This is a genomic window from Kiloniella laminariae DSM 19542, assembly GCF_000374005.1.
GTDB lineage: Bacteria > Pseudomonadota > Alphaproteobacteria > Kiloniellales > Kiloniellaceae > Kiloniella > Kiloniella laminariae.
Window position 1 is genome coordinate 171,581 of record NZ_KB893157.1, and the last position, 57,671, is coordinate 229,251.

The window sequence follows — 57,671 nt, forward strand, 5'->3', positions numbered from 1 at the left end:
CCATAACCTTCTGTGATCGCTCTTGGAAAATAATCGCATCGCCTGTTTTCAGTCATACGCCACATGAATTCAAACCGGATGGTTCGATCGACGCTAAAGCCATTGTCTTCCAGAATGTCACTGTCAGGCCAATGCTGCCCCTGGCAGGCGATGAGTGATTTCAGTTCTTCAGGTCTGGTGATTTTATCAAACTCGGCTATACGGTCTTTGCGAATGATCAGCAGGCGATAGCCAAGAAGACCCATATTCAGAGGGATTCTGATCGCCCGGAGCTTTTGTTCCCTCTCAATATCGGTTCCGGCCCAATCGAGATCAATCTGCTTCTTCTGTTCCAGAAATTTCAAGGAACGTTGCTGGGTCAGATTTTCAGCTGTAATATTGAGCTTGGCGGGACCGTAGTCTTTTTCAGTTCTTTTCAGGGCAGCCCTGATCACCGTGACGAAATAGTCGTGGGCTATATCGGCTTTGCCCTGGGGATTTCGAATATTGATGGTGTCATCTGCCAAGGCAGGAGATGCCAAGCTGAAAAACAGACTAAACAGGCAGGCAATCCCGATAGACTGCTTGGTTGTTTCCGGCATTTCCAATTTCCATTTTACTATCCGAAAATAGCATAGTGTTCAGGAAATAAGTAAAAAAACACCTTAACTTCGAAATAATCATTCCCGATGATAGGGATGCCCCGAGAGAATGCAGGAGGCACGATAGATCTGCTCGGCGAAGAGGCCGCGAACCAGCATATGTGGCCAGGTAAAGCGCCCCAGACAAAGCGTTTGGTGCGCGGCTGCCTTTACCTCATCGGAATGGCCGTCAGCTCCGCCGATCAGAAAGGCGATATCCTGTTCGCCGCTGTCGGCATAATCCCTGAGCAGACAAGAGAATTGCTGGCTGGAAAAATCCTTGCCTTTTTCGTCAAGGATAATGACCCGCCCATTGCGGGGAAGCGCGGCGAGGAGCAGTTCGCCTTCACGCTGTGTCATCTGCGCGGGCGGCAGATTTTTCTTTTCCTCGACTTCGCGGAGTTCAAGACTCCAGTTCAGGCGATTGCCTTTCAGACGTTTGCAATAAAGCTCAAACAGGTCCTTTGCCGGACTGGCTTTTGCCTTTCCGACAGCAATCAATGTTATTCGCATCGTTGATCCGCCGCTATTTCAACGGATCAGGCGTCTTGGGTGGCGTAAGGCTGTACTGACTCAGGCAGTTCCAGACCCCACATTTTTTCCAGGTTATAAAACGCGCGGACTTCCGGACGGAACAGATGAACAACGACATCACCGGCATCAACCAGAACCCAGTCCCCGCGATCCTTGCCTTCGGCAATGATACTTTTCATGCCGGTGCTCTTGAGACCGCGCAACAGGTGATCAGACATGGCGGAAACCTGCCGGTTGGAGTTACCGGTGGCTATAACCATATAGTCTGCAATGCTGGATTTTCCGGCGAGTTCGATGACGACGATATCTTCTGCTTTGTCGTTCTCTAGCGAGTTTCGAACCAGATCGAGCAGGTCACGGTTATTGCCCGTGGAATCCTGCGTAATGGCCTTAGTGGCAGTAGTTTCTCGTGGTATGGTCGGTCCTCCGTAAAGGGAACCTGCTGGCAAGGTCACGACTTCTCACTGCAGGCTGTTGTCATGTGCTCTGTACTTTTCGCCATACAGAGCGGCTGGTCTTGCTCATAGAGTCTAACACATCATGGGTGTACAGCTCTATCTATATGTTAATACGTGCGGCTGCAACAAAGGGATCAACAAGTTTTTCCGGAAGCCTTGGCCTTTTGTCGTATTTGAGTTGAGGAAAGACGGGATTGCCGCCCATGTATCAGTGTCCAGGCTGGCGCCGGTGTTTTGCTTAGCTGACGGGATTTACGTTCCGGGAGCTGTTTGTGGGCAAAGTATTGTGCTGCTTTTGCCGAAGCTGCAGGCAGGGAATAGCCGGGCCGGGCAAAGACGGCGACGCTTACCAATTGGAAAATATCCTTCCAGTCGCGCCAGCGTGAAATCTGCAACAGATTATCTGCCCCCATCAGCCAGACAAAACGGACGTTCGGGAAAATTCGGGTCAATTTTCGCAAGGTGTCTGCGGTATAGACAGAGCCAAGCTGGCTTTCGATGGTGGTGATCCTGATACGCGGATGCTGTTGCAGTGCAAGAGCGCTTTCGACCCTTGCCGCCAGCGGAGCCATTTCTGCCGAAGATTTCAAGGGGTTTTGTGGCGAAACCATCCACCAGACTTCATCCAGTCCCAAACGGGTCAAAGCCTGCCGTGTGATTAAATCATGTGCGGCATGCGCAGGATTGAAAGATCCGCCCAACAATCCAACAGTACAACCTTTGTGCGGGAGGCGCCCCCCCAGAGCGCGGGCAAGGCTTTTGCGGCAGGTCAGCTTGTCGAATTGAAGGCTGGGTGGAAAGCGGAGCATTATGACCTGGACTTAGGGTCTGATCTGACCTGTGCCACGAACCAGATATTTGTAGCTGGTCAGCTGGCTGGCGCCGACAGGCCCCCTGGCATGCAGTTTTCCGGTTGAGATGCCGATCTCTGCGCCCATCCCGAACTCTCCGCCATCCGCATACTGGGTTGATGCATTGTGAATGACAATACCGGCATCAACCTGCTTCTGGAAAGCTGTAACAGCTTCAAGGTCTTCGGCAATGATTGCCTCGGTATGGCTGGAACCGTGTCGCGCAATATGGGCGATGGCAGCTGCCAGATCGGGAACCTTGCGGACTGACAAAATGGCATCGAGATATTCTGTATCCCAATCTGCAGCCGTGGCCGGGATTACCCGATTATCCAGCGCGCAGATGCTTTCATCACCCCTGATTTCACAACCCTTGGTCATGAGGGCTTCAAGGATGGGTTTGAGGTCGCTGTCAGTAAAACCCTGGTCGACCAAAAGTGTTTCTGTTGCGCCACAAACCCCGGTGCGCCGCATCTTGGCATTAAGGACAATTTCAAGGGCCATGGCCGGACTGGCCGAAGCGTGCAGATAGGTGTGGCACAGTCCATCAAGGTGGGCGAGGACAGGCACCCTGCTTTCATTTTGTATGCGCTCGATCAAGCCCCGTCCGCCCCGGGGGATAATCAGATCGACGGTACCGTTCATGGTCAGCAGGTGCCCGACAGCTGCGCGATCGGTAGTCGGAACGCACTGGATCGCAGCGACAGGCAAGCCAGCCGTTTCGAGACCCGACTGCAAGCATTGAAGGATGGCCTTGGAAGAATGGTAACTTTCCGAACCACCACGCAAGATTGCGGCATTGCCTGCCTTGAGACTAAGTGCGCCAGCATCGGCGGTTACGTTCGGGCGGCTCTCGTAGATGATACCGATAACTCCGAGAGGGACGGAAATGCGTTCGAACTTCAGGCCGTTTGGCTGTTGCCAGCTGGCAAGAGACTGGCCAACAGGATCAGGGAAAGCGGCAATCGCTTCAAGGCCAAATGCCATGGCGTCAACCCGCTCTGGTGTCAGAGCAAGTCTGTCGAGCAGGGCGGAGCTCAGGCCTTTTTTCTCTGCTGCCGCCATGTCTTTGGCATTGGCTTCAAGGATTGTTTTTGTTTGGCTACGAAGGGCGATGGCGGCCGCAGACAAGGCCTGGTTTTTGGTTTCGGCTGTTGCCTGTGCCAGGATTGCGGCAGCATTTTTGGCTGCTTGTCCCAGTTGATCCATCTCTGTCTTCAATTCGCTCATCACTTCGATTTCCTGTATCACCCTGGCTCTGAAAACGGGCTCTGTTCTTTATTACCTTACCGCCTTGTAAATCTGTCCTAATCTTGCCACGGCGTCTAGCTCAACCCAGTTTGGCTAGATTAACCAGCTTTGCTAGATCAAAACGAGATCATCCCGGTGGATCAATTCCTCGCGCCCAAGATACCCGAGGCGTTGCTCGATTTCAGAGCTTTTAAGTCCAATGATCTTGCGGGCATCACCATTGGAATAGGCCGCGAGACCACGGGCAATTTCCCGGCCATCCAGCGACTTGATCACAACGGAATCTCCGCGTTGAAACTTGCCTTCCACGGCTGTGACACCAGCTGGCAAAAGGGATTTTCCGTTTTGAAGTGCCTTGAGTGCACCATTGTCAACAATGACAGTTCCGAGTGGCTGAAGGCTGCCGGCAATATAGCGCTTTCGAGCTGTCTTGGGTTCGATTGAGGCTTCAAACACCGAAGCTCTTTTGCCTTCCATAACGTTGGCAAGGGGATTGAGTTGATGTCCATTGGCGATGATCATATTACAACCTGCGCCAACAGCAATTTTTGCCGCGGCGATCTTGGTGATCATACCGCCGGAGCTATAGCCGGGCAGGGCTTCTCCGGCCATGGCGTCTATCTCTGGCGTGATCTCCTTGATAACAGGCAGGAACTGTGCCGAGGGATCGCGTTTGGGGTCCGCAGTATAGAGGCCGTCGATGTCTGACAGCAACACCAGAAGGTCCGCATCAATCATCGCCCCCACTCTTGCCGCGAGTCTGTCATTGTCACCAAAGCGGATCTCGCTGGTGGCGACTGTGTCGTTCTCGTTGATGACGGGTACAGCGCCTAGTTTCAGCAAGGTGGTCAGAGTATTGCGGGCATTCAAATGTCTGCGGCGTTCTTCGGTGTCACCAAGGGTGAGCAAAATCTGGGATACGGTGATCTTGTGTCGGGCAAGGGCTTCCTGATAGGCGTGGGCGAGGATGATCTGGCCTGTCGCCGCGGAAGCTTGCTTTTCCTCTAGTCTCAGTTTTCCCTGCGGAAGGCCGAGATGGTTTCTGCCGACGGCGATGGCTCCTGAGGAAACCAGGACGACTTCCGCACCGCGCTCGATAAGAGCGGCGACATCATCGGTCAGTGCATGAAGCCATTCAGCCCGCAGACGTCCGGTTTCATCGTCGACAAGCAGGGCCGAGCCGATTTTTACTACAATACGTTTGGCGCTTCTCAGGTGCTCGGCAGCAGACAGGCCGATATCCTTTGTCTCTGTAACCATCTTTTTTGCCGTATAAATATATTATCTGGACGCTGGTAAGGGGGTGTTCTAGATCGGAGAATAGCCTTGAGGTGCCGGTTCTTCTTCGGTGCCACCATCTTCATCGTGACTTCCACCGTTTTGTATCCGATCTTTAAGGATGTAGTCGAGCATGCTGGCGAGGACTGGTTCGACCCCCTGCCTGCTGACCCCGGAAAGCAGGAAGACTTCCTGACCAGAAAGCTCGGCAAGGGCCTGACGCCGTTCATCTGCAAGTTCGTCTGTCAGGGCATCTGCCTTGTTCAGGGCCAAAACAACGGCCTTTTCGTCAAGACCTTCACCATAGGCCTCAAGCTCGCCCCGGATCACCTTGTAGTCTTCAAGGTAGTCGTCAGAAGTACCATCAACCAGATGCAGGAGAACACCGCAACGCTCAACATGACCGAGGAACCGTGTGCCAAGACCATGGCCTTCACTGGCGCCTTCAATCAGGCCGGGAACATCAGCGATCACGAATTCTTCCCCCCGGCTGTAAACGACACCCAGATTGGGGTGAAGCGTTGTGAAGGGGTAGTCGGCAATTTTGGGCTTGGCGCGGGATACCACGGACAGAAATGTAGATTTTCCGGCGTTAGGCAGGCCAACCAGCCCGGCATCGGCAATAAGCTTCAGGCGTAACCAGGCCCACATTTCTTCGCCTGGCCAGCCGGGGTCAGACCGGCGGGGCGCGCGATTGGTCGGGGTTTTGTAGCGGGCATTACCGTACCCGCCGTCGCCGCCCTTGCAGAGGACGACTTCCTGACCTTCTTCAGTGATGTCGGCCAGAACGGTTTCCTTGTCTTCAGCAAGAACAACTGTTCCGACAGGCACCTTGATGATCAGGGGCTTTGACGCCGCTCCGGTCATATCGCTGCCGCGACCGTGGTCGCCACGCTTGGCTTTGAAGTGCTGGGCATAACGAAAGTCGATCAGGGTATTGAGGCCATGGGCACCGCGCACGATGACGTCCCCGCCTCGACCACCATCCCCGCCGTTGGGGCCGCCGAACTCGATATATTTTTCCCTGCGGAAACTGGTGCAACCACCGCCACCATCACCGCTTTTCAAAAAAATCTTGGCTTCGTCAAGGAACTTCATCGTTATGCCTGTCTTATTGGTCTATCCGGGGACAATCAGGTCCGGAAGGGTGTCGGCAGGATTGCAACGAGATGCAGATCACTGCGCGACTGTTCGTTTTTCCCTCAGGCTTTTTTGTCGGCCTGAAGGACTCGCATAGTACTCAATCCGCTTGCTTGGTCAGAGAGGGGGCGGAATGAGAAAAGGGGGGAATGGTTTTCCATTCCCCCCTAAACCTTATACAGCCCAGACAAGAGTCCGGAAGGTGGGGCCGTTAGGCCGCCGGCTGTACTGAAATGTATGTGCGACCGCCAGCTTTCTGACGGAAGACCACCTGGCCTTCTACAGTAGCAAAGATCGTGTGATCTTTACCAATGCCAACGTTATCACCGGGGTGGAACTTGGTGCCGCGCTGACGTACCAGAATGTTTCCGGATACGACGTGCTCGCCGCCAAATTTCTTTACACCGAGGCGGCGACCTGCTGAGTCGCGACCGTTGCGGGATGAACCGCCTGCCTTCTTATGTGCCATGAGGTCTTACTCCTCTGAATCTTTCTTGGCAGAAGCTGCTTTTTTCTTAGCAGGCTTCTTGGCGCCATCGCCGAGAATGTCTGTGATCTTGATGACTGTGAGATCCTGGCGATGACCGTTTTTACGGCGATGGTTCTTACGACGCTTCTTTTTGAAGATGATGACTTTGTCACCACGTGTCTGTTCAACCACATCAGCCTTGACCACGGCACCGTCCAGAAGTGGCGCGCCAATGGTTGCCTTCTCATCGTCACCGATCATGAGAACGGAATCGAAATCAATCGAAGCGCCTGCTTCGGCATTGATTTTTTCGACGACCAGAACGTCGTCCTTGCGGACTTTGTACTGTTTGCCGCCAGTTTTGATTACTGCGAACATGTTTATCGGTCACTTAGCTGTTAATTAGGCATTGCAAACATGAATATTTATTCATGCACAGATGGCCGCTCGGAATCCGGGCAGCCAGTGAGGGTGGAATATAGCGGGGCTTCGTCGGGAGTCAACGGCTTTCTCGTCTTGGGGATGGAACATCGCCGAATAATGGGGGGATTGCTGTGTTATGGCTTTATCTGGAGTCGAAATGCAGGTGGTTTCAAGTTAAATGTATAGTTATTTGGCTTAGATAAGTAAAATTTTAAATTATTAAATATAAAATTTTAAATTATTTAACAACTTTAAATTGTTCTTCTTGTAATGGCGCTATTTTACATTGTTATTTATTTCAAATTTATTAAAAATTACATAAAATTTTACATTAATTGTTGACTGTTTGGTTTGTCCGGAGATAAAAAGCCGCCAGCTCAAAGTAACGGTTTCTGAGCACCTCGTCATTCCAGTGAAAATACTGTGACTTCTATCAGATCCTGATGTGTCTCTTCTGATTCTGGCCTGATTCTGAAGAGATTTGTCTATGCCATTATGGAGATTTGTTGTGTGTGAACGTATTGTGGTTGTTGTCGGTGACAAGTTTGCAGATTTTGCTGTCGGCAAGGACGTTATTACTCTGTCTCAACTGAAGGGAATGCTGTGCCTTCCCAGCCGGCTGCTCGCAGTTCAGGGCCAGATTGTTATCGTTCCAGGGCAGGGGCTGGGGGAGAAGGATGTCGAGGCAGTGGAAAAACAGGCGTCTTTGTCCGAATGCCGGGCGATGTTTGACCTGACACTCTGGTATCGCTCGGGCAGACGTGCGTCACAAAAGTATTCCCACAAGCATCTGCCGCAAAACACGCTGATCTCGGAACCTGTTCAGTCCGGGGATGACTGTTATGAACTGTCTTTGCTGATTGATGAGAACTGCGAGCTGATGAGTGATCATCAAACCGGACAGCATGTGCAGGGGATGATTTTGTTTGAAGCAGCCCGACAGACCTTTCTGGCCGTAACCGAGACCTTTTATCTGCCGCAGAATGAAACCGGCTATTACTTTGTGATCAACCAGATGTCGGCAAATTACAACCGTTTCGCCTTTCCAATAGAAGCGCGTATTACTTACCGGATTTGTACAAAAGATATCGCAAAGGCAAACCGGATGAGTTTTTCTGCGGACATTACTGTTGAGCAGTGTAATCAGGTTGCAGCCACGTTCCACACTGACTTCACGGTTTTTGAAAACAGCCGGATTACCAGCATGGAAGGCAAGCTTGCTTCTCAATCCCTTTCCGGCTTTATTTCGGAAATTGCCAGAGAGCGGCAGCAAAAAGTCGAATACCTAACCGCCGCTTAACAACCCCAGTTCCCGGAAACAGTACACTCAGAAACAGGAAGATGCGAACCATGAACGATATGTCGGATAGAGGCGCAGCAAGCTATGCTTTTTTCGATGTGGATGACACATTGATCAACGTCAAAAGCATGTTCAGTTTTCAGGACTACTGGTATTCTCTTGTGTCAACTCCGGAGGAACAGGAAGCCTTTGGCACCGAAATGGGGCGCCTGCGTGCTGAAAATGCCCCCTGGGAAATTCTGAACCGTCGTTATTATTCCTATTTTGCCGGCCGTTCTGTCTCGCAGGTTGCGGACTGTGCGGAACAGTGGTTCTTGCATCTGGAGCGTACTGTTGAGGACCTCTTTCATACCGCCATTATAGAAAAACTCGGGCAACACCAGGCCAAAGGTGACGTTCCTGTCTTCGTTTCGGGCTCTTTCCCTGCCGCTCTGGCGCCCAGTGCCCGGCGTTTTGGGGTGGAGCATATTCTGGCGACAACAATGGAAGTCACAGAGGGGCGTTATACCGGTGAGATACTGCCTCCCCAGACAATCGGGGCAGGAAAGGCAGAGGCTGTAGCCGGATTCCTGGCGAAAACACAAGTGCCTGCTACGGCCTGTTATGCCTACGGGGATGATATTTCAGATCTGCCCATGCTCGAGGCTGTTGGTCATCCCTTTGTTGTCAGTGGAGGACGCGGCCTGGAAGAGCACGCGCGAAAGGTGGGCTGGCCGGTTTTGTCGCCTCGATAGAGAAGACATCTCGCGCAGAATTATTGTTGCACCACGACTGAAGCAGGCAGAAGGATGAAGACGGTTGTGCCTTCTCCTTCCCGACTTTCCAGTGTGATTTTCCCGTTATGCTGTTCGACAAGTGCTTTGACAATGGAAAGGCCAAGTCCAACACCCTCGTGTTCGCAAATCATGCTGCTTTCAACTCTGGTAAAGGGTTTGAAAATACCTTCTTGTTGATTCTCCGGGATACCTATTCCGTTGTCTGAAATGGCCAGGATGAGATCCCCTGTTCCCTCCCGGGTGGCTGAAATTGTAATTGCCCCGGTCTTTTTGGTGAACTTGATCGCATTGGAGACAAGATTGATGATGATCTGCATAAAGCGCCGTTCATCTGCCTTGATGTGATGAAGGGCGACATCCGGGGTGACATTGAGGATGACTTCCGCCTTGTCGGCACGGTCCTGCATCATCGAGATACACTTCTCGACCACGGCACCAAGATGAACGGTTTCAATCTCAAGCGCCATGTGGCCGGACTCGATTTTTGAAACATCGAGGATGTCGCTGATTATTCCCAGAAGGTACAGCCCCGACGCATTGATGTCACTGGCGTAGGATTTGTAGTGCGGGTTGTCGAGAGGGCCCATGATTTCGTGTTGCATCATCTGGGCAAAGCCGATGACAGCATTCAGGGGCGTTCGCAGCTCGTGGCTCATGTTGTTGAGAAAATCTGTTTTACTTCTATTGGCCAGCTCGGCTTCTTCTTTGGCGGTTGAAAGCTCTTGTGTTCTCTCTTGTACACGGCGTTCGAGCGTTTCCTTGGCTTCCTGGATCAGGATTTCCGCCTTGCGGCGATCCGAGATATCGCGAACAGAGCCACGATAGCCCGTAAAGGTTTTATTCTGATCAAAGATGGGGATGCCACTGACGGATACAGCGATAATGTCGCCATTGTTTCTGGTGCAATGATATTCGAGATTTCGGAAAGGACTTTGTGTTTGCCGGCGCAGCTCAATGTCTTTTTTCCAGTCCCCTTCTTTATTGTCCTGATTTTCGGTGGTGATCAGGTTGGCCAAGGACTGACCGACGAGGTTCTCTGCGGCATCAATACCAATCAGATGGAAGTGACCGGAGATAAAACTAATCGATAAGTTCTCATCGGTTTCCCAGAACAGGTCTGTGACTGTTTCGGCAATATCCCGAAAACGTTTTTCGCTGAATTTCAAGGCTTGTTCAGCGGCTACTCGTTCTGAGATCTCCTGCTGGAGATTGTGCGTGCGTTCTTCGACTCTGGCTTCCAGATCAATATTGGCTGTATTGAGATTTTTATAGGCAATGCGAAGGTTCTGACACATGGCGTTAAAAGCAGATACAACTCGATCCAGTTCATCGGGGTTGCTGGAGGCGCGACGCTTGAGCCGAAACACCGGAGATTGTCCAATGAGACTGTAGCTGCTGGCAAAGTTTGCCAGAGAAACCAGATGCCGGGTGATCAGGTAGTGGACAACATAGAGGATAAAAAACGAGACAAGGAAAGTCTTGATTGCCTGGGTTCCCAGTATCACAAGCGTCTTTTCCCATAAGCGGTGGTAGACACCTTCAAGCGTGGCCTGGATATAGAGAGTACCAATCGTTCGTGCTGTATCACGGTCATTGTAAACAATAGGGAGAGACCAGGAAATGGTGTTGTGCTCGAGGCGTTCCCCAACGGTGACCAGGAGAGGTTTTTTGACTTCGGAAACTGTTTCTTGCACTTCAACAGCCTGAATGTCGGGGAGACGAACAATCCCGCTGAGCTGAATTTTCAGCTGTTCGGTGTCCACATTCCACAGGCTTCCCGCAATACTGTTAAGATAACTGCGTTCGATTTCCAGCAAACGGTCCGATATCGAGTTCACATCCCGGCGGTAGTCGAGATAAAGCTGGGCTGCTGTCAGGATCAGGGTGATCAGTGAGCTGAACAGCAGAATAGCAAAGAGTAATCGCCGCCCTATTCCGCGGCTGAATGGCAAGGGGGAATCGCCTTGCGAAGGCAGCGCGAAATCGTCCGGGCGGTGGGGGCTTGTGATAACAGTTTCTCTCGGGACCTTTGTTTGAGATTCGTAAGCTGCGCTTGCGTTCTTGGTCGAAACAAAGTCGTCACCAGACATTCGAACGATGTCTTTCTTCTTCGACAATTCAGCTTCCTTAAATTCCCTGAATATAACCGCTTGTTGTTTTTTTTATTGGTTAAAAATATGAATTATCGTTCAGCAGACGAGTCAGTGTTCCATCTTCGCCCATTGTTTCTATTACCTTGTTAAGTTCCGGCATGACATCAAGATTGGGTGACTTTCTGGAGCACTGCAAGACAATAGGAATTTTTTTCATAACAAGATAATTATCAAGCAGATCCGGGTAGTTTTCCTGTTTTGCCATATAAAAAATAGTCGGAATAGCACCGGCAATGGCATCAAGACGCTGATGTGCAATCTTTAGCAGGCCTATCTGATAATCTTTGTCGTATTCTTTTTGTAAACTTGTATCGCTATCAAACTCGGGCGTGATTTTGAGGCCCCGAAGCAGGGAAATAGTTAAGGGCTTGAGGTCGTCATAGCTTGAAAGGACTACTCCCTTGCGGGCAATGACGCCAAAAGGCATCTGATAAACTTCCGCACCTTTTTCTACAATAGAAACCCTGCTTTCGCTCCAGAGAATAATCGTACAGTCCTGATCGCCAGATTCGAGGTCCTGATTGATCCGGGCAAAAGGCCTGAGTGAAATCTGTATTTGATGTCCGCTGCGTCTTTCCAGCTCTCGTACAACTTCGGGGAAAGCGCCAATGGGTCGGTCAGAGCCCGGTTCAAAAGAGGCCCAGGGAGCCGTTTCCAGAGTGATAAACTTAAGCTCTCGGGCGTCAGCCTTGGAAAGATATCCCGCGATGAACCCTGTTGCTAACAATGCAAAGACAGTGCTGAAAAATCTCCCTGATTTTTGCATTGAAACCCCACTGAATAACTGTTCAAGAATGACAAAGTTTTTCAAAATTAAGTATTAATTTAGTACGATGGGTTTTTATGTACAACAGAATATCCTGAAGGTTACCAGTTTTACTTTGGGGAAGTATTTAACATAATAAACAGGGGAATAATATTTATCATGTCTATGATTGTAAGCTTATTTCGTCTTATGGTTGTAACGATGTTCCTGCCAGTATTCTCTGCCCACGCCGGGGGGGTAAGGGGGATGGAGCATGTCGGGGTTACCGTGCCAAACCTTGAAGAAGCCGTTAGTTTTTTTAGCGAAAAACTGGGATGCCAAGAGGCCTTTCAGCTTGGCCCATTTGCAGATCCCGAGGGGAGCTGGATGAGCCAGAATGTGGGGACGCACGACAAGGCAACATTAAAAATTTCAGCTCTGAAGTGTGGTAATGCAACCAATGTTGAGCTGTTTGAGTTTACTTCACCGGAGCAGGCGGCCCACTGGCCAAAACGGGAAGATTACGGTGCAACATCTCTGGGATTCTACGTAGATGATATCAAAAGCCTCGTGGAGGAACTCAAATCAAATAATGTCGAGGTTCTGGGCGATATAAAACTGGTTGATCAGGGGCCGATTGCGGGCAGAAGCTGGGTGTATGTCAAGGCGCCTTGGGGGATGCTGATTTTCCTAATGAGCGAACCTGAAGGGATTGCCTATGAGAAACAGCCTGATGCACTTCATCTGTTCAGTCCGCGTAATCTGCCGGAATAATAACACTTATCGTCAGGATGTCTTGAACAGAAGGATAATAGCACCAGGCAGAACTGCACGGGGAGGGGGGCAAATGGATTGTCCGTGACATCGTGACAGAGTCTTTATTGCAGGGTGGTATATTTTAAACACGCAAAAACGCTGATCAGGATTTGGTCAGTGTTTTTGTGTGAAGGAACCAAGGGCAGCAGGAAAACGACGTGGTTCCCCTTTGCCGATAAAAATCAGGTGCGACCTCGGCATTTTCCGATAGCTATTCTGATTTACTGCCAGACAACAGAAGGACCTCCGGTCAAAGTTAGGGCAGAATGTCTGCAAACTGGTATAGCGATACAGTCATATAATCCAGTCTGTAAGGTGATGATGAGCTCGTTGATATTTGAGGCGCTGGGCAAAGGAAATCTCATGGCGTTGAATCCCGCAGGAATAGAGTTGAGTTTCGATCTTTCAGAATATGGTGCTCGTCTGGCAAAGACTCGACTGGCGATGCAATCTGCAGGGGTTGACTGTCTGGTTGTGACAGATCCCTCCAATATGGCCTGGCTGACAGGCTATGATGGCTGGTCATTTTATGTACATCAGTGTGTGCTTGTAACGGGTGAGGGGCAGCCGATCTGGTTTGGTCGTTCCATGGATGCAAACGGTGCCAAGCGAACCTGTTATCTGTCCCACGATAATATTATCGGCTATGCGGACCATTATGTTCAGTCCACCGAACGTCACCCCATGGACCTGCTGGCGTCAATCCTGGAAGACAAGGGATTTGGCAAAGCCAGTATTGGCGTTGAAATGGACAACTATTATTTCTCTGCTGCGGCCTATGCGTCGCTGGTGCGTCATCTGCCGAATGTTATATTTAAAGACACGACCAATCTGGTGAACTGGCAGCGGGCGGTGAAATCTGCGCAGGAACTGAACTACATGCGCAAGGCAGGTAAAATTGTCGAGGTCATGCACCAGCGTATCCGTGAAACCGTCAAGCCAGGTTTGCGCAAAAACGAACTGGTAGCTGAAATTTATGACGCAGGCCTGCGAGGTGTGGAAGGCGCGGGTGGAGACTATCCGGCCATCGTTCCTTTGCTGCCTTCCGGTGCGGATGCCTCGGCTTCGCATCTGACATGGGATGATCGCCCGATGCGTTCCGGCGAAGGGACTTTTTTCGAGATCGCGGGCTGTTATAAACGCTATCATTGTCCTCTGTCGCGGACGGTTTTCCTTGGCAAGCCTGAGCAGAAATTCCTCGATGCGGAAAAGGCCGTGCTCGAAGGGATGGAAGCTGGTCTTGAACAGGCCCGGGTTGGCAATTTCTGTGAGGACATTGCCAATAGCTTCTTCGCGGTTCTGAAAAAGCATGGCATCATAAAAGACAGTCGCACTGGCTATTCCATCGGATTGTCCTACCCGCCGGACTGGGGCGAGCACACCATGAGCCTGCGCAAAGGGGATCGCACAGTACTGGAGCCGGGGATGACCTTTCATTTTATGACTGGTTTGTGGCTTGAAGACTGGGGACTGGAGATCACCGAAAGTATTGTGATTGGAGACAGAGGGCCGGAATGCCTGTCTGCTGTCCCCCGTGAACTGTTTGTTATTTCCTAAAAAAGACAGAGAAAAAGACAGATCTTTATGTCGGATACACTAAGCCTCACCAAAGACATTCTCGCCAAACTGGTTGCCTTTGAAAGCCTGTCCGGTCTATCGAACCTGGCGATGATTGATTATATCAGGGAGTATCTGGAGCAGCAGGGAATTTCCTCGTCTCTCAGCTATGACGAAACCGGATTACGCGCCAATCTCTATGCCACTATTGGCCCGGAAGTTGACGGGGGGGTGGTACTCAATGGTCATACAGACGTGGTGCCGACCAGAGGTCAGGAATGGAGCGCTGATCCTTTCACCTTGCTGGAAAAGCAGGGGCGGCTCTATGGGCGAGGGGCGGTCGATATGAAAGGCTTCCTCGCCTGTAGTCTGGCGATGGTGCCCGAGTTCAAAAAACAGGCACTCAAACGGCCGATCCATGTATCGTTTTGTTATGACGAGGAAATCGGCGGCTTTGGGGCTCCAGTGCTTGCTGAAGACATCATATCCAAATCGATCACCCCCGCCATTGCCATCGTCGGAGAGCCGACAGGGATGCAGTTGGTCACCGGTCACAAGGCCGGTTTGGAACTCCAGACTGAATTTGACGGTTTCGAGGTCCATGCGTCGGACCCGGGCAAGGGGGTGAATGCGATTGAATATGCCACCCTCTATATTGATAAAATTCTGGATATCAAAGCCGAACTGGCGGCAAAGCCGGTATCCGGTTCACCTTTCGAGCCTCCCTATTCGACCTGTAATATCGGCCAGATCCAGGGCGGGATTGCAACGAACATTACAGCGGGAAGCTGTGTGATCAACTGGGAGATCCGCCCAATCCCCGGGGATGACGGCTATGCCATTCTCGAGCGGATCAAGAACCATGCAGAAACCGTACTGGTTCCAAAAATGCGCAAAGTTTATCCCCAAGCTGAAATCCGGACCAAACTTCTTGCGGATGTGCCGGCGCTTTTGGCCAGCGAGGATTCTCCCGCCGTCAATCTGATCCGGAAAATTACCGGCAGCAATGCCAGCGAAGTTGTTTCTTTCGGGACAGATGCGGGGCATTTCGAACGGGTCGGGATCTCGACGGTGGTTTTTGGCCCCGGCTCGATTGAACAGGCGCACAAGCCGGATGAATATATCGAGATTTCTGAGCTCAAGCGCTGTCTGGCATTCCTGGGCGATCTCGCCAGGCATCAGGCAAGTTGATGATGTCTGTTGCTGTTTGGGGGCTTGTCATTACCGGGAGAACCCCGTTAAGTAAGGTGGCTTTTCCTAAAAACATTCTGGTAAGACGATGCAGATAGCAGGACTTCGACTGGATGATCGTGATCTCGCGATCCTCAATATCCTCCAGACCGAGGGCCGGATCACCAAAGCCGCGCTGGCCGAGCGGGTCAATCTTTCGCCAACACCTTGTTGGGAAAGACTGAAACGACTGGAGCAGGCTGGTTTAATCGAAAGCTATGAGGCGCGCCTGTCTCTCAAGGCTTTTTCTCCGGTAACGATTGTTTTTATGGAAGCGGAGCTCGACAGCCACAAGGCCGAGGATTTTGACCGTTTTGAAGCGGCGATGGCCGATTATCCCGAGATTGTGGAATGCTGGGCCGTCGGGGGCGGCATTGATTATGTCCTGCGTATTCTGACCCGGGATATCGACAGCTATCAGCGCCTGGTAGACCGGTTGCTCGAAGCCAAGATCGGGTTGCGCCGGTACTTTTCCTATGTGGTGACAAAGCCGGTCAAGCATCAGACGGCACTGCCGCTGGATCTGCTTACTTCTGATCTGACGGAATAGGGCTCTACTCCTTTCCCGGGTACTATTCTTCCCTTAAAGAGGAAGCCTCCTCTTCTTTATAGAATAGCAGTGTTCTTCTCTTAATTCCCACCTGTCTTTAGATGCACCTTCGCCGGGAACTCCCCCATGATGGCACTCATCAAACAGGAGCAAGAGCCATGCAACAGACAGTAAACGAGAAAAGTCGGTCGTCCGCCTTTGGGGATTTGAATGACCCCCGACTTTTCAGAGAATTCAGCTATATCAACGGTGAATGGTGTGCTGCGGGTTCTGGCAGTACTGTTCTCGTGACAGATCCGGCAACACAACAGATGCTCGGGGCTGTGCCCAAAATGTCCGGCGTGGAAAGTGCACGGGCGGTGGATGCTGCTCAGGCTGCCTTCCCCGGCTGGGCTGCCCGCCTGCCACAGGAACGTTCAGCGATATTGCGGCGCTGGTTCGAGCTGCTGAAACAGCACCGAGAGGATCTGGCGTTGATCATGACGCTGGAACAGGGCAAACCGATTTCGGAAGCCCGCGGCGAGATCGACTATTCGGCTGACTTTGTCGAATTTTATGCCGAAGAAGCCAAGCGGCCCAATATTGAAAGCGTGACGTCCCATATGGCCGGGGGCGAGGTCGAGGTCTGGCGCGAGCCCTGTGGTGTGGCTGCGCTGGTGACGCCCTGGAATTTTCCCAATGCCATGATCACCCGCAAGGCAGCTGCGGCCATGGCGGCAGGTTGCAGCTGTGTGGTCCATCCTTCGAAGGAGACACCGTTTTCGGCGACGGCGCTGGCTGAACTGGCTGAACGTGCTGGCTTTCCGCCGGGCGTGTTCAATGTGGTGACTGGAGAGCCAGCCGAAATTGTCGAGCCCTGGACCGCAGACAGCCGGGTGCGGGTGGTCTCCTTTACCGGGTCAACCGAGATCGGGCGGCTGCTCTATGCCCAGTCCGCGCCGACAATCAAGCGTCTGGTGATGGAGCTTGGCGGACATGCGCCCTTTATAGTTTACGGGGACGCGGATGTTGATCACGCCGTGACCTGTGCCATTGCGGCGAAATTTGCCACTTCCGGGCAGGATTGTCTCGCGGCCAACCGGATTTTTATCGAGCGTCCGCTCTACGAGGAGTTCGCTGAAAAATTCACCGCGGCGACCAAAGCGCTGAGCATTGGCCCGGGGCTGGATGATCCGGATATCGGCCCCTTGATGAACGAGGCGGCAATGAAAAAGCAGGAAGCCCATGTGGCGGATGCGCTGGCGCAGGGCGGTACGCTGTTGTGCGGAGGAAAACGGCATGCACTTGGACCGCTGTTCTTTGAACCAACAGTTCTCGGGAATGTGCCTTCCACGGCCCGGGTGTTTTTTGAGGAGACTTTTGGCCCTGTGGCCTGCTTGACACCCTTTGAACCCGGTGAAGATATCATCGCCCGGGCAAATGACAGTGAATACGGGTTGGTGGCCTATGTACATACGCGTGATGCCAAGCGGGTCTACACCGCCAGCCGGGCATTGCAGTACGGGATGGTTGCGATCAACCGGACCAAACTGACCGGCGCACCGATTCCCTTTGGCGGGATGAAACAGTCCGGCCTTGGGCGGGAAGGCGCGCGTCAGGGCATGGAAGCCTTCACCGAAATCAAATACGTCTGCCGCAACTTTTTGTGACAGGCTTCATGTAACGACATTAGACTTCAGGAAAAAAGACTGGCCCGAACAGGTAACTTCAGACGGGCTGGAAAACGAGGAACAGAACCATGCTGAAAAATGATCAACTTGCCGAATGGGATCGCGAGAACTTCTTTCATCCCTCCACACATCTGGCACAGTTCGCTCGGGGAGATCTGGGCAACCGGATTATTTCTGGCGGTGAAGGGCTTTATATCGAAGACCGCGACGGCACCCGCCTGATGGATGCCTTCGCCGGGCTCTATTGTGTCAACATCGGCTATGGACGTCAGGAAGTGGCTGAAGCCATCGCCAAGCAGGCCAAAGAGCTTGCCTATTATCACTCTTATGTTGGACATGGGACAGAAGCTTCGATCACCCTGGCCAAGATGATCATGGACCGTGCCCCGGCCAACATGTCGAAAGTCTATTTTGGCCTGTCCGGTTCGGATGCCAACGAAACCAACATCAAGCTGGTCTGGTACTACAACAACGTGCTCGACCGCCCGAAAAAGAAAAAGATCATCTCGCGCTGGCGCGGTTATCATGGCTCCGGTCTGATGACAGGTTCTCTGACCGGGCTGGAGCTGTTCCACAACAAGTTTGACCTGCCGCTGTCACAGGTGGTGCACACCGATGCCCCCTATTATTTCCGCCGCGCGGATGTTGGGCAGAGTGAAGCAGACTTTGTCAAACAATGTGCTGACAGCCTCGAAGCCCTGATCGCCCGGGAAGGGGCCGATACAATCGCCGCCTTTATCGGGGAGCCGGTTCTGGGGACAGGCGGGATCGTGCCGCCACCAGCAGGATACTGGAAAGCGATCCAGGCGGTGTTGAAAAAACACGATATTCTGCTGATTGCGGATGAAGTCGTGACCGGCTTCGGGCGTCTGGGCAGCATGTTTGGTTCGGCGCACTATGACATCGAGCCTGATATCATCACCATCGCCAAGGGTCTGACGTCGGCCTATGCGCCGCTTTCCGGTTCGATTGTGTCAGACAAGGTCTGGAAGGTTCTGGAAGAAGGTACAGACAAGCTTGGCCCGATTGGTCATGGTTGGACCTACTCTGCCCATCCGATTGGGGCGGCGGCAGGTGTTGCCAACCTCAAGCTGATTGATGATCTGAAACTGGTCGATAACGCCCGTGACACCGGGGCTTATTTCAATCAGGGCCTCAAGGCGGCGCTGGATGATATCTCTATTGTCGGCGATGTTCGCGGCGAAGGGATCCTGGCGGCGATCGAATTTGTCAAAGACCGGGACAGCAGGGAATTCTTTGATCCGGCGCTGAAGGTTGGACCCCAGGTTGCCACGGCTCTGCTGGAGCGCAGCAAGGTCATTGGCCGGGCCATGCCACAGGGCGATATCCTCGGCTTTGCCCCGCCACTCTGCATGACCCGTACGGAGGCGGATCTGATTATTGAAGCCGCCCGCGATGCGATCCAGTCGGTTGCGGCCAAGCTCGGCTAGATCCTTCGGATCGTTCAGTTAACAAACCCGGCTGCGGATTTTTTTCATCCAGAGCCGGGTTTGTTGCTGTTGGGGGCTGGACAGAAAGCCTTCGCTGGATTAGCACTAGGTCCTGTTACGGAGAGGTGCCGGAGTGGCTGAACGGGGCGGTCTCGAAAACCGTTGTGCTTGCAAAAGTACCGAGGGTTCGAATCCCTCCCTCTCCGCCAGTTGGTTTCCAAACCTGACTGCTATCCTTCTTTCTCAATTTTTTCATGTTTGATAAATGGTATCAGCCAGTTGAGCACCATGTGATAGTGTACTTAGTATTGCAAAAAACCAAAAAACGTGTTGCCAATTGAACATGATTGATTTTCCTGTCGTATGGTTGGTAAGTGTTTTAACGGTAATTGCTGCGGTTACTTTGGCGCAAAGTGACCGCATTATAAGTCGTGCACGTGTGTTTCTTTGCCTATACTTGCTTTGTTTGGGTGGTATCGGCTTCATATTGGGGCTGCGTCTATCTTTTGATAGTAAAACTGCTGCATCCATCCAGCCTTTTATTGCTGTGATGTCGGGGCCATCGGCTTACCTTGGTTTTCGTGCTTTATCTGTGGAGACAGATTCCCACTGGTATCGGGTGCTATTTTGGACAGCGGTATCCGTTTTTATTGCTGTCGTTCTGATTCTTCTACCGATTCCCATATCTGCTGATTTTTATATACTCACAATTAATAGTCTCTATCTCACTATGATTGCAGGCTTACTTCGTCTGGGGTCCGACGATTTTTTTCACGTATCTTCATGGGGATACAAGCAACTCAGACAGGCTATTTACGCTACATTGTTTTTGCTGGGTATTATGATTGCTGTTGACGGTTTGATCGCGGCTGCCAGTTTGTTTGCGACGAAACCATTCATGCTGGAGCTTCTAAGCGGTGTGTCAGGTATCTTTGCTGCATTTATTTTTATCGTCGCACTCATTGGGCTTCCACTGGTTTTCAAAACGCCTGAAAACGCAAAGGAAAAACTGGAGCCCACGACTGCAGAGGATAGAGTTATACTGGAAGCTATCGAAGTGCTTTTAAGCGAACAAAAACTTTATAAAGACAGTAGCCTAACATTAGTGCGTGTCGCAAAACGTCTGTCTGAACCGGCAAGGAGGGTGTCCATTGCCACCAACAGAGCGACAGGCGAGAATTTTTCCCGTTATGTGAACGGTTATCGTATTCGCCATGCAAAGCGGGCTCTAGCGGAAACCGATTTATCAATAACCGAGGTTATGTTTGAATCAGGCTTTATATCCAAATCAAGTTTTAATACAGAATTTCGAAGAATCACGGGGCAAACTCCGACTCAGTATCGAGCAAGTCAGGCAGGCGGCTAATGTCGCCTGCCTTTGCGCTTTCACTTTTCCTGTGGTGAGCAAGGTATACGTGTTGTTTCCACCCCCCAGATTTCAGCTAGGAGATTACGTCCAGGGTTAAAGACAAAGTTGAAGCTTTCGCTGAGCCCGGACTCAATAATTATATCTGCAGAAGGGTGGTCATTTCTGCTAATTCGGAAATCCTCACTTACAATATCATGGCCTTTGACCAGCTCTTTTGCGACACGTCTACTCTTGATCACAAAAATCACAGGATCAATCGTTTGAGCCGAGATTGTGTCACCGCCAAAATCTCCTGCAACAAACCTGAGAGGAAAGGTCAGGCAATAGCCAGTTTCATCACTTCGCAGGATGACGTCACCCTGACCCGCCATCCCACGCAAGTCCAGGAGGGTGGCCTGGCGAGGGCTTTCGATCTGTACAATTCCAAATGCGCCGCTAGGTATAAAATGGCCGCTATCAGTTGTTACGGCATTTCTGGTTATCCATACGTTGTTTTCCTTTGTGGCCTCCGCAAAGACAGATTGCAAATTGAGAGACAGCAGCAAAACTGTGTACAAAACACAGAGGAAATTTTTTGGCATGAGCATTGTTCAGGTTCCTTTGAAATATTGATGTCAAGGCTCTGCATCGAGCCAGGTTATAGCTATTCAAAGGAACTTTTGTGTCTTGTGAGCCCTGAAACATGATTGAACACGTTCGGAAACGTATTTCCGAACGTGCCAGACAGTCTGAGGCTCCGGTTATCGTTGCGCCTCCTGTTGTCTTATTGTCGATCTTGTCGAATTGTTCAGGTGACCTTCCTGGAGATGAGCGGGTGCTAGGTAAAAAAATCTCTTAGGTCGTATCCAGACGGTATTTTAAAAATGTGGTACCTTCGTGCTCTGTTTTCTTGACAAATTTCGCCCCCAGTCTGTTCAGAGCACCCAGGTTTTTGCGGGAAGGGGGTAAAAGAAATGTCACATATGGAATGCGTGCATCCGTACGGGCAAAGGCCAGTGCTTGCCTCGTGATTACTCCGCCAAGACCAAAAAAATCCGGCTTTAGTACCAGTCCGTAGTCCCATTCATCGCCTTCTTTCTGGAAACCGCCCCATCCGACATAGCTGTCGTTACAGAGGATGGCCCAGTGGCCCAGACCGTCGCGATTCCAGTAGCGTTCCTTGGAGGCAATAAAGCGGGTGGCTGCATCAAGATCCCAGCTGACAGGTTCCAGAAGTGGCATATGTTCTGCCAGGCGGGGATCAGACATATGAGCTGCGATTTCCTCAGGTGAAATGAGGGATAACCTTGCAAAGGTGATTTTTGAGTTAGAAGGCGCATTCATTATCATTGCCCGATGCGGCGATATTCAAGCCAGTGTTTGTATCAGTCTTTGGGTGGACCATCAGCACAGTAAAAAGCCTCCTAAGCAAGTCCCAGATACGTCATTAAAGATCACGATTTTGTGGTGTTAGAAATCCCGGTTGGAAGGGAGCGACAGATAAACTGTTTTACTTATAAGCTTTATGTGAAGCATATCGTGAAACCTTGTGCCGGGCGCAGGGATGGATAAACTGGTCGGATGTCGCGTCAGGGGACGAAAACAGACAGGAGCGGGGGCAAAGTCATCGCTAGACGTAAACCCATACAGCTATTATTGCGGCGTCTGCTCTGGGCAGGTCTGTTTGTCGGGCTGGTTTTCCCGGTAGCGGTTATCCTGTTCTATCGCCTGCTGCCGCCACTGGTCACGCCGCTGATGCTGCTTCGCGATGCGCCGATGCAGTATGATTTTGTCGAGCTGGAGCTTATTTCCCCGAGCCTCATTCAGGCGGTTCTGGTCTCGGAAGACCAGCAGTTTTGTGAACACAACGGTTTTGACTGGAAGCAGATGGGCATCGTCTGGGATGAACTGCTGCATACCGGATCAGCTTCGCGCGGGGCCAGCACCATTTCCATGCAGACCGCCAAAAATCTGTTCCTCTGGCCCTCGCGCAGCAAAGTGCGCAAGCTGCTGGAAGTACCGCTGACCCTGATGCTGGAAACCCTGTTGCCCAAGCGCCGTATCCTGGAGCTTTATCTCAATATTGCGGAGTTTGGCGAGGGGGTTTATGGCGCAGAAGCCGCCGCCCGGGCACATTTCAACCGTGATGCCAAAGGACTAACGCGTGGGCAGGCCGCGCGTCTTGCCGCAGTTCTGCCAAACCCGCTGGAGCGCAATGCCGGGAGTCCGAGCCGGAATGTCCAGAACCGGGCAAACCAGATTTCCGGGCAAATCCGGATAGCTCCTGCTGCACTGTGGTCTTGTCTTTAAATGCAGGGGGTGTTGTTTGTGTCTTCAATATTCATTATATTGAAGACTTGAAGTCAGGAGACTAATTTATGTCGCGAACAACAACGATGACAGTAAGGCTCAGTGGTGCGCTCAGGGATTTTGTTGCGGCTAATGTCAGCGAAGCCGGGAATTATGAAAATGTGAGTGAATATGTCCGTGATTTGATCCGGCGTGACAAGGAACGGGTAGAGCAGGAAGCTTTTGATCGACTTAAGGCTGAATTGACACAAGCCTTTACTGCACCTGATTCCTCTTACCAGCCGCTTTCGGCTGCCGAGATTGTGGCTCGAAACAGAACTATGGCCGGGAAATGACGGCTTTTTGTATTCAAGAAGCTGCTGCCTTTCGTATTGATGAAATTTATTGTTATACGCGGGATCGTTGGGGTGAGGATCAGGCTGTCCGCTATGTCGAAGGTCTTTTTGAAGCTTTTGGTAAGATCGGGAGCCAGGAAATACGTTCGAGACCGGTACCTGCAGAATTTGGCGTCACGGGTTACTACTTCTGCTATCAGAAACACTTTGTCTATTGGAAGCTGTTAAGTAATGGCGATATTGGTATTGTAACAATCTTGCATGAGCGCATGCACCAGATTGACCGCTTTAAGAGAAATTTTGAAGAATAAGCCTTCCGATTTTCTCTACCTCTGACCATTCCACCTTGAATCTCTCTGGACAAGCGCCATCTAACCCTGTGTTCATAAAAGGGGAAATTAATGAAATATACCAAGCTTGGAACATCTGGTCTCAAGGTCAGCCGTATCGCTTTGGGGACCATGACCTGGGGTGTGCAGAACACGCAGGAACAGGCGTTTGAGCAGATGGATTATGCGCTGGCCCAGGGGGTGAATTTCTGGGACACGGCTGAAATGTATAGCATTCCACCAACGCCTGCGACCTATGGTACAACGGAAACCATCATCGGCAACTGGTTTCGCGCTCGTGGCAAGCGGGACGACGTCATCATGGCGACGAAGTTTTCGCCTGTATCCTGGGCACGGGGGGAAGCCAACCCGACAACCAGTAAAAAAAGTTTGATGACGGCGGTTGAAGAAAGTCTGAAACGTCTGCAAACCGACTACATTGACCTCTATCAGCTACACTGGCCGACAAACCGTCCGAACTATCATTTTGCCAACTGGTGGACTTTTGAGCCCGCCCGTGGTGCTGAAGCCAAGCAACAGATTATCGAGAACAAGCTTGAAACGCTGAACACGCTGCAGGACTGTATCCAGCAGGGGAAAATCCGCCATATCGGCCTGTCCGATGATTCTGCCTGGGGTATCAAGCAGTTTGTTGATCTGGCCGAAAAGCATAATCTGCCGCGTATGGTCAGCGTCCAGAATGAATACAGCCTGTTGCGCCGCCGCGATGACCATGATGTTGCCGAAGTCTGCGCCCTTGAGGACGTGGCTTATCTGCCCTGGTCGCCGCTGGCCATGGGGGTTCTGAGCGGCAAATATCTGGAGGGACAGTTTCCGGTCGGGACGCGCTTTTCAAAAGAGATCATGGGCGACCAGTGGGATCGCTTCAACACCCGCGTGTCATTGCATGTCGACGGTGCCGTGAAGGCTTATATGGAGGTTGCGCGCAAGCACGGCCTTGATGTTTGCCAGATGGCTATTGCCTTTACGCTTAACAGACCCTGGGTTGCCAGCCCGATTATCGGGGCCACGACAATGGCGCAGCTGAAAAGCAATGTCGCTGCCGCTAATCTGGAGCTTTCGCCTGATTGCCTTGCGGATATCCACAAGGTTTATCGGGATTATCCGGTTACTTTCTAAGCAGGGAATTGCCAGCAGGAACGTTGCTTATCTGTTGAGCAAAGGCTTGATTGCATGGTAAGTGTGCTGGCATGGCAAGACAAAGTGATAACACGCGTAATCGTTTGGAAGATGCCGCCCGTGCCGGGTGGCTCTACTACGTGGCGCAGAATACGCAAGACGAAATAGCAGAGAAAATGGGCGTGTCCCGGCAATCTGCCCAGCGTCTTGTCGCGATGGCTATGCGGGAGCGTCTGGTCAAGTTTCGGCTTGACCACCCCATCGCCCGCTGCCTTGATCTTGCCCAGCGGCTTAAGGACCGTTTCGGGCTCGACTATTGCGAGGTGACGTTGGCAGATCCCTCTTCGGATGATCCGGCTCTGGGGATCGCCAACGTTGCCGCCGCAGAAATGGAAAAACAGCTCAAATCCGATCGCCCGCTTGTGATGGCGCTGGGGACAGGGCGAGAAATTCGCAGTGCTGTCGAACAGATGTCCCCCATGGTTTGCCCCCACCACAAGGTTGTTTCGCTGGTTGGTAATTTGGCGCCGGATGGTTCAGCCAGTTTTAATGATGTCATTATGCGTATTGGGGATACTGTTCAGGCACCCCATTACCCCATGGCTGTCCCCGTGGTGGCGACCTCGATGGAAGAACGCAGAATCCTTTGTGCGCAAAAACCGATCCAAAGCAATATTGTTTTGGCCCAGTCCGCGGATATTTCCTTTGTCGGTGTTGGCGAAATCAACGACAGGCCGCCTCTTTTGACAGACGGGTTTATTACCGGAGTAGAGCTGGCGGCATTGATCAAATCGGGCGGTGCGGGGGAAATTCTTGGCTGGGTTTTTGACAAGGATGGTGTTTTGCTTGACCACCCGCACAATGACCGGGTCGCGAGCGTGCCTTTAAGTGTACCTGCATCAAAACCGATTATCGGCGTTGCGCGGGGGCCAGACAAGCTGCGGGCCATCCATAGTGCGCTCAAGGGGCATTGGCTTACAGGTCTGATCACAGACGAAACCACAGCTGCCGCCCTTTCAGCATAATTTCTTTAAAATTGCGTCTCATTTTTCGCTGTAATTTCAACAGGTTTTATTTCTTGTTCGCAATTTTTCTCAGCTGAGGAAGGCGATTGAGAAACAAAGTTGTTGACTCTTTGTGCATAGAGATCGAATATTTGCCCAATAATATAGCAAATGCCCAATTTGTTGAGCAAGGGCATTGCGGGAGTTCACATCTGGGATAAAGCTAAGGGAGATATCCATGTTTAAAGCAGGAGTCTGTGCGGTTACAGGTGCGGTGTTGGCCACATTTCTGGCGGGTCAAGCCGACGCAGCTACGAAACTTACCATCGCAACAGTGAACAACGGCGATATGGTTCGCATGCAGAAGCTGGCTGATGATTTTACAACCAAGAACCCTGATATCGAGCTGGAGTGGGTAACACTGGAAGAAAATATCCTGCGCCAGCGGGTGACAACTGATATCGCGACCAAGGGTGGTCAGTACGACGTTATGACAATCGGAACTTATGAAGTTCCGATCTGGGGTGAAAAGGGCTGGCTGGTTTCCCTGAATGATCTGCCGAGTTCTTATGATGTTGATGATCTGTTGCCCGCAATCCGGGGGGGGCTGACCGTCAATGATCAGCTCTATGCTTCGCCGTTCTATGGCGAAAGTTCCATGGTGATGTACCGCAAGGACCTGATGGCCAAGGCCGGGATGGAGATGCCAAAAGCACCAACCTGGGATTTCATTGGCAAGGCTGCACGGGCCATGACCGATAAAGAAAATGAAATTTATGGTGTATGCCTGAGGGGCAAGGCTGGCTGGGGGGAAAACATGGCTTTCCTTACTGCCATGTCCAATTCCTTTGGCGCGAAGTGGTTCGATATGGACTGGAAACCCCAGTTCACAGGCGAGGCCTGGAAAAAGACGCTGGGCTTCTATATCGACCTGATGAATGATGCCGGCCCTCCAGGAGCATCTTCCAACGGCTTTAACGAAAACCTGGCTTTGTTTCAGTCCGGCAAATGTGGAATGTGGATCGATGCGACTGTCGCGGCTTCGTTTGTAACCAATCCGAAAGACAGCAAAGTTGCTGATGAGGTTGGTTTTGCTCTGGCACCCGATGCGGGACTTGGGAAACGCGGCAACTGGCTCTGGGCCTGGAGCCTTGGCATTCCTGCTGGCTCGCAGAAAACGGATGAAGCCAAGAAATTTGTCTCCTGGGCAACATCGAAAGAATACCTGGCTCTGGTGGCATCCGAGGAAGGCTGGGCCAACGTCCCACCGGGCACACGTACATCCCTGTATGAAAATCCGGAGTACGCAAAAGTACATTTTGCACAGATGACAATTGACAGTATTAACGCGGCAGACCCGACCAAACCCACTGTTGATCCTGTTCCCTATGTCGGGGTGCAGTTTGTGGCCATCCCTGAATTCCAGGGAATTGCGACTTCAGTCGGGCAGCAGTTTTCTGCGGCGCTTGCAGGTGCTATGAGTGTGGATGAGGCGCTGGAAAGCGCGCAAGCTCTGACAGAGCGGTCAATGAAGAAGGCCGGCTATATAAAATAGTCTATCCTTATCGTGGGGGCGGTTTTACTTAACCGTCCCCACCTACCTCTTGACCCGAATTTGGGAGCACATGATGGCCACAGACCATTCCCGTATTGCGGCTCGATTAATGATCTCTCCAGCAGTGCTGCTTCTGCTCGGCTGGATGGTCGTGCCTCTGTCCATGACGATCTATTTTTCTTTTCTCAGTTACAATTTGTTGTCACCGGGAACTGAAGAGTGGATTGGGCTGGTAAACTATGAGTTTTTCCTGACAGACCCGGCCTTTTTTGCAGCACTTGGTAATACATTGCTGCTTGTCGGTGGTGTTCTGCTGATCACTATTGTCGGTGGTGTCGGGTTAGCTCTGCTTCTTGACCAGCCGATGTGGGGGCAGGGGATTGTGCGCATTTTGATGATCGCTCCGTTCTTTGTGATGCCAACGGTTTCAGCGCTGGTGTGGAAAAACATGTTCATGAATCCTGTGAACGGACTGTTTGCCCATCTTGCCAAGTTTCTCGGGGTTGCCCCGTTTGATTTCCTTGCGCATGCGCCGTTGTTTTCAGTCGTCATCATTGTGGCCTGGCAGTGGTTACCCTTTTCCACGCTGATCCTCCTGACTGCAATGCAGTCGCTGGATCAGGAACAGCTTGAAGCGGCCAAGATGGATGGAGCAAAGAAATTCCGGCGTTTTTTTCATATTGTGCTGCCGCATCTCTCACGGGCGATCACGGTTGTTATTCTTATTCAGACGATCTTTCTGCTGTCGATCTTTGCCGAAATCCTGGTCACGACCAATGGAGGACCTGGCTATGCATCTACAAACATCACCTATCTGGTGTATGCGCAATCGCTGTTGCAATTCGATGTCGGCGGTGGATCAGCAGGCGGCATTATTGCGGTCATCCTCGCCAATATTGTTGCGGTCTTCCTGATGCGCATGATTGGCAAGAATCTGGAGGCTTAAGATATGCAAACAGCACTCTTTGACCATAAAAAAGCTTTGGTAACAGTTTGTGCCTGGGCTATTGGTCTGGCCATTTTCTTTCCGATTTTGTGGACCATCTTGACAGGTTTCAAAACCGAGGCCGATGCCATTGCGTCTCCGCCTTTATTTATGGGATTCGACTGGACCCTGGAAAATTATAACGAGGTTCTCGAGCGCTCAAACTATTTTCGCCACTTTATGAACTCGGTGGTGATTTCGGTCGGCTCCACCCTTCTCGGGCTTTTGATCGCGATCCCGGCTGCCTGGGCTATGGCCTTTGTGCCAGCCAAGCACACCAAAGACATTTTGATGTGGATGCTCTCAACCAAGATGCTTCCACCGGTGGGGGTTCTGATCCCGATTTATCTGATGTTTCGGGATGGTGGATTACTGGATACCCGTTCGGGGCTGGTGCTGGTGCTGACAATGATCAACCTGCCGATCATCATCTGGATGCTCTACACCTACTTCAAGGAAATACCTGGTGAAATTCTTGAAGCTGCGCGGATGGATGGGGCGACCCTCTGGTCCGAGATTGTCTATGTCCTGACACCAATGGCCGTTCCCGGAATTGCCTCAACCTTGTTACTGAATGTGATCTTGGCCTGGAACGAAGCGTTTTGGACATTGAACCTGACGGCAGCGGAGGCTGCGCCTTTGACCGCCTTTATCGCAAGTTATTCCAGCCCTGAGGGACTGTTTTACGCAAAACTTTCTGCTGCCTCGACCATGGCGATCGCACCCATTCTGATTATGGGCTGGTTTAGCCAGAAACAATTGGTTCGCGGTCTTACCTTTGGCGCAGTGAAATAGGAACGGATTATGGGAAGCATTAAACTTGAAAACGTGACCAAAAGCTTTGGTGACGTGGCCGTTATTCCGCCCTTGAACCTCGAAATTAACGAGGGCGAATTTGTCGTCTTTGTCGGGCCTTCAGGCTGTGGAAAATCGACCTTGCTCCGCCTTATTGCCGGGCTGGAGGATGTATCGTCGGGTAACATTTATATTGATGGCGCGGATGCGACTGGTATTCGCCCCGCCCGGCGGGGTTTGGCAATGGTTTTCCAGTCCTATGCGCTCTATCCGCATATGTCGGTACGCAATAATATTGCTTTTCCCCTGAAAATGGCAGGAATGGCTGCTGCAGAAATTGACCGTAAAGTCATGGGGGCGGCCGAGGTCCTGAACCTTACCGATTATCTCAAACGTCGCCCGGGGCAACTTTCCGGGGGGCAGAGACAGCGTGTTGCGATTGGTCGGGCGATCGTCCGGGAGCCAAAGGCATTTCTGTTTGATGAACCGCTATCCAATCTCGATGCTGCTTTGCGGGTCAACATGCGGCTGGAAATTTCGGAACTTCACCAAAAGCTGAAAACAACCATGGTCTATGTGACGCATGACCAGATCGAAGCCATGACCATGGCCGACAAGATTGTTGTTTTGCGCAAAGGTGTTATCGAACAGGTCGGCACACCGCTTGAACTTTATCGCAACCCGGCGAACTTGTTTGTTGCCAGTTTTATTGGCTCCCCCAAAATGAACTTCCTGAAGGGAAAGGAAGCGGCCAGGCATGATGCGCACACCATCGGTATCCGCCCCGAGCATCTGTCGATATCGCGACAGGAGGGCTTGTGGAAAGGTACAGTGGGCGTTGCCGAGCATCTGGGGTCAGACACTTTCCTCTATGTCACTTTGGCAGATGGAAGCCAGGTGACCGTCCGAGCGGCAGGGGAAGTCGAGCTTTCTCATGGTGACAGTGTTTATATTTCAGCTGAGACGGACAGGATTTACCGTTTTGGCCCTGATGGGCTCGCCCTTAAATGAAGCGCCTGGATGGTAAGTCTGCCCTGATTACAGGGGCAGCGCGGGGGATTGGCAAGGCTTTTGCCAAAGCCTATCTGCGCGAGGGCGCCAGTGTCGGGATTGCGGATATTGACTTTCCCAAAGCACAGGCAACGGCAAAGGAGCTGGGAGAAGGCGCTTTTGCCCTCGCGCTTGATGTGACGGATCAGGTCTCGATTCAGACAGCTGTCGATGAAATGGTTCATCAATGTGGAGGCATTGATATCCTGATCAATAACGCCGCCGTATTCGATCTGGCTCCTTTCACCGAGATTTCCTTGTCTAGTTACGAGCGCCTGTTCTCGATCAATGTCCAGGGCACGCTTTTTACCATGCAGGCTGTTGCAAAGGTCATGATTGAGCAGGGACGTGGAGGAAAGATCATTAATATGGCCAGTCAGGCCGGCCGCAGAGGTGAGGCACTGGTTGCCGTTTATTGTGCCAGCAAAGCCGCCGTTATCAGTCTGACGCAATCAGCGGGTCTAAATCTGATCCGGCATGGCATTCATGTGAATGCGATTTCTCCGGGAGTTGTCGATGGAGAGCACTGGGATCAGGTTGATGCTTTATTTGCGAAATATGAAGAGCGGTTACCCGGGGAAAAGAAACAGCTTGCCGGGGCCGGGGTCCCGTATGGCCGCATGGGGACCGCCGAGGATTTGACAGGGATGGCGGTTTTCCTTGCCAGTACTGAAAGTGATTATGTCGTGGCTCAGACTTATAACGTCGATGGCGGGAACTGGATGAGTTGATTATGTCCATCAAACTGAATTTGAATAATCTTATGGATTTGTCTCGCAATATTTCTGTCCCGCAATATAACCAGGGTGCGATCAGCCCGGGCATTGTGCATATCGGTGTGGGAAACTTTCATCGTGCCCATCAGGCCGTATATTTAAACCGCCTTTTTAACCGGGGCCTGGATCATGACTGGGGCATCGTTGGTGCCGGGGTCATGCCAAGCGATGGACTGATGCGTGAGCGCCTTGAAAAGCAGGATTGGTTGAGCACCATTGTCGAGCTGGACCCGGATGGTTATACGGCGAGTGTCTGCGGTTCGATGATCGGTTTTGCCGAGGTTTCTGCTGAGGGTATCATCGGCTGGTTGACGAAACCCGAAATTCGCATTGTTTCCCTGACCGTGACGGAGGGAGGATATTTCCTTGATCCCAAAACCGGAGGCTTTGATGCAGGACATCCGCTGATCCAGGAGGATATTGCGATGCCCGATAGTCCAAAGACGGTTTTCGGGAGTATTGTCGTTGCGCTGAAAAGGCGTAAAGCATTGGGGTATGAACCTTTCACTGTAATGTCGTGTGACAACGTGCCGGAAAATGGCACTGTTGCCAAACGAGCCGTGTTGGGGGTTGCAACGTTAATGGCGCCAGAGCTCGTTGACTGGATTACCACTTCCGTGGCTTTCCCCAATTCCATGGTGGACTGTATTACTCCCGCGACAGGGGAGCGTGAGCGGAATATCGCAATGGAACATTTTGGTGTCGAGGATGCCTCTGTTGTTGTCTGCGAACCCTTTCGACAATGGGTTCTTGAAGACAACTTCCCGCAAGGTCGCCCCCGACTTGAGGATGTCGGGGTTGAATTTGTTCAGGATGTGACACCGTTTGAACTGATGAAATTGCGTATTCTGAACGGGGGGCATGCCGCTATTGCCTATGCTTCTGCCTTGCTGGGGTATGAATATGCTCACGAGGCGATGCGGGTGCCGTTGATTCAGGCTTTTCTCAATAAACTTGAACAGGATGAAATCATTCCGACTGTCCCGCCGGTACCAGGCGTGGATTTCCATTCCTATCTGAAGCAAACCATGATGCGGTTTTCCAATGCACAGATCGGCGACAGGATTTCCCGCCTTTGTCTTGACGGGTCCAACCGTCAACCCAAGTTTATTTTTCCAACAATAATAGACAGATTGACACAGGGGCTCTCAATTAAGGGGTTGGCATTGGAAGTTGCCTTGTGGTGTCGTTATTGTACCGGGATTGACGAAGCGGGGCGGCCACTTGTTGTTGAGGACGAAAATGCGGAACGTCTTCGGGAAAAAGCATGCCTGGCTCAATCTGATCCCACGGCCTTTATTGGTATGGCAGATATTTTTGGCGCCCTTTCAACCGATCCGGTCTTTGCCAGGGAGTTTTCGGAGGTGCTGGGTTCTCTTTGGAAAAATGGTACGGCCTTTACCTTGACGCGCTATGTAAACGGGAGCACGTGATGATTGTTTGTTGCGGCGAAGCTTTGATCGATATGCTGCCTCGCAAAATTGAAGATGATCGTGATGCTTTTATCCCCGTTCCCGGCGGTGCGATTTACAATACCGCGGTTGCATTGGGGCGTTTAGGCGAGAAGGCTGGTTTTTTTTCAGGGATATCTACCGACGCATTGGGGCAACAGCTTGTTGCCCATCTCGAGGCGAGCGGGGTTCATACTGCTTATTGTGTGCGCAGTCCCAAAGCGACCACACTTGCTGTTGTGACGCTTGCTGACGGCCATGCGCAGTACAGTTTCTATGATGAGAACACGGCGGGCCGAATGCTGGATGTAGATGCGTTGCCGAATTTGTCCGAAGCGGTTCAGGCTCTGCATTTTGGCGGCATCAGTTTAATTCCCGAACCCTGCGGATCAAGCTATGAAGAGCTTATGCGGCGGGCATATGAAGCTGTGGTCATATCCTTTGATCCCAATATTCGCCCCGGGTTTGTTGTGGATGAAGCAGCTTACCGGGCACGTTTGTGCCGTATGCTGGCGATGAGCGACATCATCAAGGTTTCAGAGGAAGATCTCGCCTGGATGGAACCGGGAAGCCATTTTGAGCAAAGCGCCCGAAATTGGATCGAAGGAGGAGCGGCCATTGTAACCCTGACCAGGGGTGGGGGAGGGGCGCGTTCTATTACCAAAACCACTGATGTGGAGATTGCTGCCAAGCCGGTTACCGTTATTGATACTGTCGGGGCTGGTGATACTTTCAATGCAGGCTTTCTGGCAAGTCTTCGGGGGCGTGATCTTTTAACAAAAGAGAAAATCCGGACTATCAGCAGTGCTGATTTGAAGGCTGCCCTGGAGTACGGCGCAGGGGTAGCGGCCTACACCGTTGGTCAGGTTGGTGCCAACCCACCATGGAAACACCAAATAATCTGACTTTTGGACGATTATGAACGGTTTCTCTTTTGATCCCAAGAAGGCTGCCTGAGCCGCCGCCATAGCCGCCCGTCAATGGCGGCAAGACCTGCACCGATGAAAGTCATACCGATCAGGTGTTTGGCGAGAATGGCTTCGCCCAGAAACAGAACACCAAGCAGGATGGCACTGACGGGGATAAGGAATGTTACCAGAACAAGGTTGGTGGCCCCGGCGCGGGCAAGGAGCTGAAAATAAAGGATGTAGGCCAGAGCCGTCGAGAGCAGGGCGATGCCAACAAGGGACGCCAGAGCTTCTGTGCTTGGCTGTGGCAAGGTCCAGGGCTGGTCGATATAGAGCATCATCGGCAATAACAGAATGCTCGAAGCCGTGACCTGGCCTGTGGCCGTTGCGATGGGGGAGACTTTGAGCTTTTTGAATCGTCGGCCATAAATCCCGGCAAAGCCGTAGGAAATGGCAGCGGCGAGGATGGCGAGCTGGGCCAGAAGATTGAGGCCAAGATCCTGAAAAATGTCTGTACCAATCAACACAGATACCCCGGCGAAGCCGAGCAGAACCCCAATTGCTCGTGAGGGGGTGAGCTTTTCATCGCTGGTGCAAAGATGCGCAATCAGCGCCGTGAAAAGAGGGGTAGTGGCGTTGAGGATAGAGGCAACACCGGAAGCAACATGGATCTGTCCCCAGACGATCAGGGTAAAGGGCAGAACATTGTTCAGCAGACCCATGACAAAAAATGCCCGCCAGACGCTTAAGTCGCGGGGCATTTTCTGCCCAATAATCCGAAGTGCGATAAACAGGGCGATGGCTGCAAGAGCGACACGGCAGACAACAACGGTCAGGGGCGGAAGTTCCTGAACTGCGACACCATTGAAAAAGAATGAACCGCCCCAGAGCAGAGAGAGCGCGATCAGCATAATCCATTCAACAGTCGTCATTGTATGGATGGTTTGGGGTGTCGGTGCCATGAAATTCCTTTGGTCGGATGCAATCAGGTGAGTGTGCCTGATTTTTCAGCAGTTGCACCCTGTTTCTTGCTTTTCTACTTAAGGGTGCGTCACTTGATATGGCTCCGGGAGGTCAAGTTTGGACGAGAGCTAGGGAGACAAGATGCCAAGCAGGCTTCGGGCTATGGTGGCAGAGGCCACGGCTTTTCCGTTGTCGAGGAGTTCTTGTCGGGCCTGGGCAATAAGCTCTGACGTTGTTGAAGCCTGTTTTCCGTTGCGGAGCTGGCTGTTGTTTTCAAAGCCAATTCGGGCATGCCCATTGCTCATGAAAGCCCTGCTCATGCACTCGGCCTCGAGATGACCAAAGGCACAGACAAACCAGGGGCCTGGTTCGAAGAATTTTTGCTCCTGCTGTATTTCAAGGAAGGGATCTATCTCATCAGGTTGTCCGAGATTGTCGCTGGCATAACGACCAAGGACAAAGAGCAGGGAAGGGCGGTGGGCTGGAATCAAACCGAGCCGGACGAGTTCTATAAAGCGCTTGAAATCGGTCTGGTCATAGAGAATGTGTTGCAGATGTATCCCCGCTTCTCTGGCCCAGTGGTAAAAGGCTGACCCGCTTTTTTCTCCCTCGGGAGGCATCATTTCGCGCAGGGCCACACTGACGGCTTCGGGCTCCGTGGCTTTCACACAGTTGATCTGGGCTTGTTGGCTGTAGCGACCGACGGCTTCAGTGGTGATCTGCACCAGCAGGTCTGATCCGGAATCCTGATTTATGCCCTTGATAACTTCCCGATAGAGCCCCGCGTCAAGGACATGTTCCTGCTTGCTATTTCTAACATGGAGATGTGCCATGGCGGCGCCGGCCTTCTGACAGGCGAGAGCCTCGGCGATGATTTGCTCGACAGTCACGGGCAGGGAGGGGTGATCAGCTCTGGTTTTTCGCGCGCCGTTAGGCGCTGCCATGAGAATGGTCGGGGACATGATCTATTCTTTCGCTCTACTGCTCAAGTTCGGGGATCATGGCAAAGGTCCTGGCCAGCTTGTCAACAATTTCGGTTATGTGGGTTTCCTCGATAATAAAAGGCGGCGCAAGAAGGATATGATCGCCGCTTTGCCCATCAATTGTTCCTGACATGGGATAGCAGATCAGGCCGTTGGCAAAGGCGATTTTTTTAATTTTTGTATGTAGCGCCAGATCCGGGGGGAAAGGTGTTTTTGTTTCACGATCTCTGACCATTTCAAGACCGATGAACAGGCCGCGCCCCCGGATATCACCAACAAAGGGGTGCTGGCCAAAGGCACGGGTCAATGCCGCCATCAACTGGAGCGATTGTTTTTGTACCTTGTCCAGCAGGTTGCGTTCCAACAGGGCTGTTATTACAGCAAGACCTGCTGCACAGGCTACGGGATGCCCCATATAGGTATGGCCGTGCTGGAAGAAGCCAGTACCGTCTTTGATTGCCTGATATATTTTATCTCTACAGAGCATGGCTCCTATCGGTTGATACCCTGCACCTAATCCCTTCGCAATGCAGAGGATATCCGGAGAAACACCATCCTGATCACAGGCAAAGAGAGAACCGGTGCGTCCCATGCCACACATGACCTCGTCAAGGATGAGCAGTACGCCATATTGATCACAGATCTGACGGATGCGTTTCAGGTATCCCGGCTCGGCTGCAACCGCGCCCATGGTGGCTCCGACAACCGGCTCGCAGATAAAGGCGGCAACCTTTTCCGGGCCAACACGCAGAATTTCTGCCTCGAGAAGATCAGCAGCCCTGATCGCATATTGCTCTAGAGTTTCCCCGGGCAACTGGTGGCGATACGCATAGCAGGGATCAATATGGGTCATGGGGACGAGTAACGGCTCGAAGGGTTTGCGCCGCCATCTGTTCCCGCCAGCCGAAAGAGCACCGAGGGTGTTGCCGTGATAACTCTGCCAGCGGGCGATGACATGGCTGCGTTTGTCATCGCCGCGCTCCAGATGATATTGTCGGGCCAGTTTCAGAGCGGCTTCAACCGCTTCTGATCCACCAGAGACAAAATAAACCCTGTCTATCCCTTCCGGCGCATGGGCGATCAATAGATCAGCAAGTTTTTCGGCAGGATCTGAGGTGAAAAATCCGGAGTGGGCAAAAGCGAGCTCATCGACCTGATCTTTAATTGCCTGCCGTACGGTCTGGTCAGAATGCCCCAGACAGGAAACTGCTGCACCGCCAGAACCATCGAGATAACGTTTGCCGTTGCTGTCGATGATGTAACAACCCTCGCCGGACACAGCAGTGGGTAAGCTGACTTTGGTATGTCTGGGGAAGACGTGCGTCATCAATTTCTCCTGAGCGGGATAAGGGTAATTAAACTCGGCCCGGTGGTTCTGTTGGTCGCCTCCTCTGGGGTGAGGGACTCTGGAATACCAGTGAACAAGAATTTAAAATATCATTTGTGTGATTATTGGCAATATAATAACATTTGTTATATTCTTTGGATTTTTATTCGCCAAGTAAGGAGTTCGCATGGGATTGATTGCCAAGTCACTTGTTGTTGAGCAGTTGACCCGCGAATTGCCGTCCTATCCCAAGAGTCTGCATCAAGCAGCAGTTTTTATTATTGATAATCCTGCTGAATTTGGCATGAAGTCGATCCGTGATACGGCAGAAGCTACCGGGGTCAGTACCAATACGCTTGTTCGTCTGGCCCAGAAACTGGGGTTTGAAAGTTATCAGGAACTGCGTGAACCTTTTCGAACAGCTCTGACATTAAACGCGGCAACGACAAATACCAGCCAGTGGATCGGCGAACTTTATGAACGCGGCGGTATAGAGCGGACCAGAGCCGATACCGTCACCAGTGTTCTGGGGAATGTGACCGAAGCTTTACGCCAGAATGATGCTGGAGCGATTGATCAGGCTGTTGATCTGATCCTCGGTGCCGGGAAGGTGTATCTGATGGGAACGCGGGCGTCCTATACTCTGGTGCACTATCTTTATTATGTTGGCCGGATGGCCCTGCCCAACCTGGTTGTTGCTCCCCGTCATGCAAATTCGCCTGTTGATGAAATCCTCAACATTTCCGCCGAAGATGTGGCTATTGCCATGTCCATTACACCTTTTGCCAAGGAAACGATCGAAGCTTGTGAATATGCCAAATCGCAAGGCGCAAAACTTATCCTGATGTCGGACAGCACGGCAAATTCCCTGCCGCTGAAACCTGATATCACCCTGATTTCCCCTGTACGGACACCCCGCTATTTCGAAAATTATTCCGGCTTTGACAGTTTTGTCGGCTTTTTTGCCCTGGCAGAATGGTTGATCACAGCATTGGTCGAGAAAGGAGGCGCGGAAACGATGCATCGTATTCAGTCGCTAGACCAGAAGCGAAAAGACGCCAAGGTTTATTGGAGTTCTTAGGTTCTGACCGATCAGAAATTGCGAGACAGTTGAGCGATGATCTGGATCTGAGTGCTGTCAAATAAAAAATAACAAATGTTATCTGTTGACCTTAAATAAAACATCCGCGACCATATGGAGCTGGAGTAGGCCTTGCCGTTTCAAACTTATTCAGGGGGAAACAAGTGCCGAAGACGAGTCGGAACTCTTCATGGTTCCTGGAGCTGTCCCCTCAATTAATGCGTAGGAAACGGTATAAATACACTGGATAAGTGTGTTACCCTTTTTCAGAAGATAAAGATTTTTTCCAGTAATTGTGATGTGTTCTTGACACAAAACGAACAAGTATTTGAAAAGACCCTGTCCTTAGATCCCGTATCCCGGGTTGCAAGAAACAGCTTGTGATTCAGTGGCAAACGGAACGAAGGGATACATGAGATAATATATTCAACAAGGAGTTAGGCATGTTTGTACGGAAACTGGCACTCACTGCAGCAGCGGGAGCGGCCTTGCTGGCGTCTTCTGCTTTTGCGGCAGATACCAAACACGTTGTCATCGGGACAGGTGGACAAACTGGTGTCTATTATCAGGTGGGCGGTGCAATCTGTCGTCTGGTCAACAAGGGCAGCAGTGAGCACGGTATTAACTGTACGCACAAGACGGGTGGTTCCGTTGCTAACATCAATGGCATGCGGTCCGGTGATCTGGACATGGGCGTGGCCCAGTCAGATTGGCAGTATCATGGGTATAATGGAACTGCCCCTGATACCTTCCCGGAAGGTGCTTATAAAGAACTCCGGGCTGTTTTCTCGGTTCATCCAGAACCTTTTACCGTTGTTGCCAGATCTGATTCTGGCATCAAGACCTTCGAAGATCTGAAGGGCAAAAAGGTAAACGTTGGTGATCCTGGTTCTGGTGCCCGTGCGACCATGGAAGTTGTAATGGAGAAAATGGGCTGGGCAATGGATGATTTCTCCTTTGCTGGTGAATTGAAATCTTCCGAGCAGGCTGCTGCACTTTGTGATGGCAAGGTAGATGCGATTGTTTTCACAGTTGGTCACCCAAGTGGAACCATCAAGGAAGCGACGACTTCTTGCGAATCAAAATTGATCAATGTTGATAACGATGTGATCCAGAAACTTGCTGCTGATAATGCCTATTATGACATGACATCCATCAAGGGCGGAACCTATACAGGTACTGATGAAGACATCACGACCTTTGGTGTTGGCGCAACTTTCATCAGCTCAACCGCTGTTGATGAAGAAGTCGTCTATCAGATGGTGAAAGCAGTTTTTGATGACTTCAAGCGTTTCAAGAAAATGCACCCTGCGTTTGAGCATCTTGAAGAAAAAGACATGATTGTGAAAAATCTGTCTGCTCCTTTGCATGAAGGTGCAATCCGTTATTACAAAGAACGCGGCTGGATGTAATCCGGTCCAGTGATGCGGGCGAGAGGACTTTGAGTCTTCCGCCCGTATTTGCATTGATCTCAATCTGCACAAAATCCTGATCATGAAAGCTCGTAGAAGCCGACGCTCAGGTGAGAAAACAGGGAATTGGGGATGGCTAGAGATAATTCTGACAATGCGACGCTGAGCGAAGAAGAGCTCCAGGACCTCGTCGCATCGACCGATACGGGAGGGCGTATCCCGACCAACCGGAAAATTGTGTTGCTTATGGCCGCGACGGCGCTGATCTGGTCAATCTTTCAGATCTGGATCTCATCTCCTGTCCCGTCGGCTATTTCCTGGGGATCGTTCTCAGCCAAAGAGGCTCGTCCCATTCACCTGGCGTTTGCCATCTTTCTGGCTTTTCTGGCTTATCCCGCATTCAAAAATTCCCCCCGTCGCAGCATTCCGATGTTTGACTGGGCTTTGGCGTTATTAAGTGCGTTTTGTGCTTTTTACATTTTTATTGCTGATACCGCCCTGGTCAATACATTGACAGGGTCAAGACTGTCCAGTCGCCCGGCAAGTCCAAACCAGATTGACATTGTTGTCTCCATTATCGGAATGGTACTTTTGTTGGAGGCAACCCGTCGGGCACTTGGCCCTCCGCTGATGGTGGTGGCTATGGTTTTTCTCGGCTACACCTTTTTTGGGCCCTATGCCCCTGATCTGATCGCCTGGAAAGGCTCGTCGTTTGGCGGGGTCGTTGATCAACAGTGGCTGTCTTCCAATGGCGTCTTCGGTATTGCTTTGGGGGTCTCGACAGATCTGGTTTTCCTGTTTGTCCTCTTTGGCGCACTGCTTGATCGGGCTGGTGCCGGGAACTACTTCATTAAAGTTGCCTTCTCCCTGATGGGGCATTTCAGTGGCGGTCCGGCGAAAGCTGCGGTTGTTGCCTCGGGTATGACCGGTCTGATCTCCGGGTCATCCATCGCTAACGTTGTGACGACGGGGACCTTTACAATCCCGATGATGAAGCGTGTCGGCTTCAGCGCTGAAAAAGCAGGAGCCGTCGAGGTTGCCTCTTCTGTGAACGGCCAGATTATGCCCCCGGTGATGGGGGCGGCGGCTTTTCTGATGGTGGAGTATGTAAATATTCCTTATTTCGAGGTGGTCAAACACGCCTTTTTGCCCGCAATTATTTCCTATATTGCACTGGTGTACATTGTTCATCTTGAAGCCAAGAAGCTTGGTATGCAGGGTTTGCAAAAACCAGGTGTATCGAAATCCGGCAAGGATATTTGTCTGTCCTGGGCGATCACGATGTCCGTCATTCTGACTTTGATGGGGGGGCTGTATTATCTTTCCGAGGTCTATGCGGTGCTCGAAACTACAGCAATGCGGCTGGGGGCGGTGCTGTTTATCCTGGTGGTTCAATTTTTCCTGATCAAGTTAACAAAACGCTTGGCCAGCGATGAAACCTTTGCCCGGATGATTTCTACCGGAGCGATTGTTCTAGGCAATCTGGTGATCGGCTCCTTTGGTCTGTTTTTCCTGACGGCACTGATTCAAAATTATGCCGGGGCTGTTTGGACGCCTTGGGTCATGGGCGGCCTGGTGCTGTTTGTCTATCTGCTTCTGGTCCGTTTCAGCTCATCCTATCCTGACCTTGTTTTGGATGATCCAAACGAACCTGTGATGACCTTGCCTGAGATCGGTGCGACACTTAAATCGGGACTGCATTTTCTGCTTCCCGTCGTGGTGCTGATCTGGTTGCTGATGGTCGAGCGCAAGTCGCCAAGCCTTTCAGCCTTCTGGGCAACTTCCTTGATGCTGTTTATCCTGCTGACACAGCGTTATGTTTTCGCTTTCTTCCGTCACGAAGACAAAACCGGGACTCTCGCCCGCGGTTTTACCGAGCTGATCGAAGGTATGATCGGTGGTGCCCGGAACATGATTGGCATCGGGATTGCAACGGCTGCAGCCGGGATTATTGTTGGTGCGGTTGATCAGACGGGTGTCGGCGGCAAACTGGCGGCATTGGTTGAGTTGCTTTCCATGGGGCAGATCATGTTGATCCTGATCTGGACGGCAATATTAAGTCTGATTCTTGGAATGGGTTTGCCGACGACCGCCAATTATATTGTGGTTTCTGCCTTGCTGGCCCCGGTGATTGTTGCTCTTGGGCAGCAGAACGGATTGATTGTTCCCTTGATCGCTGTGCATCTATTTGTGTTTTATTTCGGGATCATGGCGGATGTAACGCCTCCGGTCGGGCTGGCTTCCTTCGCCGCTGCAGCGGTCTCTGGGGGTGATCCTATCCGGACAGGCTTTGTTGCGTTCTTCTATTCCATGCGTACCGCGCTTCTGCCGTTCCTCTTTATCTTCAACACAGATCTTCTCTTGATCGACGTTACGATTATGGAAGGCATTTTTGTCTTTATTGTCGCGACGGCCGCGATGTTGATTTTTACTGCGGGGATGCAGGGGTATTTCCTGACCAAGTCAAAAATATGGGAATCTATTGCTTTGGTGTTGATTGCCTTCACCCTTTTCCGTCCGGGGTTTTGGCTGGATTACGTTATTCCTCCTTATGAGGAACGTGGGGGGGACCAGTTGGTGCAATCCCTGATGGATGCTTCTCCGAAAGATGAGCTACGGCTGCGGGTGGATGGTTTTGATGAAGTGGGGCAACCGATCAGTCTGACCATGCTTTTGGTTGTCGGAGATGAGCCGACAGGCGAGGAGCGTTTGGAGGCCTACGGACTGGAAGTGATCGAACAGGATGGCAAACATATCATTGATGCGGTCACTTTCGATTCCCCAGCGGAAAAAGCCGGGTTTGATTTTGATCAGACAATTCTATCCATCGGGATGCCGGTGGAACGCCCCGCAAAGGAGCTTTTTTATATTCCTGCCCTGTTGTTTTTGGGGCTGGTTGTGATGTTACAGCGTCGGCGTGAGCGGACAGCTGATGGAAAACTGGTCTCGGCCTGAAGGAGAGAAACAGATGTTTAAACATATCCTATTGGCTGTTGATCTTCAGCAGGCGGATAGCTGGGACAAAGCTTTGCCAGCCGGGGTTGAATATGCCAATGCATTTGGCTCGACCTTGCATGTGATGACGGTGGTGCCGAATTTTGGCAGCAGCATTGTCAGCTCATTCTTTCCTAAAGATCATGAGGAAAAGGTGATGCAGAGTGCAACAAATGCCCTGAAGGCTTTTGTCATGGAGCATATCCCGAGCAAGATCAAGGTGCAGCATATCGTTGGCCACGGGAATGCCTATGAAGAAATTCTCAGAGTGGCCGATGAGATCAACTGTGATGTGATTATCATGGGGGCTCATCGTCCAAGAATGGAAGACTATCTGCTGGGTCCGAACGCTGCGCGGGTGATGCGCCATGCAAAGTGTTCGGTTCTGGTGGTGCGAAACTAGATGCTTCTGTTCTGATCCTGGCGGGGTGATACAAAAAAATCCGCTGAAGATGTTGTATGGATTATAATAGGGGGCTGTCTCAACTGAGACGGCCTCCCTATTTTTGTTGGGCCGTCTCGTCTGAAACATGTCTGAAGTAATAGAAAAGCGTTCTTTTTTCTGATCAAAAACAACCATTTTCGGAACGATTTTCTTGAGTGAAATATCTGGTCTCATTGATCCAACGATCTGGACCTATGCGCCTGGCAATTTTGTTGCTTTTGTGAAGAGGTGATGAGTTGCAGGTGGTCGCAGTACAGGGCGAAGAGCGGCTCGGATGAGCCGGTGCCAACCAGACGCGGCAGTGCAAAGGTTACCGATTATTGAAATCGGCTGTTCTGATAATGCAGCCTCAAGGCGACAGAATGAAAATAACGGCTCAAACGGCCGAAACGGGTGAGAATTTTCTTGGTTCGAAGAGAAGAATTTTTAGGCAAGGGATTACGTAAGATGAAAATGACGACAGAAGAGGCTTTTGTAAAAGTCCTGCAGATGCACGGCATCCAGCACGGGTTCGGAATTATCGGTTCGGCTTTTATGCCGATTTCGGATCTCTTCCCTAAGGCAGGAATCAAGTTCTGGGATGTGGCCCATGAAACGAATGGCGGCATGATTTGTGATGGTTATACCCGCACGACCGGAAAAATAGCCATGTGTATTGCCCAGAATGGACCCGGGATTACCGGTTTTGTCACGCCGATCAAGACAGCCTACTGGAACCATACGCCCATGTTGCTGGTCACGCCCCAGGCTGCAAACAAGACAATTGGCCAGGGTGGATTTCAGGAAGTAGAGCAGATGGCCCTCTTCAGGGATATGGTCTGTTATCAGGAAGAAGTGCGCGACCCTTCCCGTATGGCTGAAGTGCTGAACCGTGTGATTGAAAAGGCGATCCGGGGATCTGCCCCTGCCCAGATCAACGTGCCGCGTGATCTCTGGACCAAGGTAATCGACATTGAACTGCCGCAACGGGTCAAGATTGAACGCCCGGCAGGAGGGGCAACGGCGATTGCCGAGGCTGCAAAATTGCTTTCTGAAGCAAAGTTCCCGGTCATTCTGTCCGGCGCGGGCGTGGTGATTGGGAATGCAATTCCTGATTGCCAGGCTTTGGCTGAGCGACTGGATGCACCAGTTGCCAGCGGCTATCAACACAATGACAGCTTTCCGGGTAGCCACCCGCTGGCTTGCGGTCCCTTGGGATATAATGGGTCCAAGGCGGCAATGGAGCTGATTTCCAAAGCTGATGTCGTTCTGGCGCTGGGAACGCGACTCAATCCTTTTTCAACCCTTCCCGGATACGGCATCGATTACTGGCCAAAACAGGCGAGCATCATCCAGGTGGATATCAATGCGGATCGTATTGGCCTTACCAAAAAAGTGACTGTCGGTATCTGCGGGGATGCAAAGCTGGTGGCGCAGCAGATCCTGGCCCAGTTGAGCCCGGCAGCGGGGGATAAGGGGCGCGAGGAGCGCAAGGCGCTGATCCACCACACAAAGTCTTCCTGGCTCCAGACACTCAGCAGTATGGACCATGAAGATGATGATCCGGGGACCAGTTGGAATGCGGACTCCCGCAAGCGGGATGCAGACCGGATGTCGCCGCGCATGGCCTGGCGGGCGATACAGGATGGTCTGCCAAAAGAAGCGATTATTTCGAGCGATATCGGGAACAACTGTGCAATTGGAAATGCCTATCCGACTTTTGAGCAGGGACGTAAATATCTGGCACCGGGGCTTTTTGGTCCCTGTGGGTATGGTTTTCCTTCTATCATCGGCGCAAAGATCGGCTGCCCTGATACTCCGGTGGTCGGCTTTGCTGGCGATGGTGCCTTTGGTATCAGCATGAATGAAATGACCTCAGTTGGCCGGGAAGAGTGGCCTGCTGTCACGATGGTGATTTTCCGCAACTATCAATGGGGAGCAGAAAAGCGCAATACGACCCTGTGGTATGACAACAATTTTGTTGGTACCGAACTCGATCCACACCTTAGTTATGCGAAGGTTGCGGAGGGTTGTGGGCTGAAAGGGGTTACGGTCAGAACCCAGGCTGAATTGACGTCTGCCCTGAAAGAGGCCTGTGCTGCCCAAAGTAGTGGGGTGACGACCTTTATCGAGGTGATTCTCAATCAGGAACTGGGTGAACCTTTCCGTCGGGATGCGATGACCAAGCCCGTGCAAGTGGCCGGAATTGACCCTGCTGATATGCAGCCGCAGCAAGGGATCTGACGTTCTGACAGGAGCGTCTTTATTCAAGAAAGAGAGCCATTTCCTCTGGGGTGGCTCTCTTTTTTTTGTGAATATAATCAGATCCTGGATACCCAAAATTATCGCGTTCTTTCTTTTCAGAGCAGGCCGAGACAGCATTACTGGAATTTATTCCGGATTTCTGTCATGCTCAGCGCGAAACAACATGGGGGCAACAATGCTTAGCATTTTCAATAATCCTGCTTTTGGTCTTTTATTGCTTCGTCTCACACTCGGGGGGCTGATGATTTTTCATGGCTTCGCCAAGGTTGGTAATCCGGGGAGTCTTGATTTTATTGGGGGCAAACTTCTGGAATTTGGTTTGCCGGGTTTTATCGCCTATGGCGTATTTCTTGGAGAGGTTCTTGGCCCTGTTCTCATAATCTTCGGTGTGTTTTCGCGATTGGGGGCATTGCTTGTCGCGGGAAATATGGTCTTTGCCCTAATCCTGGTTCACTCGGACCAGTTTGCCAATTTCACCAAAAGTGGCGGTTGGGAACTCGAATTGCAGGGTTTCTTCCTGATGACGGCCCTGGTGCTGCTCTTTACAGGCAGCGGTCGTTACGCAATCAAGCCTGATTGATCTTGCTGGTCATTCACAGCTGGTGATGCTTCACAAGGGCCTCCGGGAGATATTCCGAAGGCCCTTGTGCTTTCTGGGGTTCATGGTCAATGGGGTGTCGGTTGTGAACTGACTGTGTTGGCGCTTTTGCGCTCGACCCAGAATACGATCATCAGTGAAATCAGCCCAAGTATTGCAAAAGAAGAAACCAGCGGCAGAACGGTCCCATTGTAGCTTTGGCCAATGGCAACTCCGATTGCCATACAGATGAAAGTTGTGACGGAGCCGATAATAGCAGAGGCTATCCCGGCAATCTTGCCCAGAGGTTCCATTGCCAGGGCATTAAAATTGCTGAAAAGCAGGCCGATACAAAAGAAACTTGTGGTCATGTAAGCCATGAAACCCCAGAGCGGTGGAGAGGTCTGGCTCAGGGCGACCATGAGCGAGAAGCCCAGGGCCAATATTGTCATGGCCACCAACGCGGTTTGTGAGAGCTTGCGCATGCCGTGTTTGACGACCAGTTTTGCGTTCACAAAAGAGGCGATGCCGATAGAAAGGGCCAGGACGGCAAAATACAGCGGGAAAAGATCCGTGATGAGGTAAATGTCCTGGAAAATCTGCTGGGCGCTGCTGAGATAACCAACAAAAGCGCCAAAAACAACACCGGCGGCAATCATGTAGGAGAGGGATTGGCGATTGGTCAGAATAATTTTGATACTGTTCCAGATATGAGTTCGGGAAAAGGGGCTGCGGTTTTCTGGTAGGAGTGTTTCCGGTTGACGCAGGGCGAACCAGACCAGAGCAATGCCGCCGAGAAGGCAGAAGCTGTAGAAGATGCTGTGCCATTGCGCCAGATGAAGGATCATCTGCCCGAGTGCCGGGGCAATTGTCGGAACGAGAATAAATACAGCCATGATAAAAGACATGATCCGGGCCATGGCCCGCCCCTCATATTGATCACGGATCAGGGCGATGCTGATGGTTCTGGGGCCTGATGCTCCGATCCCCTGCAAGAGGCGTCCTGTGAGCATGAATGTGAAGTCCGTCGCAAGAGCCGAGATCACAGATCCAGCTATAAATATCACGAGGCCAAGATAAATGGCTGGTTTGCGCCCGTAACTGTCCGAGAGCGGCCCAAAAAGGATTTGGCCGCTGGCAAGGCCCAGAAAAAGAACGCCGATCATCAGCTGTGCATCATTGGAATTTTCGAGCCCAAGGTCTCGTCCTATAAGGGGGAGTGCAGGCAAAATGGCGTCAATCGATAAGGCAACCAGAGACATCAACAAAGCCATAAGGGGAATAAATTCTCCGGCCTTGATCGGTTGTATTTCGCGCGCTTGTTTCATGACGGACCACTTGTTTTCAGGAAATGCAGCTTTTGTCATACGCGCCGAAAAGCGGTTCAACAAGTCAGGATTTGGCTTTGATGTGTTCTGTTCGCCCCTTCTGTCACAAAACGATGATTATTGTTGGGCAATCCAGTTGTAAACAGCTTCGACATTGGACCCTGTCGCTTTGCGGCGATAGAGAATATAGGCGCGATTGCTTTTAACTGTGCCGGGACAGGCAGGAACGAGTTGACCGCTTTCAAGGAAATGATCAATCAGTCCATGCCACCCCAGCGCGACACCCTGGTGATCGAGAGCCGCTTGTAAAACCAGTGCGTAGTTGCTGAGGCTTGTGGGTGCCCGAGTTTTTGACCCAAGAATGTCCTGGCTTTGAAGCCAGCTGTCCCAGTTGTGCCAGGGAGCCTCCGGTGCGGCGGAAAGATTGAGAAGGGGGAGTTTCAGCAAGTCGTGGGGGCTGTTGATCGGCCCGTGTTTTTCCAGAAATAAAGGGCTGCAGACCGCGAGGACTTCTTCGGGAAAGAGGACCTTGTTTGTCGGTGTACTTTCTGGTGGTGTCGCAAGAGCAATGATCAAATCACTTTCGATGTCCGAAGAGAGGATCGTCACCTGTGCTGGATCTTTCGCAAGTGCGTCAGAAGGGGTTTGGGAAGTGAATACCTGGATGTCGAGATCCTGGAACTGGTCGCGAAGCCGCGGCAATCTGGGGAGCAGCCAATGAGAGGCGAAGGCAAAATCGGTGCTGATCCGAACGCGGGTGGTGGTTCTTTCGTTTTCTATCGAACGGAAGACCTGGAGCAGGTCGTTGAAATTCTCCCGGGATGTTGCGTGAAGAGCCTGCCCTGCACGAGTGAGGGTTATTCCGCGATTTTGTCGATGAAAAAGCGGCTCGCCGATATAGACCTCAAGGCGTTTGATCTTCTGGCTCAGAGCGGGTTGAGTCAGGCGTAACAGCCCGGCTGCTTTGGTCAGGCTTCCCTGTCGGGCAGCAGTGTCAAAGGCGTGCAGATCTGAAAGATGATGATGTAGCTTGTTCTGTATATTATTTATGTCAGACATGAAAATTTTCGATCTGTTGCCTGTTTTTTCTTTGGTGTAGGTTTGTTGAAGATAAAATATTTTATGTGATTAGGCAATTGAGGCGTGAAGTCATGTTGTTTCCGGTTATGCGGAATGCCGCCATGATATGCTGCAGTGTCTGATGAGAGATTATCTGGTGAGAGGAAGTTTTATGAGTAGCAAGCCCAATATTCTGATTATCATGGTTGACCAGCTGAATGGTACTTTCTTTCCTGATGGCCCGGCTGATTTTCTGCATGCCCCGCATTTGCGGGCTCTGGCAGAACAGTCACTGCGTTTTAAAAACAACTATACGGCCAGCCCCCTCTGTGCGCCGGGTCGTGCCTCCTTTATGTCCGGGCAGTTGCCTTCCCGGACCCGCGTTTATGACAATGCAGCTGAATACGCATCTGATATTCCGACCTATGCCCATCATCTCCGGCGGGCGGGTTATTACACCTGTCTGAGTGGCAAGATGCATTTTGTCGGACCGGACCAGCTACACGGATTTGAAGATCGCCTGACAACAGATATCTATCCGGCGGATTTTGGCTGGACACCGGATTACCGCAAGCCGGGAGAGCGTATTGACTGGTGGTATCACAATCTGGGTTCGGTTACCGGGGCCGGGGTTGCTGAGATCTCGAACCAGATGGAATACGATGATGAAGTGGCTTATCACGCCCAGCAGAAACTCTATCAGCTGGCCCGAAATCAGGATGAACGTCCCTGGTGTCTGACAGCCAGCTTTACCCATCCACACGACCCCTATGTCGCCCGGCGTAAATTCTGGGATCTTTATGAGGACTGTGCGTATCTTTCTCCTGAATTCCCTCATATCGCTTATGAGGATCAGGACCCTCATTCACAGCGGCTTTACAAAGCCAATGACTATAAAAAATTTGATATCACGGATGAAAATATCCGGCGATCCCGCCAGGCGTATTTTGCCAACATATCCTATCTTGATGAAAAGGTCGGGCAGCTACTTGATGTGCTGGAGCGCTGCAGAATGCGTGAGAACACGATTATTGTTTTCTGTTCGGACCATGGTGACATGCTTGGAGAACGCGGCCTGTGGTTCAAGATGAATTTTTATGAAGGCTCCAGCCGGGTGCCCTTGATGATTTCAGGCCCGGGAGTAACACCAGTCCTGATTGATGCACCAGTTTCTAATCTGGATATCACTCCGACTCTCGCAGCTCTTGCCGGTGTGGATCTGTCAGAAGTCCTGCCCTGGACAGATGGTGAATCCCTGCTGCCCTTGGGCAAGGGCGAAGAGCGGTCCAGCCCCGTTTATATGGAGTATGCCGCTGAGGGGTCTTATGCCCCGATGGTTTCCATTCGGGAGGGAAAATATAAATTTAATCATTGTGAACTCGATCCTCCCCAGTTGTTTGATCTGGAAGCTGATCCTGGAGAGCAGAGTAATCTGGCCGCACTTCCGCAATGGCAAGAGTTGGTCGAAAATTTTATGCTGAAGGTCAGATCCCGCTGGGATATGGCGTTGTTTGATGCTCAGGTCCGGGAAAATCAGGCGCGACGATGGGTTGTGTATGAGGCATTGCGTAATGGAGGTTATTTCCCCTGGGACTTCCAGCCACTGCAAAAAGCTTCGGAAAAATATATGCGTAATCATATGGACCTTAATACTCTGGAGGAGAAGGCCAGATACCCTAGAGGTGAATAAAAATAAGGTTTTGTGAGGGTGGAAAGAGAAGTCATGGGCGTCTCATGCGAGATGCCCGTGACTATTTCTGCTGGAGTGTGGTAAGGTTTTTGTAAAGGTTATGCAGAGGCAATAACACTTTTAAGTAGAATTCAGTCAGAAAGAAAGCCTAGGATATCCTAAGATTATCTGTGCCGGGCAGAAGATCACAGCCTGGCAGCTTAAGTTGAATAGATGGAGAGTATGGGGACGTGGGATCACAGCGAATATTGCTTCTTGATCATGATGAAAAGACGCTTCGTGATGTTTCACAAATACTGAGTGAAAAAAATCTGCAAGTGGTCACAGCTGAATGTCCTGATGAGGTTATTTTTGATTCCCTTGCTGAAACATCGCCTGTGAGCCTGATCCTGGTCTCTGATGATTTTGACCGGGAAATTTTGATGACGTCATCTTTGCTGGGTGGCGGTAATGAAAAACTTAAACAAAAGATTCCAATAATTGTGATGTCCCGGCACGGGAAGCGGAAACCGGCCTTTGAACGGCTTCTGGGGAGCTGCTTTCATATTATCTATAAGCCTCTGGTACCTCAGAATCTTTGTTCTGCCGTTATGGCAGGGCTGGAGCAGTACAGCAATGTCAGGGAGCTGTTGCTGCAGCTGGAGCGACGCTCTTCTGCTATCGGGCTGATCACATCTGGCACCTTTGAGTTTCGTCGCCCGGAACAGGCCCGGAATCTGACAACCATGCTGGCGATTGCCAGCCCTTCTGCGGAAAGAGTCGTTATTGGTTTAAGCGAGTTGCTGCATAACGCCATTGAACACGGGAATCTTGAGATCGGCTATGCTTTGAAAACCGAACTGCTCAGAAACGGCAATTTACATGAGGAAATTGAAAAGCGTCTGGCAACCGTCCCCTACAAAGACAGACTGGTTACATTGTCGTTCGAACGTCGTGAAAAAGAAGCTATATTCATCGTTACGGACGAAGGAGCGGGTTTTGATTGGCGGAAATATCTGTCTCTTGATGATGATCGTCTTACAGAAGCGCATGGCCGGGGCATAGCTTTCGCCTCGATGATGGCTTTTTCAGAGCTGAATTATAATGAGAAGGGGAACCAGGTCACCGCCAAAATGGTGATCTGAGGTACTGCCAGACCCAGAGTTTCCCGGGCACTCTTTGCTGATCAGGGACTTGTATGAAGAGGTGTTTCTAGTCGAGATAATCAAAGCTGACAGCTGTGAGGTCATCTTTGAGAAGATGCCTTTTATGTTCATAAAAATCCTTCATGACCTGATCCAGGAGATTTTTGTTCCCCAAAGAGGAGGACAGATTTTTGACCTTGTCCAGCAAGAGGTCACCTTCGAGGTATGTACCATTTTTCATCTGGGTTTCGGTTAAGGCATCGCTATAGCAAAAGAGGAAATTGTCTTTTGAAAAGGTGATCTTCCTGGTTTCATAACTTGCTTTCTCGCTTATCCCAAGCGGGAGGCCAGAGGTGTCGAGATATTCAACGCTATCCGGGCTAGTCCACGTTCCATAAATCGGCTGGGGGGCGGCAGCGGCAGCGTAATAAAGCGTATTTTCTTCGCGTGAAATGATGCCGATCATCATTGTAGCAAACTGACCAGTGGGAAGAATTCTGCAGAGGTCCAGATTGACCCGTTCGAGGATTGAGCAGGGGTTATCCCAGTCGTGATCGATGTTATACATCAGGGTATGCAGGCGGACGGTGTTGAGCGCGGAAACAACTCCATGGCCGGAAAAATCAGCGATATAAAATCCCAATGAGCCGTTCTTCAAGGGCTCTACCCGCCAAAAATCTCCGCCGAGTTCTGATGAGGGTTCACAAACCGAGGCTATGCTTACCTGAAAACGCGCCTTGATCTCGGCGAGGAACTGGGGCGAGGGCAGCAAGTTTTGCTGGACATCTTTTGCCATAGCCAGCTCATCGGCAACACGGTTGAGGTACCGCTCCTGTTTTTCGGCAAGAACAAGGTTCTGGAGATGCAATTTTGTTCGGGCGACGAGCTCCTGCGGATAGACGGGCTTGGTAATCAGGTCGCTAGCCCCGACAGCAAAGGCTTTGAGGCGTTCGCCCTGATTATCCATTGCTGTCTGAATAATAATGGGGATAGAGGCTGTATCCTCGATTTGACGGGCCAACCTGCAAACCTCCATGCCATCCATAATGGGCATCATAAGATCGAGAATGATCAGATCGGGGGGGGTGGCCGCAATTACGGACATGGCTTCCATACCATTTTCAGCCATGGTGATATTGGTAAAACCTGCTTTCTTTAAAATTGAAAAGAGCAGAACGCAAAGCGACTTTGCATCATCTACAACCAGAATTCTTCGGTTGAGAATGTCTTCTAGAGGAACCTTTTCAATACTGGCAGGCAAAGGTTATGTCCTAAGGTAATAAAATCTTGGGGATGCCCGGGATGTTTTCGACAAGGCACCGAGATTTATTTATTCATCAACTACCTGAATAAGCGTTTCGAGCTTTACCAGCTTGAACATGGTTTTGACGCGCTCTCTAGGGTTGCTGATCCGAAACGTCCAATCCTCGCTCTGGGCTCTTTCCTGGGCGACCAGAAACATGCCCAAGCCAGCAGAATCAACATAATCCACGTTGGCGAGGTCAACCTGAATGGTCTGTGCGCCTGTTTTGACAGCCTCGTCGATCATGCTCCTGAAAGTCGGATGATCACTGAAAGTAAACTCACCTTTCATAATGCATTTCACATTTTTTTTGTCGGGCAGAAGAGAATAATCCATGATGTTCGTATCTCCGGTTCTAGAATAGTTCTATATCATCATCGTCGGTGGCGGCTTGATCGCTTTCCGAGTTGTCTTCTGTGCTCTCAATATCTTCATCATACAGCGCATGCATGATAAATCTCTCACGCATTTCGCTGAGATTGAAGCCATTAATCAGGGTGTTCAGCCATTCCCGGTCAAGTTCGGGTGTGATGTCTTCGCCCATGGTTTCTTCTGTTCGTCTGATCATGTCCTCATTGGCTTTTATCATAACCTGAAAGGCATCGAGGAGATGTGCCAGGCGTTGACTGGTGCGATCCTGAAACTGCATTCCTGTAACCATTTCAGAGATTTTCCTGGTTATCGCGTCTGAGCTTTCTGCTGATTGAGATATGGTGGCACTGAACTCTTTGTTCCGCTCAAGCATACTGCTCAAGATTTTATCGATTGTGTCCTTGGCCAAAATGTTTTCCGACAGATCTATTGAAGTAACGTTCTCAAGAGTTGTTCGCGTTTCGGCCAGACTGTTGGAGACGTTTGAAATTTCTTCTTGTATTTTTGTTGAGAGTTCTTTCACCGATTGAGACAACTCGCGTACGCCGTCGGCAACGACGGAAAATCCAGCACCGGCAGCACCGGCTCGCATTGCTTCGATCTTGGCATTCAACGCAAGAAGGTTGGTTTTCTTGTTAACCTTTTCGATGTCATTCACCCTATTCTGTACCTTCCCAACGTAGGCAAGAAGGTCTTCAAGGGAGTAAGTCATGCTCATGCCGTGTTTGGAAATGCGTAAAATCTGGTCGACAACAGCGGTAAGGTTACTTTCCAGGGTCTTGAGAACTTCACCAAGGGGAACATTTTTACCGTCCACAAGGACATTGCCTGCGGTTTCAACGATACTATTCAACTCTTTGGCCTGTTGCCGGGAATAGGTAGCAAGCTCGCGAAAGTTTTGTGAAAGCTCATCTGTACTTGTCTCAACCAGTGACGAGGCGACTTCAACCTCTTTTGTAAGGGCACGAAAGGTTCTTCTTTGCACATCAGACAAGCCCACCCAAAGGGTCAGAAGCTGATGCATGTCTTCGACCTCCTGTCCGGAGGTGTCGCCTAATTGCACTTTTGCTGTCATTGCCATTTTTCTTCTCCGGGGCCCGAGGGGTGGTTCTTGAAACTGGTGCCTTCTGCCCTTCGTAATGTTTAGACTCGTATGTGTCTGTCTTGTTCACTTCCGCAGGCATTCAGTATTGCCTCTGCGATCAGGTGAAGCGGGAGCTGCTGTTCAACAGCTCCCATTTCAAAAGCTGCTTTGGGCATGCCATAGACAACAGAAGAACTTTCGTCCTGCCCGAAGGTTTTAGCGCCAGCCTGTCGGAGTTCCAGCAGGCCAGAGGCACCATCTTTGCCCATACCTGTCAGAATGACGCCGACTGCATTCTTGCCTGCTGCGTCCCGGGTAGAACTGAAGAGAACATCTACAGAAGGTCGGTGCCCTGAAACGGGAGGGGTGTCTGATAACTGACAGATATAGTTCGCCCCGGAGCGCTTGAGTTTCAGATGCTTGTTCCCAGGGGCAATATAGACATGACCCGGCAGTACCCGTTCATCCTGTCGCGCTTCACTGACTGAAACAGCACTGACTTTATTCAGGCGCTCGGCAAAGGTCTGGGTGAATTTTTCAGGCATATGTTGGGTTACCAGTACGGCAGGGCTGTTAGCCGGCAGACGGCATATAATTTCTCGTAAAGCCTCGACGCCGCCCGTAGATGCACCGATAGCAATAATTTTCTCTGTTGTAGAGAAACTAACGGGGGGCGGGAGATTGGATTTATCCAGAACGGAAGCTTTTTTTTGGAGAGCTTTTACGCGTGCACCTGCTGCCGATTTTACTTTTGAGATTAATTCGTCAGCACGTTTTTCTATACCTTTTTGCATTCCTAATTTGGGTTTAGGGAAAAAGTCAACAGCACCAAGCTCAAGGGCTGTTATCGTTGCTTCAGCTCCAGCCTGGGTAAGCGAAGACACCATCACGACAGGCATGGGCCGCAAGGTCATGATCTTTTCGAGAAAAGACAGGCCATCCATTTTTGGCATTTCGATGTCGAGTGTTATGACATCGGGAAGCAATTGTTTGATCATCTGCCGCGCCTGAAAGGGGTCGGCTGCGGTGCCGACAACGTGAATCCCTGGATCGCGTGACAGAAGGGCCTGTAACAGCTCCCGCATCAGAGCGGAGTCATCAACAATCAGTACCTTGGTTTGTTTCAAGTTTTTTTCCTGTTTAAAAAAGTTCAATACTGCCTTCGATTTTCTTATGGGTCAGGGTTGTGAGAAGTTCTTTTTCTGCTGTACGAACCTGGGCATTTGATGTCCGGTCGAGAAGCTTCATTTTGACAACACCTGTTCGAGGGAAATAAATAATCTTGCGTGCCTGCTCTCCGCCCAGATGTTCTGCATTCGGCGCGAGGTGTTCATTTTTAAGGTATCTTTGGACGAATTTGACGTTCTTTTGACCAACCTCATTCGAGGTGTCGAGTACATGCCCTCCCCCAAAAAGTTTGATTTCCAGCCGATTTTTGGCTCCGCCCATGGCTAGAACATCGTTCAGCAATGTTTCCATGGCGTGGTTGCCGTAACGCATTGCGGCATTGGCACCGCTCCATTGCCCGGTTTCGCTTTCGGGGAGCATGAAGTGATTCATGCCACCAACACCCAATGCTGTGTCACGAATACAGGCACTGACGCAGGATCCCAGAGTGGTGACCAGCATTTCATCTCTGCGGGCTGTCACATAATGCGTACCTGGCATGATTTTGACTGCGAAATGTTTAAACTGGGGGTCAAAAAATCGTTTGGGTTCTCCCTCGTGCGGATGTTTGAGATCTGTGTCATCTGAATAGAGATGATCCAAGCTGCCTGCTTTGTTTTTTATTGAAGGTATAATCGCCATAATCACACTCGCTGATGCACAGTCTGTCCAATAAGAACAAGACCAGAGTTGTTATCGGCTAGGCTCTCAGAATGGCCGATATACAGCCACCTCCCAGGCGAGAGCTTCCCGGAAAAGCGTTTGGTTAAAGCAAATTTGGTTTCCTGGTCAAAATAGATCATCACATTGCGACAGAAAATGGCATCAAACGGGCCTTTCATGGGCCAAGCTTCCATAAGGTTTAGTTGTTTGAAAGTGATGAGTTTCCGTAACTCGGGATTCATGACGCAATGGCTTTGAGAATACTTGCTGGTATAGCGGCTCTGAAATGTACGCGGCATGTCTTCGACCGACTTGTAACTGTATTCACCGCTCATCCCTATTTGGAGCATTTTGGTGTCGAGGTCGGTCGCCAGGATTTTGATGTCAATCGGGCCAGTTTTTTTCATGACCTCGTTCATGATGATGGCGATTGAATAGGGCTCTTCACCAGAAGAGCACCCCGCAGACCAGATCCGTAAGCGTTTTGAAAGGCCTTTGGCGTGTTGCTCATTTGTGATATCGAGACAGGCTTGATGAAGGTGTTTGAAATGATGGGATTCACGAAAAAACTTGGTCAGATTGGTCGTAATCGCATTGATCAACATACCAATTTCTGTGTTTCCCCTGTCTCCCTCAAGCAGATCGAGATATTCCTTGAAGGATGTTAGCCCCAGGCTACGTAAGCGGCGGGCAAGTCGGCCATAGACCATATCCTTTTTACTGTCTTTCAGGACGATGCCCGTCTGCTGATAAACCATAGCTGTCAAGGTTTTGAAGTCCTTTTCAGAGAAGGGAAACTCTCTTTCCCTCGGGGCTTGCGAAGCAGTCATTGTGAGCGCCTTGATAGATACATTGCGGTATGCCCCGAGCAGGGAGAAAGAGGGAGTATTCCCAAACAAAGTTAAAACTCAGACCAATCATCTCCATCCTGAATCGCTGCTCTGGCAGGAGCGGCTGATTTAAACACGGCGACTTTTTTCTGCGCCGTTCTTGGTGCTCCTGTGGCTTTGACCTCTTTCAATTTTCTGGGAGCGGATGCTTGTCCCTGATCAATCTTGAAGAAGGAAATCAATTTGGTCAGGGCTTCAGCCTGCTCTTCAAGGGATCTTGCGGAGGCAGAACTTTCTTCTACCAGAGCAGCGTTTTGTTGGGTCATTTCATCCATGGATGTAACAGCGGTATTGATTTCCTCGACACCTGAGGCCTGTTCACGGCTTGAAGCTGCAATTTCAGCAATGATATCTGCCACGCGTTTGGAAGAACCGACAATCTCGGCCAGTGTATCGCCGGTATTATTGACCAGGCTGACACCTTGTTTGACCTGATCGTTGGCTTCCATAATCAGGGTCTTGATATCTTTGGCTGCTTCACTTGACCGCTGGGCGAGTGTCCGGACTTCGGCGGCAACAACCGCAAAGCCTTTACCGGCTTCGCCCGCTCTTGCTGCCTCAACAGCAGCGTTGAGTGCGAGCAGGTTGGTTTGGAAGGCGATCTCGTCAATCACTCCGATGATATCGGATACTTTCTGTGAGGCCTGTTCGATGCCTGTGACAGCAATAACAGCCTGCTTGACGATCTCGCCGCCTTTCCCGGCAGTTTCGCAGGCATTGATTGCCAACTGGTTGGCCTGCTGTGCATTATCGGCATTCTGTTTGACGGTGGTTGACATTTCCTCCATCGATGCTGCTGTTTCCTCCAGACTGGATGCCTGGGCTTCTGTTCTTTGTGACAGGTCGATTGACCCGGCAGAAATTTCGGTAGAAGCACTGCCGATTTCGTCGGCGGAAGCGATGATCTCACTGACGGTTTGTGATAGACGCTGGGCTGTCTGGTTGACGTCTTGTTTCAGGGTTTCGTACATGCCCTTGTAGTCAGCGTTGATCTGATGTGTCAGGTCTCCACTGGATAGGGAGGCAAGAGCGTTGGCGACATCGTTGACAACATTGTTGACGTTCTTGTTCAAAGCGTTCAGGGCATCAGCCAGAGCGAGCATGAAGCCGACTTTCCCGTCTGTGGCCAGGGATTTGGTGAAATCGCCTTCAGAAATGGCATTGACCATGGAATCGACTTCGTTCTGGATTGCAAGCTCCTGGGTGATATCGCTCCATTCAACGACAGAGCCAAGTCGTTCCCCCTTTTCATTAACGATAGGATTGGCAATCAGTTTAAAACTTCGCCCGCCAATGGCAATCTGACTGCTATAGGTGGATTTCAGGGCCTCCAGTGCAGCCCGCTGATGAGCCGGGTTTTTGTGGAAGCGATCAATACTGCCACCAATAAGCGTGCTGGTGTTGAAATTTGGCAGTTCCTTGCGAATATCGGCTTCACCATTTCTCATCATGTCCATGACGGCTTCGTTCATGTAGATGATATTGAAGTCATTATCTGCGACCATGACATTGGCTGTACAACTGTCCAGGGCGACTTTGACCCGCATGTTTTCGGAGGCAATACGATCACTCTCTACTTGTAAAGCCAGCCTTTCGGTCATGTCGTCCCATTCGACAACAGTCCCCAGTCGATTACCTTTTTCATCGTTGATCGGGGCAGCAATCAGACCGAAGGTTCGCCCGCCGACTTCGATCCTGGTTTTGTAG

Annotated in this window: 54 protein-coding genes and 1 tRNA gene (2 of these 55 running past the window's edge); 30 read left to right on the top strand and 25 right to left on the bottom strand. The window is 51.1% G+C overall.

The window, feature by feature from the left end; genetic code table 11:
* The 9 genes from B152_RS23795 to rplU form a co-directional block, all read right to left on the bottom strand.
* On the bottom strand, positions 1-581 hold the 5' portion of the coding sequence (locus tag B152_RS23795; RefSeq protein WP_020593042.1) for a substrate-binding periplasmic protein. Its footprint begins 304 nt before the window's first position; 581 of the gene's 885 nt are visible here — the first part of the coding sequence; the start codon lies at positions 579-581; its stop codon lies off the left edge, out of view.
* A gap of 78 nt (positions 582-659) precedes the next feature.
* Positions 660-1,133 carry a 23S rRNA (pseudouridine(1915)-N(3))-methyltransferase RlmH gene (gene rlmH, locus B152_RS0113925; RefSeq protein WP_020593043.1) on the bottom strand — a complete coding sequence of 158 codons (474 nt, stop codon included), beginning with the start codon at positions 1,131-1,133 and terminating at the stop codon, positions 660-662.
* A gap of 26 nt (positions 1,134-1,159) precedes the next feature.
* The gene (gene rsfS, locus B152_RS0113930; protein ID WP_020593044.1) at positions 1,160-1,603 is read right to left on the bottom strand and encodes a ribosome silencing factor; all 444 of its coding nucleotides are present in this window, start codon (positions 1,601-1,603) and stop codon (positions 1,160-1,162) included.
* Positions 1,604-1,746: 143 nt separating this feature from the next.
* Entirely contained in the window at positions 1,747-2,421 is a 675-nt protein-coding gene (locus B152_RS0113935) for a nicotinate-nucleotide adenylyltransferase (protein ID WP_020593045.1), read from the bottom strand.
* A gap of 12 nt (positions 2,422-2,433) precedes the next feature.
* Positions 2,434-3,693 carry a glutamate-5-semialdehyde dehydrogenase gene (locus tag B152_RS0113940; protein WP_020593046.1) on the bottom strand — a complete coding sequence of 420 codons (1,260 nt, stop codon included), beginning with the start codon at positions 3,691-3,693 and terminating at the stop codon, positions 2,434-2,436.
* Positions 3,694-3,825: 132 nt separating this feature from the next.
* Complete coding sequence (gene proB, locus B152_RS0113945) at positions 3,826-4,974, bottom strand: glutamate 5-kinase (protein WP_020593047.1); 1,149 nt, start codon at positions 4,972-4,974, stop codon at positions 3,826-3,828.
* Between the two features lie 48 nt (positions 4,975-5,022).
* The gene (gene obgE, locus B152_RS0113950; RefSeq protein ID WP_020593048.1) at positions 5,023-6,090 is read right to left on the bottom strand and encodes a GTPase ObgE; all 1,068 of its coding nucleotides are present in this window, start codon (positions 6,088-6,090) and stop codon (positions 5,023-5,025) included.
* A 253-nt stretch (positions 6,091-6,343) separates the two neighbouring features.
* Positions 6,344-6,601 carry a 50S ribosomal protein L27 gene (gene rpmA, locus B152_RS0113955; protein ID WP_020593049.1) on the bottom strand — a complete coding sequence of 86 codons (258 nt, stop codon included), beginning with the start codon at positions 6,599-6,601 and terminating at the stop codon, positions 6,344-6,346.
* A 6-nt stretch (positions 6,602-6,607) separates the two neighbouring features.
* Positions 6,608-6,979, bottom strand: coding sequence for a 50S ribosomal protein L21 (gene rplU, locus B152_RS0113960; RefSeq protein ID WP_020593050.1), 372 nt, complete (start codon positions 6,977-6,979; stop codon positions 6,608-6,610).
* Between the two features lie 553 nt (positions 6,980-7,532).
* On the opposite strand from rplU, the gene B152_RS23800 reads away from it, so the two are divergent.
* Both B152_RS23800 and B152_RS23805 read left to right on the top strand, forming a co-directional pair.
* Positions 7,533-8,324 carry an AfsA-related hotdog domain-containing protein gene (locus B152_RS23800; RefSeq protein ID WP_020593051.1) on the top strand — a complete coding sequence of 264 codons (792 nt, stop codon included), beginning with the start codon at positions 7,533-7,535 and terminating at the stop codon, positions 8,322-8,324.
* Between the two features lie 50 nt (positions 8,325-8,374).
* A complete protein-coding gene (locus B152_RS23805; RefSeq protein ID WP_020593052.1) occupies positions 8,375-9,058 on the top strand; it encodes an HAD family hydrolase in 684 nt (227 codons plus the stop codon).
* Positions 9,059-9,078: 20 nt separating this feature from the next.
* Here B152_RS23805 and B152_RS25450 read toward each other — a convergent pair whose 3' ends face one another.
* Entirely contained in the window at positions 9,079-11,217 is a 2,139-nt protein-coding gene (locus B152_RS25450; RefSeq protein WP_157231090.1) for an ATP-binding protein, read from the bottom strand.
* 52 nt (positions 11,218-11,269) lie between these two features.
* Positions 11,270-12,019 (bottom strand): substrate-binding periplasmic protein, encoded by a 750-nt coding sequence (locus B152_RS0113980; protein ID WP_020593054.1) that lies wholly within the window; start codon positions 12,017-12,019, stop codon positions 11,270-11,272.
* A gap of 159 nt (positions 12,020-12,178) precedes the next feature.
* On the opposite strand from B152_RS0113980, the gene B152_RS0113985 reads away from it, so the two are divergent.
* The 8 genes from B152_RS0113985 to B152_RS0114020 all read left to right on the top strand — a co-directional run bounded on the left by B152_RS0113985 (position 12,179) and on the right by B152_RS0114020 (position 20,638).
* Entirely contained in the window at positions 12,179-12,772 is a 594-nt protein-coding gene (locus B152_RS0113985) for a VOC family protein (protein ID WP_083921902.1), read from the top strand.
* Between the two features lie 405 nt (positions 12,773-13,177).
* Entirely contained in the window at positions 13,178-14,371 is a 1,194-nt protein-coding gene (gene doeA, locus B152_RS0113990) for an ectoine hydrolase DoeA (protein ID WP_033406405.1), read from the top strand.
* A gap of 27 nt (positions 14,372-14,398) precedes the next feature.
* Complete coding sequence (gene argE, locus B152_RS0113995) at positions 14,399-15,562, top strand: acetylornithine deacetylase (protein WP_020593057.1); 1,164 nt, start codon at positions 14,399-14,401, stop codon at positions 15,560-15,562.
* Positions 15,563-15,650: 88 nt separating this feature from the next.
* Entirely contained in the window at positions 15,651-16,151 is a 501-nt protein-coding gene (locus B152_RS0114000) for an Lrp/AsnC family transcriptional regulator (protein ID WP_020593058.1), read from the top strand.
* Between the two features lie 158 nt (positions 16,152-16,309).
* Positions 16,310-17,800 carry an NAD-dependent succinate-semialdehyde dehydrogenase gene (locus tag B152_RS0114005; RefSeq protein ID WP_020593059.1) on the top strand — a complete coding sequence of 497 codons (1,491 nt, stop codon included), beginning with the start codon at positions 16,310-16,312 and terminating at the stop codon, positions 17,798-17,800.
* Between the two features lie 89 nt (positions 17,801-17,889).
* The gene (locus B152_RS0114010) at positions 17,890-19,272 is read left to right on the top strand and encodes an aspartate aminotransferase family protein (protein ID WP_020593060.1); all 1,383 of its coding nucleotides are present in this window, start codon (positions 17,890-17,892) and stop codon (positions 19,270-19,272) included.
* A 119-nt stretch (positions 19,273-19,391) separates the two neighbouring features.
* Positions 19,392-19,481 (top strand) — tRNA-Ser (locus B152_RS0114015).
* Between the two features lie 134 nt (positions 19,482-19,615).
* Positions 19,616-20,638 carry a helix-turn-helix domain-containing protein gene (locus B152_RS0114020; RefSeq protein ID WP_020593061.1) on the top strand — a complete coding sequence of 341 codons (1,023 nt, stop codon included), beginning with the start codon at positions 19,616-19,618 and terminating at the stop codon, positions 20,636-20,638.
* 20 nt (positions 20,639-20,658) lie between these two features.
* On the opposite strand, the gene B152_RS0114025 is transcribed toward B152_RS0114020, so the two are convergent.
* Together B152_RS0114025 and B152_RS0114030 are read right to left on the bottom strand one after the other, a co-directional pair.
* Complete coding sequence (locus B152_RS0114025) at positions 20,659-21,012, bottom strand: hypothetical protein (protein WP_211212208.1); 354 nt, start codon at positions 21,010-21,012, stop codon at positions 20,659-20,661.
* 463 nt (positions 21,013-21,475) lie between these two features.
* Positions 21,476-21,889, bottom strand: coding sequence for a hypothetical protein (locus B152_RS0114030; RefSeq protein WP_020593063.1), 414 nt, complete (start codon positions 21,887-21,889; stop codon positions 21,476-21,478).
* A gap of 312 nt (positions 21,890-22,201) precedes the next feature.
* Here B152_RS0114030 and mtgA point away from each other — a divergent pair, with 312 nt between their 5' ends.
* From mtgA to B152_RS0114090, 12 genes are all read left to right on the top strand, one after another.
* Positions 22,202-22,930 (top strand): monofunctional biosynthetic peptidoglycan transglycosylase, encoded by a 729-nt coding sequence (gene mtgA / locus B152_RS0114035; protein WP_020593065.1) that lies wholly within the window; start codon positions 22,202-22,204, stop codon positions 22,928-22,930.
* Between the two features lie 68 nt (positions 22,931-22,998).
* Positions 22,999-23,265: a ribbon-helix-helix domain-containing protein gene (locus B152_RS0114040; protein WP_020593066.1), complete on the top strand. Its 267-nt coding sequence runs from the start codon at positions 22,999-23,001 to the stop codon at positions 23,263-23,265.
* Complete coding sequence (locus B152_RS0114045) at positions 23,262-23,576, top strand: type II toxin-antitoxin system RelE/ParE family toxin (RefSeq protein ID WP_020593067.1); 315 nt, start codon at positions 23,262-23,264, stop codon at positions 23,574-23,576. Before B152_RS0114040 ends, B152_RS0114045 begins: the two co-directional genes overlap by 4 nt.
* Before the next feature lie 90 nt (positions 23,577-23,666).
* On the top strand, positions 23,667-24,734 hold the full coding sequence (locus B152_RS0114050) for an aldo/keto reductase (protein WP_020593068.1): 1,068 nt from the start codon (positions 23,667-23,669) through the stop codon (positions 24,732-24,734).
* A gap of 71 nt (positions 24,735-24,805) precedes the next feature.
* Positions 24,806-25,759: a sugar-binding transcriptional regulator gene (locus tag B152_RS0114055; RefSeq protein ID WP_026261562.1), complete on the top strand. Its 954-nt coding sequence runs from the start codon at positions 24,806-24,808 to the stop codon at positions 25,757-25,759.
* Positions 25,760-25,976: 217 nt separating this feature from the next.
* Positions 25,977-27,293 (top strand): ABC transporter substrate-binding protein, encoded by a 1,317-nt coding sequence (locus tag B152_RS0114060; RefSeq protein WP_020593070.1) that lies wholly within the window; start codon positions 25,977-25,979, stop codon positions 27,291-27,293.
* Positions 27,294-27,363: 70 nt separating this feature from the next.
* Positions 27,364-28,239: a carbohydrate ABC transporter permease gene (locus B152_RS0114065; protein ID WP_020593071.1), complete on the top strand. Its 876-nt coding sequence runs from the start codon at positions 27,364-27,366 to the stop codon at positions 28,237-28,239.
* A gap of 3 nt (positions 28,240-28,242) precedes the next feature.
* Positions 28,243-29,073, top strand: a complete 831-nt coding sequence (locus tag B152_RS0114070; protein WP_020593072.1) for a carbohydrate ABC transporter permease — start codon at positions 28,243-28,245, stop codon at positions 29,071-29,073.
* 9 nt (positions 29,074-29,082) lie between these two features.
* The gene (locus B152_RS0114075; protein ID WP_020593073.1) at positions 29,083-30,084 is read left to right on the top strand and encodes an ABC transporter ATP-binding protein; all 1,002 of its coding nucleotides are present in this window, start codon (positions 29,083-29,085) and stop codon (positions 30,082-30,084) included.
* Complete coding sequence (locus B152_RS0114080) at positions 30,081-30,854, top strand: L-iditol 2-dehydrogenase (RefSeq protein WP_020593074.1); 774 nt, start codon at positions 30,081-30,083, stop codon at positions 30,852-30,854. The genes B152_RS0114075 and B152_RS0114080 overlap by 4 nt, the downstream gene beginning before the upstream one ends.
* 2 nt (positions 30,855-30,856) lie before the next feature.
* Positions 30,857-32,332: a mannitol dehydrogenase family protein gene (locus B152_RS0114085; RefSeq protein ID WP_020593075.1), complete on the top strand. Its 1,476-nt coding sequence runs from the start codon at positions 30,857-30,859 to the stop codon at positions 32,330-32,332.
* Complete coding sequence (locus B152_RS0114090; protein ID WP_020593076.1) at positions 32,332-33,255, top strand: carbohydrate kinase family protein; 924 nt, start codon at positions 32,332-32,334, stop codon at positions 33,253-33,255. The genes B152_RS0114085 and B152_RS0114090 overlap by 1 nt, the downstream gene beginning before the upstream one ends.
* A gap of 11 nt (positions 33,256-33,266) precedes the next feature.
* On the opposite strand, the gene B152_RS0114095 is transcribed toward B152_RS0114090, so the two are convergent.
* The 3 genes from B152_RS0114095 to B152_RS0114105 form a co-directional block, all read right to left on the bottom strand.
* On the bottom strand, positions 33,267-34,220 hold the full coding sequence (locus B152_RS0114095) for a DMT family transporter (protein ID WP_020593077.1): 954 nt from the start codon (positions 34,218-34,220) through the stop codon (positions 33,267-33,269).
* A gap of 129 nt (positions 34,221-34,349) precedes the next feature.
* The gene (locus B152_RS0114100) at positions 34,350-35,183 is read right to left on the bottom strand and encodes a beta-keto acid cleavage family enzyme (RefSeq protein WP_020593078.1); all 834 of its coding nucleotides are present in this window, start codon (positions 35,181-35,183) and stop codon (positions 34,350-34,352) included.
* 16 nt (positions 35,184-35,199) lie between these two features.
* Complete coding sequence (locus B152_RS0114105) at positions 35,200-36,531, bottom strand: aspartate aminotransferase family protein (RefSeq protein WP_020593079.1); 1,332 nt, start codon at positions 36,529-36,531, stop codon at positions 35,200-35,202.
* A gap of 187 nt (positions 36,532-36,718) precedes the next feature.
* Here B152_RS0114105 and B152_RS0114110 point away from each other — a divergent pair, with 187 nt between their 5' ends.
* From B152_RS0114110 to B152_RS0114135, 6 genes are all read left to right on the top strand, one after another.
* On the top strand, positions 36,719-37,612 hold the full coding sequence (locus B152_RS0114110) for a MurR/RpiR family transcriptional regulator (protein ID WP_020593080.1): 894 nt from the start codon (positions 36,719-36,721) through the stop codon (positions 37,610-37,612).
* A gap of 443 nt (positions 37,613-38,055) precedes the next feature.
* On the top strand, positions 38,056-39,024 hold the full coding sequence (locus B152_RS0114115) for a TAXI family TRAP transporter solute-binding subunit (protein WP_020593081.1): 969 nt from the start codon (positions 38,056-38,058) through the stop codon (positions 39,022-39,024).
* Positions 39,025-39,156: 132 nt separating this feature from the next.
* Entirely contained in the window at positions 39,157-41,979 is a 2,823-nt protein-coding gene (locus tag B152_RS0114120) for a TRAP transporter permease (protein ID WP_020593082.1), read from the top strand.
* Between the two features lie 13 nt (positions 41,980-41,992).
* A complete protein-coding gene (locus tag B152_RS0114125; protein ID WP_020593083.1) occupies positions 41,993-42,421 on the top strand; it encodes a universal stress protein in 429 nt (142 codons plus the stop codon).
* A gap of 489 nt (positions 42,422-42,910) precedes the next feature.
* Positions 42,911-44,686, top strand: a complete 1,776-nt coding sequence (xsc, locus tag B152_RS0114130) for a sulfoacetaldehyde acetyltransferase (RefSeq protein WP_020593084.1) — start codon at positions 42,911-42,913, stop codon at positions 44,684-44,686.
* Positions 44,687-44,882: 196 nt separating this feature from the next.
* Positions 44,883-45,287 (top strand): DoxX family protein, encoded by a 405-nt coding sequence (locus B152_RS0114135; protein ID WP_026261567.1) that lies wholly within the window; start codon positions 44,883-44,885, stop codon positions 45,285-45,287.
* An 86-nt stretch (positions 45,288-45,373) separates the two neighbouring features.
* Here the strand turns inward: B152_RS0114135 and B152_RS0114140 are convergent, their stop codons facing one another.
* Both B152_RS0114140 and B152_RS0114145 read right to left on the bottom strand, forming a co-directional pair.
* Positions 45,374-46,612 (bottom strand): multidrug effflux MFS transporter, encoded by a 1,239-nt coding sequence (locus tag B152_RS0114140; protein WP_051083063.1) that lies wholly within the window; start codon positions 46,610-46,612, stop codon positions 45,374-45,376.
* 117 nt (positions 46,613-46,729) lie between these two features.
* A complete protein-coding gene (locus B152_RS0114145; RefSeq protein WP_020593087.1) occupies positions 46,730-47,671 on the bottom strand; it encodes a LysR substrate-binding domain-containing protein in 942 nt (313 codons plus the stop codon).
* Positions 47,672-47,843: 172 nt separating this feature from the next.
* Here B152_RS0114145 and betC point away from each other — a divergent pair, with 172 nt between their 5' ends.
* Both betC and B152_RS25455 read left to right on the top strand, forming a co-directional pair.
* Positions 47,844-49,361 (top strand): choline-sulfatase, encoded by a 1,518-nt coding sequence (gene betC, locus B152_RS0114150; protein WP_020593088.1) that lies wholly within the window; start codon positions 47,844-47,846, stop codon positions 49,359-49,361.
* Positions 49,362-49,591: 230 nt separating this feature from the next.
* Positions 49,592-50,485, top strand: coding sequence for an ATP-binding protein (locus B152_RS25455; RefSeq protein ID WP_157231091.1), 894 nt, complete (start codon positions 49,592-49,594; stop codon positions 50,483-50,485).
* Between the two features lie 67 nt (positions 50,486-50,552).
* Here B152_RS25455 and B152_RS23820 read toward each other — a convergent pair whose 3' ends face one another.
* The 7 genes from B152_RS23820 to B152_RS26555 form a co-directional block, all read right to left on the bottom strand.
* Positions 50,553-51,746 (bottom strand): PP2C family protein-serine/threonine phosphatase, encoded by a 1,194-nt coding sequence (locus B152_RS23820; RefSeq protein WP_020593090.1) that lies wholly within the window; start codon positions 51,744-51,746, stop codon positions 50,553-50,555.
* A 69-nt stretch (positions 51,747-51,815) separates the two neighbouring features.
* Positions 51,816-52,124 (bottom strand): STAS domain-containing protein, encoded by a 309-nt coding sequence (locus B152_RS0114165; RefSeq protein ID WP_020593091.1) that lies wholly within the window; start codon positions 52,122-52,124, stop codon positions 51,816-51,818.
* Between the two features lie 19 nt (positions 52,125-52,143).
* Positions 52,144-53,241, bottom strand: a complete 1,098-nt coding sequence (locus B152_RS0114170; protein ID WP_020593092.1) for a methyl-accepting chemotaxis protein — start codon at positions 53,239-53,241, stop codon at positions 52,144-52,146.
* Positions 53,242-53,303: 62 nt separating this feature from the next.
* Positions 53,304-54,371, bottom strand: coding sequence for a protein-glutamate methylesterase/protein-glutamine glutaminase (locus B152_RS0114175; protein ID WP_026261569.1), 1,068 nt, complete (start codon positions 54,369-54,371; stop codon positions 53,304-53,306).
* A gap of 13 nt (positions 54,372-54,384) precedes the next feature.
* Entirely contained in the window at positions 54,385-54,912 is a 528-nt protein-coding gene (locus B152_RS23825) for a chemoreceptor glutamine deamidase CheD (RefSeq protein ID WP_157231092.1), read from the bottom strand.
* Positions 54,913-55,055: 143 nt separating this feature from the next.
* The gene (locus B152_RS0114185) at positions 55,056-55,904 is read right to left on the bottom strand and encodes a CheR family methyltransferase (protein ID WP_020593095.1); all 849 of its coding nucleotides are present in this window, start codon (positions 55,902-55,904) and stop codon (positions 55,056-55,058) included.
* A 71-nt stretch (positions 55,905-55,975) separates the two neighbouring features.
* Positions 55,976-57,671: the 3' portion of a methyl-accepting chemotaxis protein gene (locus B152_RS26555; RefSeq protein WP_020593096.1), read on the bottom strand. Its footprint extends 1,385 nt past the window's final position; only the last 1,696 of its 3,081 coding nucleotides appear in the window; the start codon falls outside the window, past its right edge — the gene reads right to left on this strand; it ends in the stop codon at positions 55,976-55,978.

Excerpts from the sequence above, each read along its gene's own strand:
- rlmH (WP_020593043.1), bottom strand. The coding sequence starts at position 1,133 with ATGCGAATAACATTGATTGCTGTCGGAAAGGCAAAAGCCAGTCCGGCA.
- B152_RS0113935 (WP_020593045.1), bottom strand. The coding sequence starts at position 2,421 with ATGCTCCGCTTTCCACCCAGCCTTCAATTCGACAAGCTGACCTGCCGC.
- B152_RS0113940 (WP_020593046.1), bottom strand. The coding sequence starts at position 3,693 with ATGAGCGAATTGAAGACAGAGATGGATCAACTGGGACAAGCAGCCAAA.
- proB (WP_020593047.1), bottom strand. The coding sequence starts at position 4,974 with ATGGTTACAGAGACAAAGGATATCGGCCTGTCTGCTGCCGAGCACCTG.
- obgE (WP_020593048.1), bottom strand. The coding sequence starts at position 6,090 with ATGAAGTTCCTTGACGAAGCCAAGATTTTTTTGAAAAGCGGTGATGGT.
- rpmA (WP_020593049.1), bottom strand. The coding sequence starts at position 6,601 with ATGGCACATAAGAAGGCAGGCGGTTCATCCCGCAACGGTCGCGACTCA.
- rplU (WP_020593050.1), bottom strand. The coding sequence starts at position 6,979 with ATGTTCGCAGTAATCAAAACTGGCGGCAAACAGTACAAAGTCCGCAAG.
- B152_RS23805 (WP_020593052.1), top strand. The coding sequence starts at position 8,375 with ATGAACGATATGTCGGATAGAGGCGCAGCAAGCTATGCTTTTTTCGAT.
- B152_RS0113980 (WP_020593054.1), bottom strand. The coding sequence starts at position 12,019 with ATGCAAAAATCAGGGAGATTTTTCAGCACTGTCTTTGCATTGTTAGCA.
- B152_RS0113985 (WP_083921902.1), top strand. The coding sequence starts at position 12,179 with ATGTCTATGATTGTAAGCTTATTTCGTCTTATGGTTGTAACGATGTTC.
- doeA (WP_033406405.1), top strand. The coding sequence starts at position 13,178 with ATGGCGTTGAATCCCGCAGGAATAGAGTTGAGTTTCGATCTTTCAGAA.
- argE (WP_020593057.1), top strand. The coding sequence starts at position 14,399 with ATGTCGGATACACTAAGCCTCACCAAAGACATTCTCGCCAAACTGGTT.
- B152_RS0114000 (WP_020593058.1), top strand. The coding sequence starts at position 15,651 with ATGCAGATAGCAGGACTTCGACTGGATGATCGTGATCTCGCGATCCTC.
- B152_RS0114005 (WP_020593059.1), top strand. The coding sequence starts at position 16,310 with ATGCAACAGACAGTAAACGAGAAAAGTCGGTCGTCCGCCTTTGGGGAT.
- B152_RS0114010 (WP_020593060.1), top strand. The coding sequence starts at position 17,890 with ATGCTGAAAAATGATCAACTTGCCGAATGGGATCGCGAGAACTTCTTT.
- B152_RS0114020 (WP_020593061.1), top strand. The coding sequence starts at position 19,616 with ATGATTGATTTTCCTGTCGTATGGTTGGTAAGTGTTTTAACGGTAATT.
- B152_RS0114025 (WP_211212208.1), bottom strand. The coding sequence starts at position 21,012 with ATGGCGGGTCAGGGTGACGTCATCCTGCGAAGTGATGAAACTGGCTAT.
- B152_RS0114030 (WP_020593063.1), bottom strand. The coding sequence starts at position 21,889 with ATGTCTGATCCCCGCCTGGCAGAACATATGCCACTTCTGGAACCTGTC.
- mtgA (WP_020593065.1), top strand. The coding sequence starts at position 22,202 with ATGTCGCGTCAGGGGACGAAAACAGACAGGAGCGGGGGCAAAGTCATC.
- B152_RS0114040 (WP_020593066.1), top strand. The coding sequence starts at position 22,999 with ATGTCGCGAACAACAACGATGACAGTAAGGCTCAGTGGTGCGCTCAGG.
- B152_RS0114045 (WP_020593067.1), top strand. The coding sequence starts at position 23,262 with ATGACGGCTTTTTGTATTCAAGAAGCTGCTGCCTTTCGTATTGATGAA.
- B152_RS0114050 (WP_020593068.1), top strand. The coding sequence starts at position 23,667 with ATGAAATATACCAAGCTTGGAACATCTGGTCTCAAGGTCAGCCGTATC.
- B152_RS0114055 (WP_026261562.1), top strand. The coding sequence starts at position 24,806 with ATGGCAAGACAAAGTGATAACACGCGTAATCGTTTGGAAGATGCCGCC.
- B152_RS0114060 (WP_020593070.1), top strand. The coding sequence starts at position 25,977 with ATGTTTAAAGCAGGAGTCTGTGCGGTTACAGGTGCGGTGTTGGCCACA.
- B152_RS0114065 (WP_020593071.1), top strand. The coding sequence starts at position 27,364 with ATGATGGCCACAGACCATTCCCGTATTGCGGCTCGATTAATGATCTCT.
- B152_RS0114070 (WP_020593072.1), top strand. The coding sequence starts at position 28,243 with ATGCAAACAGCACTCTTTGACCATAAAAAAGCTTTGGTAACAGTTTGT.
- B152_RS0114075 (WP_020593073.1), top strand. The coding sequence starts at position 29,083 with ATGGGAAGCATTAAACTTGAAAACGTGACCAAAAGCTTTGGTGACGTG.
- B152_RS0114080 (WP_020593074.1), top strand. The coding sequence starts at position 30,081 with ATGAAGCGCCTGGATGGTAAGTCTGCCCTGATTACAGGGGCAGCGCGG.
- B152_RS0114085 (WP_020593075.1), top strand. The coding sequence starts at position 30,857 with ATGTCCATCAAACTGAATTTGAATAATCTTATGGATTTGTCTCGCAAT.
- B152_RS0114090 (WP_020593076.1), top strand. The coding sequence starts at position 32,332 with ATGATTGTTTGTTGCGGCGAAGCTTTGATCGATATGCTGCCTCGCAAA.
- B152_RS0114095 (WP_020593077.1), bottom strand. The coding sequence starts at position 34,220 with ATGGCACCGACACCCCAAACCATCCATACAATGACGACTGTTGAATGG.
- B152_RS0114100 (WP_020593078.1), bottom strand. The coding sequence starts at position 35,183 with ATGTCCCCGACCATTCTCATGGCAGCGCCTAACGGCGCGCGAAAAACC.
- B152_RS0114105 (WP_020593079.1), bottom strand. The coding sequence starts at position 36,531 with ATGACGCACGTCTTCCCCAGACATACCAAAGTCAGCTTACCCACTGCT.
- B152_RS0114110 (WP_020593080.1), top strand. The coding sequence starts at position 36,719 with ATGGGATTGATTGCCAAGTCACTTGTTGTTGAGCAGTTGACCCGCGAA.
- B152_RS0114115 (WP_020593081.1), top strand. The coding sequence starts at position 38,056 with ATGTTTGTACGGAAACTGGCACTCACTGCAGCAGCGGGAGCGGCCTTG.
- B152_RS0114120 (WP_020593082.1), top strand. The coding sequence starts at position 39,157 with ATGGCTAGAGATAATTCTGACAATGCGACGCTGAGCGAAGAAGAGCTC.
- B152_RS0114125 (WP_020593083.1), top strand. The coding sequence starts at position 41,993 with ATGTTTAAACATATCCTATTGGCTGTTGATCTTCAGCAGGCGGATAGC.
- xsc (WP_020593084.1), top strand. The coding sequence starts at position 42,911 with ATGAAAATGACGACAGAAGAGGCTTTTGTAAAAGTCCTGCAGATGCAC.
- B152_RS0114135 (WP_026261567.1), top strand. The coding sequence starts at position 44,883 with ATGCTTAGCATTTTCAATAATCCTGCTTTTGGTCTTTTATTGCTTCGT.
- B152_RS0114140 (WP_051083063.1), bottom strand. The coding sequence starts at position 46,612 with ATGAAACAAGCGCGCGAAATACAACCGATCAAGGCCGGAGAATTTATT.
- B152_RS0114145 (WP_020593087.1), bottom strand. The coding sequence starts at position 47,671 with ATGTCTGACATAAATAATATACAGAACAAGCTACATCATCATCTTTCA.
- betC (WP_020593088.1), top strand. The coding sequence starts at position 47,844 with ATGAGTAGCAAGCCCAATATTCTGATTATCATGGTTGACCAGCTGAAT.
- B152_RS0114165 (WP_020593091.1), bottom strand. The coding sequence starts at position 52,124 with ATGGATTATTCTCTTCTGCCCGACAAAAAAAATGTGAAATGCATTATG.
- B152_RS0114170 (WP_020593092.1), bottom strand. The coding sequence starts at position 53,241 with ATGGCAATGACAGCAAAAGTGCAATTAGGCGACACCTCCGGACAGGAG.
- B152_RS23825 (WP_157231092.1), bottom strand. The coding sequence starts at position 54,912 with ATGCCAGGTACGCATTATGTGACAGCCCGCAGAGATGAAATGCTGGTC.
- B152_RS0114185 (WP_020593095.1), bottom strand. The coding sequence starts at position 55,904 with ATGACTGCTTCGCAAGCCCCGAGGGAAAGAGAGTTTCCCTTCTCTGAA.